This window comes from Paenibacillus tyrphae, from assembly GCF_000722545.1.
GTDB lineage: Bacteria > Bacillota > Bacilli > Paenibacillales > NBRC-103111 > Paenibacillus_G > Paenibacillus_G tyrfis.
The window spans coordinates 115,344-173,014 of record NZ_JNVM01000002.1; the positions used below are offsets into that span (position 1 = coordinate 115,344).

Sequence of the window (57,671 nt, forward strand, 5' to 3'; positions counted from 1 at the left end):
ATCCAGCACTCGTTAATGCTGGCTTCCAGCGCTTTGCCTTTATCCGTTGCGTAGATCAGCGATAACCTGCCCTCTACACGGTTATACAGCAAGCCTTTGGCCGCGAGCTTCTCAATAAGGCGAGTTACCGTGGATGGCTGAAGGTGTAAAATTTGGCCTAGCTCTTTCTGCGAAATTCCGTCATGTTCATACACGGCCATAAGCAAGAACGCAGAGGTCGGAGACACGCCGCTTGAGGCAAATTCATCCTCCGCCATTTTGGTAATTACCCTGCCGAGACGATTTGCCGTGAAATATAGACACTCTTTAAGATAAACCTCCAACATGGCCGCAACCTCAACTCCTCATCTTTAAATTTGTTTGTACAAACAAATTTAATCGAAATTCCGTTTTTTGTCAAGGATGTTTTACCCAAATCCCCTAAAGCTGTTCTTGCAGCAGCAACGACCTCATATCGAGCTTGGACGGCCAGGACGTCCGGAGGAGCTAACCGCCGCGGTCGTGTTTCTAGCCTCCGAGCAAGCCTCCTTTATTAACGGCACGAATCTGCGCGTTGACGGCGGGTCTGTCGCCAGTATCTAGCCGATCGTGTGAACGAAGCCGTAGAAGTTTTTTTCTACGGCTCTTCGGATGCTTCTACCCTACCGGTTTGATCACAGAACACAGCGTGAACCGTTCGAGCGTTTAATTCACGATAAATTTAATTCTGGTTCCGTCCGCGTATTTGGAAAGCTTATTCCCTACCCAGCTTCCCGCCCCCCGGTTGTCTGACGGATTAATGTACCGAATATCCGCGCCTCTTCCCCCTTCCAAGCACATCGCCATCGGCCATTCGTCCCGATCGTAGCCTTTCTTCGGCGGATAGCCTTTCAGAGACTCTGCGCGCCGCTCCCGGGTACCGTCGCGCTCGATAGTACAGACATCCGATTTGCCCGCTGCAATGGCATCTTTAATATGCGCTCCGGTTTCGGGGTAGCGGTCTCTCGGAAAAACGAGAATGTAGTCGTAAGATGATGCCGCAAAGGAAACGTTATTCGAGCCTGCAACCGGGAAAAAACTTGCCAGTAAAACCGAGATGAGGAATAAAATCGAAAATAGCGCCTTGCCCTGCTTCTTGATCATTCGATTACCTCCATATTTCATATTTGGAATATTATTCCTTAATCATTGTAGTTGATAAAAGATTACCACTCAATAGTTTTGTGCCAAGTTATTTCTATAACTTTTGTAAAGACGTTATGGCCGAAAAAAAGCCAGGTCTTCTTCTTGGCAGAAGTCGACCTGGCTTTCTCTCCGTCTGTATGTGGGAATGAAGCGCTTATTGCATACTTGCCGCATGAACGCCGGGGCGTCTATGGCTCCATGGCCGGGCGGCCTCCAATTGTCCTGCAAGCTGCAGCAGCGTAGCTTCGTCGGCGAATCGTCCGGCAAACTGCATCCCGATCGGCAAGCCGTCCGCGCTCCAACCGAGCGGCAGCGAAATAGCGGGCTGGCCCGTCGTATTAAAGAGACTCGTGAACGGGGCGTGGGTAAACACCTGCTCCGTCCAGCGTCTTACATCGACTTCCGGATCGTTGGCATTCAGCACGCCCAGCGGAAGCGGTGGTGATGCGATCGTCGGGGAAAGCAGCACATCAACCTGCTCAAAAAAACGGCCGACGGATCGGGAAGCTTTCGCGCTGATATCGATAGCCGTGAGCAGATCATGGGCGGACAAGGACGCGCCGTGCCGGTACGCTTTCAGGATCGTCGCTTCAAGGTTATGTTCCGACGGTGTACGATTCAGGGCTTTCGCAAGCCGCTCGATCCCATGGTAAGTATTGGCCACCCAGATGTGCATCGTCGCCACGAACAATGCCTCGTAGTCCACCTTCGGCAGAGCCTCGACTAATTCGTGCCCCAGCTCTTCGCATAGGCTGACGGTTTCGTGCAATACCCGCAAGCATTCCGCGTCAACGGGCGTGCCGGATAACGGCTTGGCCGTCCAGGCGATCCGCAACCGCCCCGGCGCCGCAGCCGCTTCTACGGAAAAGGGTCGGCCCGGCCTCTCCGCCCAAGCATACGCGCCCGGATCGGGACCCGCTACCGCATCCAGCAGCGCAGCCGCATCGCGAACCGTTTTGGTTACGGCAAACTGAACTCCAAGGCCGCTTAAGACTTCTCCGCTGTCCGGTCCGTTGGGCGTTCGCCCGCGTGTCGGCTTCAAGCCGACCAGGCCGTTGCAAGACGCCGGAATGCGGATGGATCCTCCGCCGTCATTGGCATGGGCGAACGGCACGATGCCTGCCGCTACCGCCGCGGCCGAGCCGCCGCTTGAACCGCCGGGACTCCTTTCCGGATTCCAAGGGTTTCTCGTCGGCCCGTACAAGACCGCTTCCGTCGTCGCGTTGAATCCAAATTCCGGCGCCGTGGTGGACCCCAACGTCACCAGACCTGCCTGACGGAACCGCCTCATCAGCTCGGAGTCGTACGGGTAAACCATCCCTTCTCCCAGTCGGCTGCCGCTGTTGAGAGGCACTCCGGCAGCATGCAGCGTCGAATCCTTGGTCAAAAACGGGACACCTGCAAACGGGCCGTCCGGTAAAATGGACTCGCTCTCCTTTTCCGCTTGCTCCTGCATCGAGACGGCCATCACATTCAATTGCGGATTCACCAGCCGGATAGCTTCGCTGGCCAACGCCGTCAGTTCCCGGGGCGTAACCTCGCCGCGCTTGACCAGCTCAGCCAGTCCCAGACCGTCATAACTCGAATACTCGGATAACTTCATCATCACTCACCTCTTTCTTGGTAATGCACTTATCATAAGAGGTGGAGCGTCCTTGAGATCAAGCCCGCAAAAAACCACTTTTTCCAAAAAAATCTGGAGTACCCCCACATTTTTATTATAATATTCATATATTAAGGTAGAATTAGGGGTTGCTTACATGAAAATCGGGGCATTCGCCAAACGGTTTGACGTGTCTGTCGATACGGTCCGTTACTACATTGAGCTGGGGCTGCTGCTTCCGGATAAAAAAGCAAGCGCCCAATATGAGTTTACTCCTTCGTGCGTAGACGATATGGTGCTCATCAACGAGATGAAGCAGTATCATTTTACGCTCCAGGAGATCCGTCAGATGCTTCTGTTTAAGCGGATCACTGACTTTACCGTCGTCGAAGACGCCCGCTGCCATTATCTGCGTTTGTTGAACGAAAAGAAGCTGCAGCTGAAGAGAGACAAAGAGCAGCTAGAAAACGCTCTGCGGCAGATCGAAAACAAATTGCGCGCTTTGCAAGACGAACCGGAGGTGGGAGCGCAGACCGGGGTGCCTTACTCCTTTTTGCCCCTGCTCTACTGCCCTTCCTGCCAGATCCCGCTGCAAATCCGTAACGCCCACCTTCAGGGAAAATATATGCTAAGCGGGCAATTGTACTGCCGCTGCTCTTATCGGGCGGAAATCCGAGACGGCATCCTGCTCACCGCCGACAAAGAAAACGCTCGCTCCGCCTATACCTATGGCAATGATCACGAGCGCTTTGAACTGCTCTCCTCCGCTTTTATCCGCCTGACGGAAAAGGGCAGCCTGTGGATGGCCGGCCGTCTTATGAGCGAGCCTCCTGCGAAGCACCGGCTGATTGTGGAAGCCAACGCTGACGTGTATACGATTCTGCCGAAATATATCCCGTCTCTCCCGCCGGAGACGATGTACGTTTTTTGCGGTACGTCGCGCGAAATGCTTTCTAGGCTCAAGGAGCGGCTTACGCAGAGCCATGCCGATTTGCAGGCGCTGTACCTCGAGAGCGGCGATTGGCAGCTTCCGCTTGCTCCCGCTACCGTCGACTTGATCGTCGATAGCTTTTCGTTCAACGACTTTTCGTTGGACAACCGGCTCTTCCCGCTTCTCCCGATACTGCCTTATCTCAAGCCGGACGCCCGTGTGCTCGGAAACTATTTGTTTTACCAGCCGCCCGCAGCTTCGCTTTCGCAAATTCGCCATCTGTTTCCGCAAGCGCATGAGCGAACCTATTATCCGGATTATTTGGACGAGAACTTCTCCCGTATCGGCATGGAGCTGTCCGAGCGCGAGCTGCTTGGTACCATGAGCGATCCGGGCAGCTATTTGCGCTATCACGTTCCGAATGAAAAGCTTCATCTGTTAGCCTATCTGGCTAAACATCGTGATGATGGGACTTCGCCTTAAGTATCAGCCGTTACCGGCTAACAATCGATGAAAAACAAAAGCCGCCGGACGATGTGTCCGGCGACTTGCATTAGGGGCTGTTCCACTGCTCTTCAGCTCGTACTACTTTTTATGACTGTCTATAAATTTTTTAAGTTCTTCCACAGGAATGGCGCCAACGATTTTGTCGACCGGTTCACCGTTTTTAAATAAGATCGTCGTTGGAATGCTCATGACTCCAAACTGAGCGGCCGTATTGGCTTCTTCATCTACATTGACCTTGAGAATTCTCACGTCGCTGTTATGTTCCCGATCAAACGCTTCGAGTATGGTACCGAAAAAGCGGCAAGGCGCGCACCAAGTCGCCCAAAAATTGACTAATGTCAATCCATCGTTTTTTAAATCATTGGTAAAGGTAGTATCCGTAGTATGGCAAATGGTCATTTGTAGCTTCCTCCCTTTATTCCTATCCTAAATTTAATTCAAATAAATCGAACCGACGGAGATTTCATCACCTCCTCCACCCTGCTCCGCGGTTCCGGCAGCTAGCTAAGCTTCTATTATCCGAAATCTTCCTCCGTCAAGTCCAAATTAACGCCCATCGCCGTTCGGCTGCCGTCGGCTGCGGCAAAAACCACTTGGGATGGCATGAAGTACGAAGCGTCTCCCGCAGCATATAAACCGGGTATCGAGGTTCTTCCCCATGCATCCGTCTTGAGCCCGCCATTCTCCGTCCTTTCGCAGCCCAGACGTTCTCCGAACGGTACGGCCGGCACAAATCTCGGCATCACAAAGCCGCCGGCTCTCGGCAGCTCAGTTCCATCAGCAAAACGAACATGCTCAAGCCGCCCGTTGTGGCCGACGAAAGCCGTGACAGGCTGCTCCATCACCACGACACCCTTGGATTGAAGACGTGTCTTCTGCTCGTCCGACAAGGACGACTTGCCGTGCGTGCAGACGACCACATCTTTGCTCCAATTGAGGAGAAGCTTGGCTGTATGAAAAACGGTCGGAGATTCGGACACAACGACAAGCGGTTGATCCTGCAGCTCCCAGCCGTCGCAATAAGGGCAATTAAACAAGCTTTTCCCGTACAGCGGATAGAAGCCGTCGATTTCGGGAAATACTTCTTTTACCCCCGTCGCCAAAATCAGCTTTCGCGCTTGAATCCTATAGCCCGATGCATCCACCACCTCAAAAAATCTGGATTCGATTTTCCGAACCTCAACAGCCTCGATTTGCAGATGCACGACGGACGGATAACGAAGAACCTGTTCATAAGCGACGCGGCGGAACTCGGCCGGTGTCGCGCCGTCTCTCGTAATAAAGCCGTGAGACGCATGCGTAACGGCATTTCGCGGCCTGTTGTTATCGATCAAAGCTACGCTTCGTCTTGCCCTGCCGAGCACGAGGGCTGCATTCAATCCGGCGGGTCCGCCGCCAATAATCGCACAATCGTAAATCATGATGTTCATCTCCTCAAATTAGATATTGAAGACTCGTTATATCTATGATTAATTTAAAAAAAACTTGTTCAGCACTGCATCGTGCTTTTTCTTTTAACGAAGGGCTCAGCTTCATTAAGCTTGTGTTTGCTTTCGGGCCAGATCCGCCAGCTTCGCTTCTTTAAGATGCGACTCCATCTTCTCTTCCGCTTCTTTCATTACCGCTTGAATCAAACATTCGTCGCCGTGGACAAAATCGCATTCGAATAAGGAGGCGTTGCCTTCAATGGCATGGATAATATCCAAAAACGAAATGTCGTCTTTTTTGCGGGATAGCCTGTAGCCGCCGTTAGCTCCGGATACCGATTCGATCATTCCTGCCTTCACGAGCCTCGTTAAAATTTTGGAAAGATAGGTCGGTGAAACGCCTTGGGATTCCGCCAGCTGCTGTACGCCTACCGGTTTAACCGGAGAAGCCTCAATCAGCGCGAGCATCGTGTGCAGGGCATAATTTGTCGCTTTGGAAAATCTCATGGCCAACACCTCAATTAAAGACTTATGGTGTCTATAATATCCTTGAATTACGGAACTGTCAAGTCTCAGCTTATCCCTTTGAGTTTCTTGACACAAAACACCGCAATTGTAATTGCGGCATTTTGTATCAAGCGAGAACCGTTCACAGACAGCTACGGTTTATCTCAGGCTCTTCGGTTTTCGTCAATCGAAGCTCCGACTCGCTTCGTCAGAAGCTCCAGGAGATAGAGACTCGCCTCGTCTTTATCGGAGGTTAGCTCTTTGAGCTTTTGCAGGGCGGTGCTAAGCTTCGAAAACCTGGCATCGAAGTCTTTCTCTGCTTCTTTCACCCCTTGAGCATCGGTTAGTTCCTCTAACCCCTTAACTCCCTGCTTCTTTAATTTGTCCAGGTTCGAATCCAGCTTTTCGATAAGCGCGTCATATTTTTTAGAAGCGGACTTGGGATTGTTTAATTTCATGTTGACATACACGTTCATGCGATAGCCGTAGAGACCATGGGTCCTGATTCCATCATGAAGCCACATAGTACCGCCGCCGTCACGGATATAATCGATACTGGACAGCTCCGAAATCGCTTCATTTACCGTTTGATGAATAGCATCCGTCTGAGTCTTCAGCTTGCTGTCGTTTGCAAGCAATTTGTCGTTCTCCTGTTGAAAGCACTCGCCGATATAGCTATACATTTCATCCTGGCCATGTTCTGAGCGATCCAGCTCGTGCTTGTCGTATTCGTTCCCATAAGTCCGAACGATTTCATCTTCGGACATGTGGGAGGCAGCCACTCTTGAGCACAGGTTCCGGTTTACTTTCTCTAAGGTGGCGTTACTGTCAGTATCCGTCGGGGTCTGGGCAGCGTCTGGTTTCGCTTTCGCTTTAAAGAACGCCACAACGTCGCTCACCGTCGTGATTTTCCCGGAGGCATTCAGCCGGTTATCGATCTCAACATCCGATACAAAGCTTTTGTCCTTTTGAATAAATATGGACGGGGCAGTAATTGCGGCCTTTCCACCCAAATCTTTTCCGGTAACATAATCGGCGAGCACGATCACATCCTTCTTGCCGTCTCCATCTACGTCTTTAAAGGATACCGCTTTGACGGATTCGAAATTCCACGACGCGACGAGCTTCGGCTGCGGGAACGTATACAAAGTATGGCCTTCGACATCCTTTAAGCTGAGCACAAGCTCTTTGCGCCCGTCTGCATTCGCGCGTTTCGCGGACACAAAACGAACCTTGCCCCACGACTCCAGCTCAACCTGAAACGACTGGTCCGCAATTTCCTCAAGCGGTGCCCCGTCATTGGCAGGAGCGGCTTGCGATGCTGCGGCCGGAGAGGCTGCCGAGGGAACAGGCGCTGCCGATCCGGACGGAGGCGACTTCGAATCGGAAGCTTTCGCGGGCTCATCGAGCTGACTTTGCTGTCCGGACGGATTGCATCCCGTAAGCACCGTTAATAAAATACATATTGCCCATAGCCTCATTTGCCTATTCTCTCCCACCCTTTTCTAAAAATCAGAATTGAACCCTATATTGGCACATTCGACCATTGTCTTTCATATTCGCGCTGTACGGACAGATTCCTGCAAATCCTACATTACTCCGTAACTCCGAGTTGAATCATGCGTACCTTTTCTCCAGCGAGAACGCCGCGCCCTCCCGGAGGGATGACCATGAAACAGTCGGAATCCTTGATCGAAAGCATCACACTGGACTGATCGGGTCCTGCCATTTTGACATATACCCTGCCGTCTTCAATATAGCTTTTGGCCCGCACGAATCGATGATAGGCATTGACTTTCGTAAAATCCTCCCCTAAGAATGCGGTTGCTTCCGGCGGGAGAACGTCCTTCTTCCCCTGCATGCCCCAGAGCACCGGACGAACAAACAACTCAAACCCCACAAAGCAAGCCCCCGGATTCCCGGAAAGCGCGAAGAGAAACTTGTCCTTCATCACGCCAACCGTCGTAGGGCTGCCCGGCCGCATCGTGACCTTGTTAAATAACGTCGTCCCTTCCCACGCATCAAAAATGTCGACCATAATATCGTAATCGCCTACCGATACCCCGCCTGTTGTAATGACACAATCCGCTATGGAAAATGCGTCGGTTATTCGCTCCATAGCCTGTTCCACATCGTCAGGGATCGTTTCCAGAAGGATCGGAGTGCCGCCTGCCTCCCGGACTTGTGCTGCCAGCATATGCGTATTGCTGTTCCTGATTTTCCCGGGCTCAAGCGGCGCATGAACGCTCAACAATTCCGAGCCGGTTGCAAATATGGCTACCTTGGGGCGCTTAAAGACATTAACCGTTCCCATGCCGAAGGCAGCCAGCAGGGCAATCTCGCCCGCATGTATTTTCCTCCCCTTTTCCAGGACAAGCTCGCCTTTTGCCAATTCAAATCCGGTTAAGGTTATGTTTTGACCTTCCTTCTGTTCCTTTTTGATCGAAATGAACGTTTTTCCATCTTGCTCGAAGCATTCCGCGATCTCAAGCATGACGACCGCATTTGCGCCCTCCGGTACCATAGCTCCCGTCATAATCCTTGATGCCGTATTCCTCGTTATGGCTTTCGTCGGCGTCGAGCCGCAAGGAATGCTCTCGATAACTTCCAGAACAACCGGCTGTACAGAAGATGCGCCGATTGTCGATTCCCACCGTATGGCAAACCCGTCCATACCCGAACGGCAAAAATGCGGCATGGGGTCCGATGCGAATACATCCGCCGCCAATCTCCTGCCAAAAGCTTCCTCCAATGGTACGCGCTCGACGTCTCCCGGCCGAATATGCTGTTGAATCATCTTTTGCGCCGCGTCAGGTTGAATGGCGTTCCTGCGAAAACGGTTCGAAAGCTGTACACGTTCCATACTATCCTCCAATCTGCGACATTCTCCTGGAAGTCGACCGATGTGTCTGTTTTTCATCGTCTAAGGCTTTTGCCATTTCATGATTTTGGGGCTTCAAATGCAAAGCTTTGAAAAAGAGCTCGCGGATGGCATCATCATTTCCGATCCATTTTCGTACATTAAATTCGTCCGACCAGTATAAACAAGGCTTAATGCTGCCGTCAGCCGTCAGGCGGAGCCTATTGCACGTTTCACAAAAATGGTCGCTTACCGGATGGATGAGTCCGAAGCTTCCTTGTGCTCCTTCGATTCGGTAATTTTCGGAAGGTCCGCTGCCACGGATCGTATGGCAAGGGATAACCTTCCACCCCATTTCGTGGCATCGATCGAAAATGGCCGCTAACGGCATATAAGAAGCCTTCCAGCCTTTGTCTTGATGGCCGATCGGCATGTATTCGATAAATCGGATTTGAAGCGGCCGTTCCATGGACAACCTCAAGAAATCTGCAATTTCATCATCATTGATCCCCTTCATGAGCACGACATTTATTTTAATCGGATGGAACCCCACTTGCATGCAAGTATCAATACTATCCAGAACACGCCGCACATCTCCGCCGCGCGTAATGAAAGAAAACCTGTCCGCGCGCAGCGAATCCAAGCTGATATTGACGCGAGTCAATCCCGCCGCCTTAAGCTTAGCCGCTTTCGATGCGAGAAATATGCCATTCGTGGTCAAAGCGATATCTTCTATTCCCGGAACGGCAGCAATCATGGCTACGAGTGTTTCAAGCTCCTTGCGAACTAAAGGCTCCCCTCCGGTGAGCCTTACTTTTCGGACACCCATTCCTGCCAGTACTCGCACGACCTCCGTGATCTCCTCATAGGTCAATATCTTTTGGCCAGGTTCGAATTCCATTCCCTCAGGAGGCATACAGTATACGCATCGTAAATTGCAGCGGTCCGTCACGGATATGCGCAAATAATCGTGAACCCTGCCGAACGAATCGATCAATGGACGGTTCATCCCGCGGCCTCCTTTCGTCACACCGTTTTATAAAAATGCGCTACCCGATGACATCATCGAATAGCGCACGACTTCGCTCCTTCTATACGCGTTCTTCAAAGTAGATATGATAACGCAGGTTAGCTTTTGGATCATGCGAAACAAAACAGTCTCTTGCTTGGTTGCGCTCCAGCTTAGTCAGTGAGTCGTCAAATAAAGGTACGGAAAGAAACTGGTGGGCATTAAAATAAAACTTGAAATAGGCCTGGTCTTCCGTGAGCGCTGTCTTGAACAGGGTGTACGGCTTGGGCTGCGTTTGTTCTTCGCCCGAGAGATCTTCAATCCAGACGGTGATCCGGCTTCCTTCATACTTGGATAACATCATGCCCCATTCCATCATAAGACACCGGCTTTGATGTTATTTTGGCCGCAATGGCTGCACTCCGCATGTTCCTTCACTTCTACCTCTAACCGGTAGCCCTGCAGCCAGTCCCAGAAATGGTGGGCTGCCCGCTCTTCGAGATAGGCGAGCATGTCCTCCTCCTTCTCCCAAGCCCCAGTCCCCGTAACCTCTGCAACGACGTATTCCAGACCTTCTGCCTGTTTCTGCTCCAGGCTCCATTTCGCATGCTTCGGAAACAAGCTTTTCAGCTGATCGTCAATGGTTTGCTCAAAAGGTTGCCCGGACGCATCCGCTGCAGTTTCCCGAATGAAACATAAATCCATGAAAAACTCCGATTTCTTCATCTATTTCACTTCCTTCTTGTAAATAACTAAGGCAATTGGAAACAGAATGACGTTTAACGCGGCAAACAAGATCACCAGCTTATAGTTTTCAAAATAATAATTGTTGATTGTATACTGCGTGAAAATAATATTGAGCAGCAGCACGATACTCAGCAGGATGACGCCCCGATAGCTACGCTTCATACCGCTTCACTCCCGTTGCATAAATAGTCGGCCCTTCGACGGCTACGATAATTTCCGGCAGCGGCCTTCTTGGCGGCCCTCCTGTCGGAGCGCCCGATTTGGGGTCAAAAAATCCGTGATGGCACGGACAAACCATTTTTTTCTCCTCGCCGTTCCAAAATACCGGGCATTTCAGATGAGTGCATGCATTTTGATACGCTTTGTATTCATTCTCGCCCAAGCGGATGAGTAGCGCCGAATCGTGCTCCCCCGGATAAGCAAACTCGACGGCCTCTCCCACTTTCAACGCTTGAACGTCGGCGATTTTCGTTTTGGGATGGCTTTTTTGGCCAAGCCCCGCAAGCTCTTTGGCCGCCAGTCCGCCCCAGGGAAGAGTGGAAATAGCGAACACTCCCGCCGCCCCCACCATCGTCTTCATAAAGCCGCGCCGGTCCAAGGTTCGCTCATTATTTTTACGAATGTTATGCGTGTAATTGTCTTCGTTATACGGAACCTTGTTGTTCTTCTCTTGATCCATGCGGTCCACCCGCTTTCTAATCATAGTCGCTTTCCTTTGTCAGACGGTTCAGAACAGCTTCTGTATTCCTTGAATAATACCGGGAAGGCTGATTTGTACACGGGTCTCCCCCTCCAGAGGCTCGAACGGCTGGCGGCTGGACACCCATTTGCCTACTCGATGACGTTCCCGCTTCTCGGCTAACTCGTTCTCATCGATCCACTGCAGCGTATTGGTCGGACAAACGGATGCGCACATCGGCGGAATACCGTCCCTCGTACGGTCGTAACAAAGATCGCATTTATACATCAGGTTCTGCTCTTCATCGAATTTCGGAATCCCGTAAGGGCAAGCAATCGTACAGTTCTGACAGCCGATGCATTTCTCGACGAGCGCGGACAGCACCGCGCCTTCTTCCGTGATCTGGATGGCTTGTGCCGGACAGCTTCTGGCGCATGCCGGATTGACGCAGTGCAGGCACATCAGCGGAATCGTCTGCCGGTCCACCAACGGGTTGACATCATAGACGTAATTGCGGTTCCGTTCGTCGTGACCGCCGCATTGCGTACAAGCGGCCAGACAGCTTCGGCAGCCGATGCAGTTGTCCATTTCGATATACAATAGTTTTTTCACAGCAGTGCCCCCTTCGTCCCATCCGCCAGCTTCTCAATCTGGGCTGCGCAAGCTTTAAATTCCGGCATTCGCGACATCGGGTCCAGCGCGGCAATGGTCAGCAGGTTGATTGACTGATCATGTCCGAAATGGTAAGGGACAAACACGGTATCTTTACGAATGGCTTCGATGATCTTCACTTTAAAGTACGCTTCGCCGCGCCGGGTATACAAACGAACGATTTCCTCGTGCTCGATACCGTACAGCTTGGCTGTTTCCGGGTGAACTTCGACGAAGGGCTCCGGGCACATATCCCGCAAAAAGGGAATTCTCCGCGTCTGGTTTCCCGATAAGTAATGATAGACGACCCTGCCGGTTGTTAACCTGAGCGGATACTGTTCACACGGCTCTTCCGCGGGCGGCCGGTAAGGAAGCGCGCATATTTTCGCTTTGCCGTCCGGATGATAAAACTTTTTATCCAAAAACATATAGGGAGTTCCTTGATCCTGCTCGTCGCGGCAGGGCCAGAAAACACCGTTTTGCTTCTCGATTTTATCCCACGTCGCCCCGTAGTAATCCGCATATCCGCCTTTGGAGGCAAGCCTGAATTCCTCCGCAACTTTGCTTGCCGTCGTCAGATGACGGAAATACTGGCCCCGGCCGAGACGCTCGGCCAGCTCCACCTGAATCAGCCAATCCGGCTTCGACTCGCCAAGCGGCTCCTGGGCTTTATTGATCTTGATGATCCGGCCCTCCAGGTTGGTCACGGTGCCCTCATCCTCCGACCACGTCACGGAAGGAAGGACGACATCGGCAAACTCCGCCGATTCCGATAAGAACATATCGCAGCAAACCATGAAATCCAGACTTTTCAACGCAGCGCGTACGAAGTTTTGATTCGGCGCGGAAACTGCGGGATTGGAGCACAGCAAGTATAAGCCGCGGATCGTTTTTTCGGTCATCAATTCGAACATTTCATAAGCCGAAACGCCGGGCTGCGGCATTTCTTCCGGCGTAATTCCCCAGACGCTGCACACTTCCTGCACGTGTTTCGGGTTCGTGATTTTGCGGTAGCCGGGTAGCGCATCCGCTTTCTGTCCGTGCTCCCGGCCGCCCTGGCCGTTTCCTTGGCCTGTAAACGTGGCGACTCCGGATTTGGGCCGGCCAATTTTGCCGGTCACCAGGCACATATTCGTGTACGCTGATACGTTGTCCGTTCCTTTTTGCTGCTGCTCGATCCCGCGCGCGAACAGGACGACGGCGTTCGGTGCTTTGCCGTAGATTTCTGCGGCGCGGATCAATTTCTCCGGTGCCACTCCCGTAATTTCACTTGTATATTCCGGGGTAAACGCCTTCACGACTTCCATCGTTTCTTCGAAGCCGTTCGTATGCTCGCGAATAAACGCTTCATCTGCAAATCCTTGCTGGATAAGCAAATTTACCATGCAGTTCGCGAGCGCCAGATCGGTACCGGGCTTGAGATCGAGATGGACATCGGCCCGTCTCGCAATCGGGGTTTCCCTCGGGTCCGCAACGATCAGATACCCTCCGCGATTCTGCACCTCCCATACCCGGAACATCGAGGTCGGATGGCATTCGGCCGTATTGCTTCCGGCAATAAACAAGCAATCCGACTGGTGAATATCCGTCCACGGCAGCGTAGATCCGCGATCCACCCCAAGGCTGCGCATGAATCCGGCTGCCGCGCTGGACATGCAGAATCTGCCGTTATAATCGATGTAGCGCGTTTGCAAGGCGACGCGGGCAAATTTGCCGGTCAAGTAGCATTTCTCATTCGTCATGGATACGCCGCTGAACACGGACAACGAATCTTTGCCGTAGTTGTTCTGCAGTTCCTTGAACTTCCGCGCGATCAAGTCATAGGCTTCGTCCCACGACGCTTCCCGGAAGCCTTCCTTCGTTCCTTTCTTCGAGGCATCTTCCCGGATCAACGGCCGGAGCAGCCGGTCGTCATGGTTCGTTTGCTGGTAAGCGGTGACGCCTTTCGGGCACATTTTACCTAGATTCACTGGAAAATCGTACCTCGGCTCTACGCCGATAATCTTGTTACTATCCGTATCCACCCTTAAATTCATGCCGCACTGCATGCCGCAGTAAGAACAGTGGGTCGGAACCAGCTTTTCCTTCGGATGATGCTTATTCTCAATATCGCGATAAAATTTATCCTTTTGCATTCTGGTTCGCCTCCTTGACCTTGATTTCGTGGGTGGGGACACCCGCAAACCGCGACATGCGATACTTCCGCCGGCAAGGCAGACACAGCTCCGCCAGATGGAAGCCTTCGTCCATCTTGAATTCAACGCCGCTTTGCTTCAACACTTGGATGACATCGTTCGATTGCTCGACCGAAACAAATCCGGTGCCGCATACCTTGCAGGCTTTCATTTCCTTCTCCCCATAGTGCTCCCGGTAATTTCGGGCCAGCACGCTCATCGGCCGGAACGGAATATGCGCCAGTTTACCGAATGGAAGGTAAATTAACGTAAGAATGACGGACCATTGATGAATCAGCGTAATGACCGGATGACCCCAGCCGTGCAGGAAAATATTCGCCCCCGTGAGCATCAATCCCGTAATGCTGATAAACAGGATCAGGTACAAGGGGAGAAAATCGTATACGAAGGTTTGCTCCGCTCTTGCCTGCATGTTCTTGATGCGCCGGTACAGCGCCATGCATACGCCGGCGATGACCATGAAGGCTGTAATATTCAATGCGTTGTAAAACAAGAAGGCGATCCAGCCGTCCGCTTGGACCCGCATGATGTCGAGGCCAAAACCGACAACCGTGTAGGTTCTGTTATCCTCCATCGTAAAGTACATCCAACCGAATACGAGCGGAAACGTAACCAGGCAAGAGAGAATACAGCCCCACCCCAGCAAAATGTGCTGCGTCCAGCGGTAGATGCCGCGGTTCCATATAAATTTGTAGGTGGCCAGATGCTCAACGGTTGTTTGTGGAGTGCTTCTGCGAAACAGCAGCCGAAGGCCTTTTTTCATGATGACCTTCGTCGGCGGACGCTCGGCCCAGGCGATAAACCGGTAGAAAAAGCCGCCGATAAAAACGACCGTACCGACCATGTACCCATATAAAGCCAAGTCAATATGAGTAAAAAAACGGGACCCGATATACATCAGAATGATGAGACAAACAACTGTAAGGAAGTAATTCTTAGCAAATTTGGATGCAAACGCCCGGTCCATGTTTTGACCTCCATAATTCATTTTTGGTCACTTTCATTAAAGCATTGCCCTCTCCCCATTGACTGTGATGATAATCACAAGATGGTACATTCCGACCCAAGAAGGGGATTTTGTTCAAAAAACATACTTTACTCCATCGCAAGGGCTCTAGGCACGTAAGCACAGTAGGGATCGCTTTCCAGATAATCGCCGGTAACGGCATAAGCTTTCGCCCTCGATCCTCCGCACAATGCCTTGAATTCACAAACCCCGCACTTGCCCTTTAACCGCGATTTGTCGCGTAATGCGATCAGGACCGGAGAGCTGCGATAAATTTCCGTAAGCGGCCGCTCCCGGACATTCCCGCATACGACAGGCAAAAATCCGCTCGGGTAAACATCTCCGGTATGACTGATAAATACAAACCCGTCTCCGTCATTTACCCCCTTAGGCGCGCGTCCGAGAAGATCCGGGCGTTTCGTTCCCATGGCCGCAACCCGCTCGCCTAAACGCTGCTTCTCCTGCAGGAGAACCCGCCGGTAATGCGGCGCTTCCGTTGCTTTTACGCCATACGGCATCTTTTGCTGGATGTGACACAGCCACTTCATCACTTCTTCGTGCTGCTCCGGGGTGATGATATCTTTCACCATCCCGCGTCCGGTGGGCACAAGGAAAAATACGCTCCACAGCACGGCTCCCATCTCCTTGACCTTGTCCGCGATCGCTTCCAGATCATGAAGATTATATTGGGATACGGTCGTATTTACTTGAACCGAGATTTGCAGTTCCTTTAAGTATTCGATCCCTCTCATAGTCAGATCGTATGATCCTTTTGTCCCTCGAAAATGGTCATGAATTTCCGCACAGGAGCCATCGAGACTGAACGCCCACCGCGACAGCCCGACTTCCTTCGCCTTCTGGACGGCTTCTCGCGTCACCTTCGGCGTGGCGCTCGGCGTCATAGAGACGGGAAGACCTCGCTCTTCGATCGCATAACGGGCAAGCTTGAACAGATCGGGCCGCATTAACGGATCCCCGCCGGTAAAGACGAATAGCGGGTTATCCATCTGAGCGATCTCGTCAATGAGCTGCTTCCCCTCTTCGAAAGACAGCTGTCCGGGGTCCGCTCCATGCTGTGCCTCCGCTCGGCAGTGCAGACATTTCAAAGCACAGGCCCGGGTGACTTCCCATATGACGATGAATGGATTTTCGTTGTAATCCCTTTCTTTTATAAGGGGCTTCAATAAAATCCCTCCTTCTCATTTGCAATCTGGAGAGAAAGCATGAATATTTTTATTGCTCCGAAGCATCCTATTTATTGACATATTGTGACTCGGGAGGTTTCCTATGGAAACGACGAAAAGCCTTTACGAAAAAGTTGGCGGAGAACAGGCCATTGCCAAAGTCGTCGATTATTTTTATAAGCTTGTATTGGCGGATGATACGGTGAACGAGTTTTTTAAGAACACTGATATGGAGAAACAACGGCGCCACCAGACCAAATTTATCAGTTTTGCGTTAGGGGGACCGAACCAATACTCGGGAAAGTCCATGGCCAAAGCTCATGAAGGCATGAACCTGCAGCCGGCTCACTTTCATGCCATCGTTAAGCATCTGCATGATTCACTTGCGCATTTCGGCGTCAGCGAGCCGGAAATCGAGCAAGCCTTGTCACATGTGGCCGAGTTAAAAGACGATATCCTGTATAAGTAGGGAATGATAAGAAAGCTGAGAAAGACCGCAGACTTGCATGGGTCCGAAGCTTTCTCAGCTTCTTTTTTATTTATTTCTTAGCTCTGAAATGTCGCTGAACATCCCCGCGTAATGCTTCACTTCGCCGGCGTCGTTTTTGATGGCGCTGATCGTCAGCCATTGAAGGTATTCGTCGCCGTTTTTCCTCCGGTTCCATATTTCGCCCTGCCAGAAGCCTTTTTCTTTGATCGTTTTCCACATCGTGGCATAAAAATCCGACGGCTGTTTGCCCGATTTTAAAATGCGCGGATTTTCCCCAACGATTTCCTCCTGCGTATAGCCGGTTACTTTAGTGAACGCCGGATTCACCTGCCGGATCATGCCCTTCAAATCCGTGATAACAATGGCTTCCGCCGTATTTTCAATAATTTCCGTTGCCAAACGAAGCCGGTCTTGATAATACATCCAGAACACAAGGACAAGGCTGACCAAAGCAAACTCCGACAAGGCCATGAATCCGATTGCATAATGGCCCGTCAAGCTGAGTAACGAAGCGAGAATCAGAGGCGGGAAAAATCCCCCAAGGCCGCCCATGGCGGAAACGATTCCGTTTACAAGCCCGGCCTGCTTCAGGAAATAGAGGGGCACCAGCTTGAAAATCGTGCCGTTTCCCGTCCCTGCGCAAACCGCGATCAGCAGACAACCGACGGTATAAAGCTGAATGTCCGGCGAGAAGGAAAGCAAGATGCCGGATAAGGTCAGCCCGCCAAATACAAACATCAGAATGACGAAAGAATTGAACTTGTCACCCAGCCATCCGCCGATCGGCCGTGCCGCCGTCGCGATCGCGATAAACATAGCTGTTCGGAAGCCTGCGTCCGCCTTAGCCAATTGGAAGTGGCTGACGAGAAAATTCGGTAAATAGATGGTGAATGCGACGAAGCAGCCGAAGGTGATAAAATAAAACAGGCTGATCGCCCATAGGCGCGGATTGCGGTATATTTCCTTCATCTGCTCCCGCACCGGGGTCACGACCTTCGGCTCCTTGCGGTCACCGAGAAAAACATGAAGGAGGACAAACACGGCTAGCAAAATCATATACAGCTGGACGGTGGCAGACCATCCGATCGAGCCTGCGATAACGGGAGCGCCGAACGCCGACACCGCCGTACCAAGGTTGCCGATGCCGTAAAGTCCGTTCACGGAACCGTGCTTTTCCTTCGGATAATATTTCGGCAGCGAAGTAACGCCGACCGAAAATACGGCACCGCCAATGCCGAGGAAGAAACCGCCGATGATCAGATCGACGAACGTCGTTGCCTGGCTTACATAATAGACGGGAAACAGCAGCAGAACAAAGCTGATGGCGAATAGCTTTCTCGCGCCGTATTTATTCGTCCAGAAACCGATCGGAATGCGCAGGACCGACCCCAGAATCACCGGCACGGCCGTTACCCAGGACAGCTGGCCCGGGGTCATCGGGATGTCCGACTTGATGAAAGGCATGAGCGAAGACAGAATCACCCAAACCGCAAAACCGAGAATGAGACTTACCGTTTGCAACGGCAATTGGAGCTTTCGAACATCCATCCTTTTCCCCTCCACTTCTTAGTCAATCGTCATTGTTCCAATTTCATAAAGTTCATTTCGGGCTTATGCCTGAGGCATAAGACGTGGCTGCGGCGCAAATCGGCAACCGGCGCGCCGCCTCCCCTTCCCAAGTGTAACGATGCCTCCTTTACGGAATGTTCTTTTCAACGGGAACATCCTGAAAATATCATTTCTCACTATTTCATCACTGTGATTCAAATCATCATAAACCGTATTTATGTAGTGTAAAAAGATTCACTTTCACACAATGTACACAAAACATTCGAAATCCGGCGGTCTGTTATCCAGCGCCCAGATGATTGTTTTCTTCACAGGAAAGCTGCCACGTGCGCAGTTCATCGGTTACATCTCTTCAACCTTAACTCTCTTTCTCGTATTCCAGTCAAACCTTCTCGCTTTGCTCCAGAAGTTGAACTCCCCGTGATAACAACCTTCCTTATCCACCTTGATGCTTTTTCTGGATATCATCTTTACATAACCGATCACACGGCTGAATGTGGCGATATCGTCACTGCCGCAAACCGGACAATTCCCGATATGCTTTCCATCCTGCGCTACCAATTGCCGATTGCAGCTTAAGCAGCTTGTAAGGGTAGGGGTAAGCGTGATGTAGTTAATCGGCTTTTCGAATATTTTACTGAGATATTGCGCAAGTTGGCCTGGTGCAAGCTTGCTTTCCACAAAATGATGGAGAATGCTTCCCGATGTGGCGTACCCCTGAAATTCCGCACTGTTTTCGATTTGCTTGAGGAAGTCTTCCTCGCTGAACGGAAGCATACACCCGGACGTCAGGTATACGTTATCACCACTGCCCTGAACATAGACATGCCGTCCATGCTGTTTCCCCCATTTCAAATCATGCCGGGCGAGCTTGATCGCAGCGTTCTCCCCGGGAGCATATTCAATCCCGCAGGCCACTTTATCCCGCACGATGAACTCATTGATGATGTCAGTCATAGCTTGCATGAGACGATGAGCCAGCCTCTTGCCGTCCTCATTCAACAATCCGCCTTCAAATCCCATATTATGCAATCCCTCGTGCATACCGGTCACGGCAAATACATTAAAATAGTTTTTCAGATCGTTGTTGAAGGCGAAAAACGTCGGGTACAGCTCCTTGTTTCTTTCGATCCATGACCTTTTGGCCTGATGGCCTTGCTGCATGAGTTCGAGAACCTCTCTGATGTTATCCAAAAGTAGAGATTCGTTATGTCCAAATTCCATCAGCATTCGATTCAAGTTAAGATTCAACACTTGCACGGCGCCGGTCGATCCGGTAGAACTGCCAAAAATGCCGCTTCCGGCTCTTGAAAGCACGGACAAATCGATCTGCAGCCTGCAGCATAAACTTCGGCTCGCTTCCGGATCGCGCGGTTTCAATAAAGGGTTGCGTTTTTTGTAATATTCATTTTCAAACGGTTTCGTCCGGAAGTTTTCAAAGTAGACGCCGCCCCAATAATACATTTGCTCCAGCAAGTACAGAAACAGCTCGTCCTGAAAATTAAAATGATCGTCAATTTGAACGGTAATTAAAGGAAACGTAAACGGAATCCCTGTTCCCGTCCCCTCTTTCATCACATCGATAATCGCCTTGTTGATCCGGTCAAAATAAATAGGCGGAATATCTTGATATTTGATATTTTTGGTAACGCCCCCGATAATGACATATTCGTTTTTGATTTCCTCGGACGGTTTGCCGAATTCCATCGTGATGTTCGAAAATGCGGATTGCGAGCCTCCGCGCAGCGGCATGTTCATTTCCCATATCAAGCCTTGAAACAACTGCTTCAGTTCGTGATCCGAGTACGCTTTACCGTTATCCAATTGTTCAAAGTACAGGTAGGATGCAGATATGGTTGTCAATTGGGACAACATAACCGCGCCGGATACTTGCTGCGACATCAGAACGATGACATTGCTGACATGTCTTAACAAAACATCCAGCTTTTTCGTCGGTTTGGAGGACAGCATATTTTTGGCCAAATTGGGGATTCCCATCATCGCGATATCTTTGCATCCGACGCTCATGCAGTACGGGCTTAATTGCTTATCGTGTATGTATACAACGCCGTCTTTATAGAGCTCCGTCAGTTTGGACGGCAATATGTGCGACAGCAAAAATTCCTCTTCGGCAAAGTTTGTAAGATTGTGGCGCAGCAGAGGCAGAGAGTACACAAAATTGCTATTCTCACGTTTTAAATAGTCCGATTTTTTGTCTTCGACCTCCGAGGTGAATTTTTCGATGATTTCGTTAAAATGATTAAACATTCATCCGTTCCTCCCTGATTACGATCATTTTGATTCCATTCCCGTTCAAGCTGAAAAATAAAATTCATTTAATTTATACGTGACCTCGCTGTTGTAACGCTCCTTCAGCTCATCGATATAGCTGCGAATTTGCTCAAAATACTCCTCGCTTAAAACAGGATATTTTACGGTACGCACCTGGCTGAAAGGACTATTGTGCCGAATGACCAATTGGATCGCCGACATCATGTTTTGAACCAGCGCAGGGGTAGGAACGACACCGAGAACGGCTTGATAGGCGGCCATATCGACGTTCTTATCGAAAGCATGGTACGGCAATTTCATATCGATATGAATCCCGTCAGCCAACTCTCTCTCCAGCAAATGGCGTATTTTCTCAGGAAACGTGCCGTTCGTGTTAATGATGATTTTGCCCGGGAACCCTTTCTTCAGATCCGCAAGAAACAAGGTGATTTCTGTAAGATTTCCCATTAAAAACTCCCCGCCGCTGAAGATGAGGGCATCGAATAAATATCCGTTCATCTTGATTTGTTGCAAAATATCACCCGCCAACAAATAATGCTCATGATTGGATGTAACCAATTCATCATAGTTATGACATCCGAAGCAGTGCAAATTACAGCCGGCAAGAGAATGGATCACTAAAGAGGTGTTCCCCGGCAGATCGTCGAAAGTCCGAATCATGATTGGATAAAATCGTAGCACTTCCCCGTTACCCTCCTCTCTGAAATTGTCTATATATGGTGTTATCTTTATTATTTTATCACCATATATAGTATATTTCGGTGATCCGAGTCACACAAAGAGGTCGCCTTCCATAGACGACCTCTTCTTGGAAACTGGCTCGTTAAGACTCGTTGGCGGGATTGCTCACGCGCTGGAAAAGAATATTGTTCTCCAGGTGGATATGCTGGAACAAATCCGATTCGAGCTCTTGCAGCTTGTGGAACGCCAGCGTGTAAGTCCGGCACGCGCCGGCTGGCAGCTCGTAATCGCTTGTGACGGCTCTCATTTCTTTTAGGAGATTGCCAACGCCGCTGTGATCTGCCTCAAGCTCCCTAATCGCATTCGCCGTTTTCTCCGCAAGGGATGGGGCTGGATTGTGTTCCAATTCCCTGATTAACGGAAAGACAGTCGCCTCCTCGGCGATCAAATGCTGCTCAAGCTCCATTTTCATCTGATGAAAAAGCATATGAAGCTTGGCGAGCTCACGGCGTTCCGGACCGTGTACCCGCAAAATTTTGGTGACGAATTCGCTTAACACAGGGAGCTCCCGTTCCAAGTACGCGTGATGGGTGGTAACGATATGATCGATCAACCGACTCGACGAGAGCTTGCTCCAGTCCGTGTTGGGATCGGTTTTTTGGTTCGCTTCCGCGTAGAACCGGTTTAGTTTCTCAAGGAAAGCTACTTCCTCGATGTTTTTCTGTCTTAACGCTGTTGTCAGGGGACGCCCCCCACCGCAGCAAAAGTCGATGCCGTGCTCAAGAAATATGTTGCTGGACCCGGGAAACGCAGTCACGATTTGTCCGATCGTTTCGGAACCGTTAAAAGAAGTGCTCATTGGCTTGACCTCCCTTTGACATGACCGTTGATCCTAACGATCATGTTCTTGTCTAAATTGTAATGCAACGAGAATAAGCCTACTGTGTTTACAATCACGTTTTTTTCTGCTCTCCTAGCCCCAAAATGAAAAAGTCCAAGGTTCGTTGCCGATAAGCAACAAAACTTGGACTTTTTCCAGAATGTCGTTGGACCTGCTTAAGCGAGATTTCCAGGCACCGACTTCAATATTTTACCGGAATTCACCGCTTGCGCGGTTGTTATGGCCGGACGAATCCACTTCATATTCTTCTCCACCTCCTTTGACTTGATCTTTGCTCTTCCCGATCAATTCCAGCACGTGCTTGATTTTTCTTTTCTCATGCGGACAGGGGCGCTTCCCCGTTCTCATCCGGTATAACGGGCAATGGTTGCCCTGACAGGCAGGGCGGAAATAACATGTGCGGCAAACCGGGTCCCGTTCTTCACCGGAGCCGATCCATCTCGCCATTTTATCCATATCCAGAACCATGCTTCCGTCTGCGTGAAGCTGCCCGACATGATTCACCGGGTCGTCCAGCGCAACCGAGCATTTGTACAGCCGTCCGTCCGCTCCAATCACGAACGCATTGGGCTTGGCGGCATAACAGACGGCTCCGGACGGCATAAGCGAATCGATGATCGTCTCGCTGAGCGGCAGTCCGCGTTCCACTCCAAGGCCCGTCAATTCCCACAGACGCGCATCCGATGCGGTTCGGTCGCACACGGGAATCCGGTCGTCATTTCGTCCGCCCCACCGGCCGACCGGTCGGATCAGCAGCTGAAACCGCTTGTCTCCCTCGAACCAAACAAAAAGCTTCGTCAGCAAATCCGGCACTTCATCCACGTTATCCTCGTCAAAATTGATTCGAATATCGACAGCAAACGAAGCATCGACATCACGCATCGCCTTCAAATTGCCGATGATTTTCTCAAACGTTCCGCCGCCTCCGCGAAGACACCTTCTCCTGTCGTGAACCGCTCCCGTTCCGTCCAGCGTCACCATGAATCGGCGCACGTTTCGGTCGAGCAGCCCCATAAACCTCTCTTTCGTCAAAAAGTATCCGTTTGTGGACATGTCTGCGGAGTAGCTGATGCCGTTTTTCGAGCAGCTTTCCATAAAAGAATCCGACAATTCAACGATCGTATCGGGAACAAGCATCGGTTCGCCGCCGAACCAGCTGACGGCAAGATGCTTGATGCTTTCGGCAGCTTGCCGGACGTACGCTTTTAAACCGTCGATCGTCTCCCGCGTCATGGCGCCACGGGGAAAGCTCTGGTAGCAATACGTGCAGCGAAAGTTGCACGCTTCCGTAGGCATGATCACGAGATGCATCGAATTCGCTTCGTTCAGCGCAGCGTGCAGCTTTTGCGCCTGCGCAAGCTCGTCCGTCCCGTCCGGCACCAAAAATCCGGCATCGCGCAGATCGGAGGTCATCCCGGACAATTCCTCATGGAGCGCTCCCTTCCCCAGTACTCTAAGGACTTCTGCCTCCTCATCTGACTCAAAAGCAGCCATGGCACCGGAAAAGGAATTGTAAATCATCCCTCCTTTTCCGTTCCATCGCACGATGGTTGAGTAGCGGGAAGGAGTCCAACGGTTTGTCACTTTTGCCAATCCTTATCACCCTTCATCGTTGAATGAGCGCAGCGGAAAAAATTACAAACAGTACCGCACCCACAATTTCAATAATTCCCGCCTTCCAGGGACGAACCGGTTTGCCTGCGAAAGCGAACGCCCGAGCAGCGGAAAACGCATAAGCAAGGATCATCCACGGATGGCCCGCCGCCCACAAGACGAGTGGGAGTAAAACATGATATGCTCGCGTATAAGCGATCCAGCGCTTGTTCTCTCTTTCGCGAAAGATGGCCTTCACAAAAAAGACGCTGCTTGTAAAATACAAAAAGCTGAACAGAACGACCGATGCCATCATCCGGTCCCATCCTCCACCGCCCGCCAGATAAGCGGCTGCTCCTCCAAGGCTGAAAAGGAGGATGGCGCAAAGATCGTTCACCAGCGCCCTTTCCGATTTGTGTCTCGTATGCCATATGTTCACCGACAGCAGCGTAAGAAGAAGCGGGCCGAAATAAAGCAGTGCCGGATGGCTGAAAAGCGATGGCACTAAACAACAAGCCGCAAGTAAACCGTAAATCGTCCCCCATTTGATCCAATGCCGCCGATTGGCTTTATTTTTCATGGACTGAAGAAAAGGATAGGACGATAGATAGAGAAACAGCCATCCCATAAATAACGGCAGATGCATCAACTGCGGCTTCCCGGCGAACAGTCCGAGCAGAAAAGGAACACTGACCATCGCCCAACCGCCGTGTTCATGAGGAATCACTATACTTCGCTTCTTCATGGGACAGTCGCTCCTCTCACACCTTATTGCATAACCATCATATAATTGTCTCCCCCGTCCACTCTATGATATTATGCACATGCCTTGCAGATCGCGGGGATGTTTTAGATCCCTTCGGCTACACAGGCCAGTCTATCGATTTCCTTTAAATACACTAGCTTCAAATTAATGCTATATATTTTTTTCAGCTTCTCTTCGTTTAAAATATGTGCGGCATGACCCCATTCAAATTGGCCTGACTTGTCCATGATTCCGATTTTATCGTTCAACAATATAGCATGATCCGGTGTGTGCGTGGTCATGATGATGCCGTAGCCTTTGTGGGACAGTTTTTTTATGATTTCAATCGTTCGAATCTGATTGCCATAATCTAACTGTGAGGTCGGTTCATCCATTAATATGATTTTGGATTGCTGGGCAATGGCTCTGGCAATGGTGACCAGCTGTCTCTCTCCGCCACTAAGCTCCGTATACGGCTTGGTTAACAAATGACCGATCCCTATCATCTCGATGGCCTCGATTGCAATGTTGTAATCCTTGTCGGATGGCATCGAAAATGCCGAGATATACGGCGAGCGCCCCATGACAACGAATTCCTTAACCGTAAATGCATAGGCAGGCGTATGGTTTTGAGGAACATAGCCGATATTTCTTGCAAATTCATTCATGGTATAGTCATAAATGGATTTTCCGTCAAGGAAAATATCCCCCTGCTCCCCTTTTAGCAGCCTCGCTATACAATTCAACAGGGTAGACTTGCCCGACCCGTTGGGTCCCAAAATCGAAAGAATCTCCCCCTCGTTCAGGCTGAAGGATACATTGGAAAAAACGTTCTTTTGTTTATACGAAAAACTTACATTGCTCACTTCAAGTTTCATGTCATGTTCATCCTTTGTTTATGGAGAATCCAAAAATAAAAAGGCGCCCCCACAAGCCCCGTTAAAATGCTGATGGGCAATTCTGCCGGAGAAACGATTCTTGATAGCGTATCCATCATTAACAAAAATCCTCCTCCTAGGATGATAGAAAGAGGAAATAATCTTTTATTGTCCGGCCCAATCAGCATCCGCCCCAAATGAGGAACGATTAGCCCGATCCAACCGATGGTTCCGCTAACACATACGGCACAAGCGGTTAAAACTGTAGATAGTACGATGACGAGACCGCGATAAAATTCCGTATGGACGCCCAGGTTTTTAGCCTCGCTTTCTCCCAAAGCAAGGATATTGACTCTCCATCGGATAGCGAGCAGCAGCAGCATCGAGATCACCATGGGAATGGAGATCGTCCATATATCGCCCTTGGAGATTTTGGCTAAGCTGCCCAAAAGCCAATAGGTGATCTCCGCAAGCTTATTTTCGGTATCCATCATATATTTGGCCAATCCTAGTAAGGAAACCATCATCCCGTTCACGATGATTCCCCCTAAGACGAGAATGATGGTTGAGCTATTTTTCATGAACTTTGGAATCGCGCTTGTGATCATAACGGCCAATATGCCTCCAGCCAAGGAGGAGATTTGTAAACCGAATGTCCCCAAATGAAAAAGTATGGCTAGAGCAGCCCCCAGCCCCGCACCGGAAGAAACACCTAAAATGTCCGGGGAAACCAAAGGATTTCTAAAAATCCCTTGGTAAGCAGCCCCAGCCAATGCCAGTGAACCCCCGATCACAATAGAAGCGATGATCCTGGGCAATCTTAAATTCAAAATAATATTTTCAATGGTTTGATTTACATTTGATGGCTTTCCAAGCAGTTTCGAGGATAAAACATCCAAGACATCCGAAATCGGAATGCCATATCGACCTAAGCAAAGCGCTGTGATCGAAAGGGCGAACAGCAAGAGCCATAGCGTTAAAAAAAGCATGTAATCTTTAACCTTGCTGGATGAATCAGCCTTTTGCGTTATCGCTTCCATCTTCTACTCACCCGGTTGTTTATTTAACAACTTCTCCTTTTAAGAGCTGCTCCAACTGCTGATCGGTCATGTCGAAATTCGAATATTCTTTGTAAAACTTTCTGGTTTCCTCTTTCATATCCATCACGAACAAATCGGGATGGAACGTTGCCGCCGCCCACAAAATTTGCAAGGCGCTTTCCGCTCCAAAGCGGTCCCAAGCAAAACACCCGGATGGTATTACGAATATTTTATTGTTTTTTACCGCTTTAATTTCACTCCACTCCGGAGTTGTTTTGAAGCTCTGTACAACCTTCTTGCTCCCTTCTCCACCACTAACTACGATGATGTCGGGATTTTTCTTTAAAATATCTTCCGGGGTCACGGTCACCCGCATGCCTTTCCCCAAATCGGAGGTTGCAAATTTCCCTCCGCCGTTGGTCACCCATTCTTCCATAATAGTTCCGGCGCCCGTTGTTGAGTACATATTATCGACCGCATAATAAACGACCGGTTTCTCTTCTTCCCGTAAATTTTTGAACGTGTCTTGAACCTTTTTTAGATTTCCGTCAATGTAGGCGACCAATCGATCTGTTTTACTTTTGTAATCACCGCCTAAAATATCGCCTAAAGCGGAAACGGATTCTTTCATGGTTTTATAATTGTTGAACATTAGATTTACACCCTTTAAACCGACTTGGGTGTAGCTTTTAATATTATCATCGCTGGCGGTTAGGATCACTTCGGGGTCCAGCTTCAGCAATTCCTCGGGATTCTCTTCTGCTGTTGGAATTTGCTCCAGCTTCGGATATATAAGCTTATTAAAGGGCAAAGTTTTCACATATTTATGTACGCCTACTAATTTATCGCCGGCTCCTAAGAAAATCATCATGGTTGCAGACGACGGCCAAGTATTCACGACTCTTGTTATTTTGCCCGGCAGTTCGACTTCTTTCCCCGACGTGCTGACGACTTTTTTGGTTGTGGTTGCATTCGCATCAGGTTTGGATTCAGCAACCTTAACCTCAGTGTCCGCAGGGTTAGTTGCCGTTGATTTTGCGCATCCCGCTACAACGATCGTCATGGCAAGAAAGCAAAGCATGATGTTCATCTTTCTTTTTCTCATCATTAGACTCCTTCGTATGTAAAATCCACGTCTTCAGGCTTCCACCACATGACATAAGTGGAGGTTTCTCTTACAAACCGAACGGAATCGTCCTTACCTTCGATCAAATACTTGTCTACATTTTGCCTGAATAATTGTTCTTGATCCTCGTCCACCGTTCCCAAAGTTCTTAAATCATCATAGGCTTCTTCTTTATTCCGAAAGTTTTTTTCAAACCCGTCTTTCACGATGACGACGCTCGGATCAATCCCCAAGTCGTACAGCATATTAAACCGAATGTTATACCCGAGCTGGCGGTTTTCCTTGAAGTCCAGCTGTACATTGCCTCGTACTCCACGAAATAAATCCAATTGTATTGATCTTAAGGACGGCCCATTGGCAAAACTCAAAAGAAAGACGTATTTTTTAGCAAGCTTATTTAGTCTCTTAATATCTTTCAGCGCAACGGTGCGCGATGCAAAGACGACATCATGCTGTTCTAATTGGTTGATTTCACTTTCGTTATTCCAATCCAGCAGATGAAAATGAATATGTTCCGCCTGCTCTTCTTCGGCGTATTTTCTCGCATAACTTAACATGTTCGGAGATGCATCGATGGCGGTAACGCTGCTTACTTTTTTGGAAATCGGCACACACAATCTTCCTGTCCCGCAGCCTACATCCAGAACACGGTCATGGGGGTCCAGAATCATAGCGTCCACTTGATGTTTCGTATAGCTTTTTTCCATTCTAGACATCTTGTCATACATATAGCCGAACTGATCCCAAAACTTAGCCGGATCCACATCCCTGTCATCTGTTGTCTTGCCATAAGCGAGTTCAAGCATCTTTTCCCAATTGATGATCCCGGCCATTCCATCCACATCCCTTTCAACTCCATCGTCGGTACGAATCACATCATACATATTAATACTAAATAGATTTATTTAATGTGATTATACGCACTCTAATACGGAATTAAATATAATCAATTATATTTAAATATAACTGATTATATTTAATTTTATTTGTGGAAGTCAAAATATATGGTGAACTACCGGGAACATTTGTACGACTCTTCATGTATTGATGTCTACATCCGGTTCGGGGCAGGCAAGCCGAGGATGGACAGCCCGTCGTGCATCGTGTCGCGATACCGCCCGGCCAACCATAGACGGAACCGCTTCGCGCCTTCATCCGCCTTCAGAATCTCGCACGTCGCATAGAAATGGTTGAAAAGCGACGCCAGCTCATACAGATACGTACAGAGCAGATTCGGCGCCAAGCCGGCAACGACCTCCTCCAAGGTCTCCGGCCAGTAAGCGAGCTGCTTAAGAATAGCATATTCCTGCGGCGCAAGCCCCTCCGCGGCCGGATATGCCGCTATCGCAGAGATGTCGCTCATCGCCGTGTCCGTCAGGCAACGGCCTTTATCCAAAATGCTGCACGCCCTGGCATAAGAGTACATTAAATACACGCCGGTATTGCCGGACACCTCCGTTGCCTGTTCCAAATCAAACACCACTTCCGTCTGCAAATGGAATTTAAGCAAATAGTACCTGATCGCGGCCGCTGCGATCGAGCGGCTGTCCAAGCCTTCGTGCTGCGAACGCTTTGCTTCGATGACGGCTTCCATGTGCACCACAAGATCCGCCACTTTAATGCCGATCCCCTGTCTCCCGGACATCGTATACGATGATCTGCCGTCGGACGTATCGACGCCAAGACTTTCGGCCGTCGCCCGGCTCAATGACACCACCCCATAGCTCACGTGATGCAGCTGAGCAGCATGCTTATCGTATCCCAATGCCTGCAATGCCTGCTTCACCATCTGCTGCGGGTACTCCTGACGATGATCGATCACGTTGACGACCATATCGGCCCGCCCAATGTCGTGCTCCACGCCTTGCGAATGCGTGGACCATACCCCATCGCCGAAAGGCTGATAGCGGAATGGTTTATCAAGCAAGCCGAATTTCCACATGTGATACGCGATATCTTTCGCTGTATACGTCAGTATGCCGTTGGATCGTACCAGCACTTTGTCGCTGTGAAATTCCGTCTGTCCGGCTGGATCGCTCTCCTCCACCGTTTGCTTGAGCACCCAACAGCCCGCCAGCTTGCCCTCGCTTTCCTGCCGGAACAGATCGGTTTTTTGCAGCCTCTCAAACGTCTCCTGCCAGAAGCCTTCACGAACAATGCTGCTCTCCCACACCAACACATCGTAGTCAATTCCAAACTGCCGCATGTCCTCCAGATGCTCCCTGACGATTTGCTCCGCTACCAGCATACCGAGCCAAGCGATATTGTTATGTCCCAATTCCAGATGATGCAATACGTTCGCCCGCTCCTGCTCCAGCTCGGGCTGTTCGCGGTACTTCCGGTTGATTTCCGCATAGACGTCCCAGCAAAAATCGCCAAACCGGGAATGCTGCTGCTGTATCGACGTCCGCAATACTCCGACAACCGTATCGGCCAGTTGGTTGCCCAAATCGTCGATGTAATTGTGAACTTCAACCGGATGGCCCATCCGCTTAAGCATTCTTGCCAAAGTATCGCCAATGCACGAATTTCGCAAATGTCCGATATGCGCCGATTTATTCGGATTAATCGACGTATGCTCGATCAACACTTTTTGGCGGTCATTTTCCGGCTGGAAGGCATCCTGGCGAGGCGAGTTAACGATCCAGTGCTCCCAATGGATAAACAAATTCACAAAACCCGGCGCCGCGACCTCAATGTGTTCGAACCTTCCCGCAAGGCGCGGATGATCAACCAGCCTCGCTTTGATCTCGTTAGCAATTGTCAAAGGATTTTGCTTGAGCACACGCACCAGCTTCATGGCCAGATTCGTGCTGTACTCCCCATGCCGGTCATTCGCCGGATGCTCTATCACGATCGACAGTTCCTCCGGTACGGCATGCCCTGCTTCCTGAAGAAGCTGCTCCGCAATGTCTTCCAGCGCTTGGTTAAGCTGCTTATGAATCATTTTCCCGACCTCCATATGGATAAATTTGTGAAAATCAAAAAGGCCCCCGTCTCCTGAAAGAGACGAGAGCCTATTGCTTCCCGCGGTACCACTCTATGTGCAAATCGCCAAAATGGCGATTCACCGCTTATTCGTGTAACGGTCCTTGACCGGATCTGCCTACTGCGCGTCGTTCCGAAGGCTTGAAGCCAGCTTGACGAGTTCGGTTCGGCAAATCATATCCCGGGTCCGCTTCATCCAAGACCAACGTACCGGCTTCCACCATTCCCGGCTCGCTGCGACTGTTCGTCCTGAACTACTGTCCCGTTCATTTATATTGGCTTATTCAATTCGTGGCACAATGTTTAAAAGTAGTTATACCTAAATTGGAACGTATTGTCAAGAGCCTCACATTTCCTAACAACGATTCCGGATGAAACGATCACGTGCCGCAAAAGGTGCGGTAAGGACGGTCGGATGACGCGGGCAGCGTGCAGTATTCCGCCTGTTCGGGAGAGTGCGCATAGGGATTCGAAAGAGCCTGCAGAAGCCGCTCCATCACGCTATAATCTCCCTTCTTCACCGCAGCGTCCAACGCTTCTTCTACCCTATGGTTGCGAGGGATGATTGCGGGATTGCTACTGCGCATCAATTGCTGCGAGGAGGCTAGCGGCTCTTGCTGTCTCCCCCGTCTCGCCTGCCACAGCTCATGCCACTGCGCAAATTCCGTCGTTCCGTTGAACGCCAAATCCTCGTGCATATCAAACGTCAAAGCCCGGAACGTATTGGTATAGTCCGCCCGATGCTTTTGCATCATGACGAGAAGGTCCTTCATCAGGGCTTCGTCCTCCGGCTCTTCGTTAAACAGGCCCAGCTTCGCCCTCATTCCGGCGAGCCAATGACCGGCAAACTGTTCGACAAAACCGGAAATGGCATCCTCCGCCAGCCGGATCGCCTCATCCTCGTCGTCATGCAGCAGCGGCAATAACGCTTCGGCCAATCTCGCGAGATTCCACGCGGCAATCGACGGCTGATTGCCATAGGCGTAGCGGCCATGAACGTCGATGGAGCTGAATACCGTTGCCGGATCGTAGGCATCCATGAAAGCGCAAGGACCGTAATCGATGGTCTCTCCGCTCAGGGCCATATTGTCGGTATTCATCACCCCGTGAATAAAGCCGACGAGCTGCCATTTGGCAATCAGCGCGGCCTGCCGCTGGATCACTTCCTGAAACAGGGCAAGATAGCGGTTCTCCGCCCCGGCGGCCTCCGGATAATGCCTTTGGATGGTGTAATCCGCCAAAGTCCGAAGCTCCTCGACCGTGCCCCAATTGGCAGCGTATTGAAAGGTGCCGACGCGCACATGACTCGCGGCTACGCGGGTCAGAACCGCACCGGGCAGTTCGGTTTCGCGGATGATTTCCTCTCCGGTCGTCACCACCGCCAAGCTGCGGGTGGTTGGGATGCCGAGCGCATGCATCGCTTCGCTGATGATGTATTCGCGCAGCATCGGTCCAAGCGCCGCCCGACCGTCGCCGCCGCGGGAATACGGCGTTCTGCCCGATCCCTTAAGCTGAATATCTACCCGTGTATTGTCGGGGGTGATCTGTTCGCTAAGCAGCAAGGCCCGACCGTCCCCCAGCATGGTGAAATGCCCGAATTGATGCCCTGCGTAGGCCTGAGCAAGCGGTGCAGCCCCTTCGGGAATACGATTGCCTGCAAACACCGCTACGCTCTCGCTTCCTCGCAGCACCTCGGCGTTTAACCCCAGGGATGCCGCCAACCGGTCATTCAGAACGATCAGCTTCGGCGAACGGACAGGGGGTGGCTCGAGCCTGGAGAAAAACGTTTCCGGCAGGCGAACATAGCTGTTGTCGAAATTCCATCCTGGATCTATGATTGCTTTGTTCTCCGTCATCGGATCTCCTTTTCTACCGTTCAAAATAAATACAAAGCTGCCGTTTTAGTGTTTGTTTCTACCAGTTTATTATACACTTTCCAGCGCGTTTACTACAGCTTACAATGCAGAAAACCCAGCTTGGGCCGGGTTAGAAATAAGTTACTTTAAGTTAATTCTGGCTTGGGAGCAACCTGTTTCCGCTTCATCGAAGTTAACAACATACCTCCAATCACAATAATTCCTCCAATAATTTGTGACGTTACCAATCCCTGTCCTAATAGAAGTGCAAGAATAGCCGTAAATATTGGAATTAAATTCATGGATATGCCAGCGATGCCCGCTCCTACTATTTTAATGCTTTTATTCCACAAGATAAATGATCCAACAGAAGGAAATATCCCTAAATATAACATACCTTCTATACCGAGAACTGTTATCTTGTTAATCTGAAGAGGCTGGATAAATAAAAATGGAAGCATAATAATAACAGCAATGAATGAAGTTATCGCTATCAGAGTAGCGGTCGGCATGCCTTTTGTTTTTTTTCCAAGTAATGAATACATTGTCCAGGCTAACACAGCCAGAATCATAATCATATCGCCTTTATTGTACTCGATATGAAATAATTGAAGCAGATTTCCTTTGGTTAAGACGATTAGCACACCAATAAATGATGTGATTATCCCAATCACTTGAAAGGTAGTTATCTTTTCTTTCTGGAACATTAATGAAAAAAGCATGATGGTTGCAGGAGTCAAAGAGTTAATTAAAGCGCCATTCGTAGAAGACGTATACTGTAATGATTCGTACGTAAGTACGGTATAGATGGCAACTGTTACCGATAAGAGCAGGATAACAACAAAGTGTTTTTTCCAAATTTGAAGCCATGCGGGTTTCTCAATAAATTGTGCGATTGGAATCAGGAAGATTAAAGCGATTAACCACCTTAGAAATGCCGTCCATATCGCAGGATATTCGTACATAACATATTTACCAAAAATCATATTGCCAGCCCAAAACAAATTACAAAATATCAAAAAAAACCATGCTTTATATTTCATCATTACTTGTTCTCCCTCTTGCCGTTTCCGCATTTTAACAATCTTGCCTCTTGGATCAACTACATGATACAATACGTTCAAACATAAGTGAAATGAATAAATATAATGGAGATCATAACAAATTCGATATGAATAAATCGTTATTACAATTAATCGTTAAAATTTCCGATACGAAGAGCTTCACAAAAGCGGGGCAGGAGTTAAACATGACACAGCCAGCGGTAAGCAGAGCGGTGACTGCTCTCGAAGCTGAACTGGGTGTCACTCTGCTTACCCGAAATCGTCGTCTTGGAGTGAAGCTTACGGATGTTGGGGAACGTGTTGTCCAAATCTTCAGGAAAATTTTAAATGAATATGAAAAAATTAATCAAGAAATTGCTCTTGAAAAAGGGCTTGAAACGGGGATTGTTCGCATTGGTGCGTTTCCTGTTGCTTCCGCTTACTTCCTTCCTAAAATTATCAGCCATATAGCAAAACAATATCCAAATATTGAATTTACAATTTTTGAAGGAACGAATGCGGAAATAAAAGAATGGATTGAATTGGGGCGTATTGATGTTGGATTTATCGTTTCAACGAATGATGAGCTACCTACTTTTCCCTTGCTACGAGAAGAAATGTTTGCTGTTTTAGCAGCCGATCACCCACTATCTAAAAAGGATGTCATTCAAGCCAGTGATCTTAAACATGATTACTTGATTATTTGTAAATCCGGGTTTGAACCTCCAGTATTGGAGTGGTTTGAGCGATCCAATCAAGAGCCGCAAGTGAAATATGTGCTTCACAACAACACGACAGCCCTTAATATGGTTAAAGAAGGTATGGGGATAGCAATCATGTCCGAACTTTCTTTGTCAAATATTCCCAATAACATTGTGATCCGAAAACTTGAGCCTCAGGGATATCGGGATATTCATGTTGCCACTTTGTCGACGGAAGATGCATCCATTGCTGTTAAACATTTCATACACACCACACTTGACTTATTTCCACAACGGGAAAGCCATTAGGCAAAAAAAGAAACCGCCGGCAGGACGTTTGTCCCGCTGGCGGTTTGCGCTTCGCCGTTTCGATCATGCAGCCGCCAGGAGCAGGCTGCTTTAACCGATAACCTCTACGACGTTCCCTTCGTTATCCTTAATTTGTGTTTTTACAATTTGAATGGCGATTCCTGGTAAAGCAGAGAGCTCAATTACGCTTTCTTTCGGAAGCAATTTCCGGCTCAAATCCCCTGCCGTCACCTCATCCAGCGTGAGTCGGACCTCGTCCTCTCCGGCTTCGCAACCCGGCTTCTCCCCTGCTTCAAACACGACCCGGATCTCCGGACCTATCAGCGTTAGGCTTTTTCCCTTCAGAATGCGCCCTTGAAGCAATTTTCCGATGATTCCAGCTTGCTTGGCTCCCAGCTTAAGCGTGGAAGACGTCTTGCTGAACCAGCCCTTTTTCCCAGTCTCCCAAGCCAATTGATCGACATATAAGAAACCGGTATTCGAGCCTTCCTCCTGCATGCCTTTCTGCACGGCTTCCGAGATGGCCGGAATATCCAGATGCGAGGCCCGTGACAGATCCGTGATGTAATGAGGCATATGATCCAAACAAACGGAAAGCACGCCAAGCGTATTCCACGTTTGCATCGCTTCGAGCTCGTCGCGCGTGATGCCGACCATCTGCAAAAATTGCACCTGCCCGTTCGGCGTATCGATGGCCGGAAGCTCTGGGTCCTCAGCGAAGGCCAAGGCGGTCAGCAGCGTATCGGCACCCAAACATATCGGGCCGTTGGCATCCAAGTAATCGCCCGATCTAAAAATATTGCCGCTGTTAAATACGTATCTTCCCATATTTTGCAGCAGATTCAGCGCCCAAGCCGGAGGCTCTTCCTCTTCTTCCCCGCGCGTTAGCCGAAACGTCAATTCAAATCCATAGCCGCTCTCTTCGGCATTGTCCGATTCCTTATCGTACAGCTCCGTAAATCCATAAGTTACAAAATGCCAATGCGGCGCAGGCTCGTCCGATTTATACACACTGATTCCGTCCAGCGGGTCTTGGCCCCCCAATGAATAGGGAAGGATCGTTCCGTAATGCTTCGGCTCCTGGTCCCCATAAAGCCTCGACATTTCACGATCAATGGCATCCCAGCCCGTTGTGTTTGCTTCTTCGTTCATTGCCCGTTCCCTCCCAAAAGTTCAGTCCATGCTGCCATAACAGGCATTCGGAGCCGTGTCCCATCAAGCTTTCATCGCTGTTCCCTGCAAAAAAATCCTCGTGGGCGGCAATCGCCGTTCCTTCAGCGTCAAGTTAGCCTTGGGCATAAAGAAACACTTCTAACATGGTAACCCCAGTTGGAAATTATATCAATACTGCGATGTTCCCGATTTAATAAAAAAAGCCGAGCGGACCCAGGACATGACCTGAGCTCGCTCGGCGGCGTCTTGCTATAGCGGTTTTCTATGCTTCTATATCTGCTTCGACTCTTTGCCGTTTTCCTATGCTAAAGACATAATAGCTCACAACGACGATCAGAATGAATGACGCTCCGACAATCAGCGATACGCGGGTATCCGGATTAAACCACATGCCGATTAATACGAGTGACAAGAAAATGATCGTGATGTAGTTGCTGACTGGAAAGAAGACGGATTTGAACGGATGATCTCCTATGCTATCCTTCCATTTGTTCCTGAATTTAAATTGACTGAAGGCTAATGCAAACCACGGCACCATGCCCGGAAGCACGCTGGCACTGTAAATATACAGGAACAATTTGGAGTCGGGAAGCAGGTAATTAAACAGAACTCCGACTAACAGCAAAGAAATCGTGGTAGCGATGCTATTCCTCGGGACACCGCTTCGGGATATTTTTCCGAAAAATTTAGGCGCCTGACCATTGGAGGCCAACGTATACAGCATCCTTCCCGCACTGTAAATCCCGCTGTTGCAGCCTGACATCGCAGCCGTGAGAACAACGAAGTTGATGATGCCCGCAGCGGCGACAATTCCTACCTTGGCAAAGGTCATGACGAAGGGGCTGCCGATCTCGCCGACTTGGTTCCATGGATAAATCGTGACGATGACAAAGACGGCGCCAGCGTAAAAAATCAAAATGCGCCAGACAATATTTTTGATCGCTTTGCGCAAGGTGAATTTCGGATTTTCCGCTTCACCGGCGGTAATACCAACCAGTTCAACGCCTTGATAAGCGGCTGTTACGATGCAGAGGGCAAATAAAAACCCTTTCAATCCTCCAGCGAAAAAACCGCCATGCGCGTAAAGATTCGAAAGACCGATGGGCTGGCCTCCGTTGCCTAAACCGAAGAAGATCATGGCCGTTCCAATCACAATCATGGCGACGATCGCGACGACTTTAATCATGGCGAACCAGAATTCAAATTCACCGTAAAATTTGACAGCCGCTAAATTGGCCGCTGCAATGATGGCTACGCCCGCCAGGGCCGGCAGCCATTGTGGAATGTCGGGAAACCAATAGCCGACGTAAATTCCGATCGCGGTCACTTCCGCCATGCCCACCGTTAGCCACAAGAACCAGTAGCTCCAAGCCGTCAAGTAACCGGCCAGAGGGCTGACATATTTATGAGCGAACGTAGCAAAAGATCCGGTGACCGGTTCGAGAAACAGCATCTCCCCCATGATGCGCATGACAAAAAACACAATGATCCCAGCTAGCAGATAGGCTAGCAAAACGGAAGGACCGGCCCATTTTATCGTACTTGCCGACCCCATGAACAGGCCGACGCCAATCGTGCCTCCGAGCGCAATCAGCTCAATATGCCTTGTTTTCAGTCCTCTGACTAATTGCTTTGATTCCAAAAAAACGCCCCCATTCTATGTATGTTCCTTCAAAAGCGGATCAGCAAAAAGACCGCCTCTCCTGCTCAACCTTATTTTTCCAACCACCTCCAATACCACAAAATTGTATGACATCAAACGCAGAAATACAACTGCCGTGGATCAGGCGCCGTCGGAAAATGGTGGTTGAAGCTTGCATCACCAGTTATAGGGTTATTTTATATATTCAAGAAAAAATAGCATTTTCCTCCTGTGCTAATGAAAAAACGGCCCTGTCCCTTAATCGAACAGTAGCCGTTGTTCGCCAGCCTGATTGCTCAGGCTTTCTAGCGCTTTACACTTCCAGTGCGAAGCGTTCGTCAGGAATTTTATTCAGGTTGACATACAAAGTGGCAGGCTCTTGACCGGTATTGGCAAAAGCAAAAGATTCTTCGCCTCCGCATCGCACACAATCCCCCTGCCGGACTTCCGTCTCCACCCCGTCTACGATCATCGTGCCACCGCCTTGAACGACCAATACGTAGACTTGGCTTCCCGGATGCCGGTGTACAGGAAGCTGCTGGCCCGGCATGAAATTCAATGTAAAAATAATGCTCCCGTCCGCTTGGAACAATACTTTTTTCGTAAACCGCTCCTCTTGAAACTGTTGGTGCGCCTCAAGCCTTTTGATTTCCATCTGAAATTCCTCCGTTTCATCGTTATCGGCATTCCCATCGGGCCGACGTCCCCGCAGTTCTTACCAACCGCTCAGCTGACGTTTGGCTTCGTCCGACATCCGCTCCGGCGTCCATTGCGGCTCCCACACGACCTCCACGCTGACGCCGGCGACGCCGGGCTTTCCCTCTAGAGCACGGCGCACGCCGCCGATGATCGTATCGTGCAGCGGGCAGCCGGGTGTGGTTAACGTCATCCGGATCGCAATGTGTCCGTCTTTGATTTCAATGCTATAAATCAGACCGAGGTCTACGACATTTACGCCAAGCTCCGGGTCAAATACCAGCATCAGCTGCCGCCGGACTGTATCTTCGTTTACTTGTGTTGTCATGACATTCTCTCCTCTCTTATGCGCAAAAGTACCATTTATCTGGTAAATACTCTGGCGATCACGCCGATATAGAACAACGCTCCGGCGGATAACGCCGCTATGCCTGTGAAGACAGCCCACGGTTCCATGAATCCCATGCCCGCCAAAGCTGTCAGCAGCCCCACAGCCATCACCCACATTCCCGCATCGACGCTTCGCTCGCTGATGAGGTCGGACATGACGGGCACCCCGGGCCTCCCTGCTTGATCACCATATTTATGCGTCCACCATAGGAACGGCACGATTTTCGACATGTATCCAAGCACCGTAACCGCCACCCATCCCCATAGGTATACCCAGCCGGCGATAACGATCCACGACAAGCTCCTCAGCAGCGAAGGTGCCACCAGCCCAACGCAAAGCGATAGGATGCAAAAAACGAGCAAAGCTCTGGTGCTCCATAAGGTCCAGACGATCCCGCGCCCCGGCGAGGCTTTATGACTGTGCTTGCGAATGTCTCGAATAAGCCGATCATATATGAGCAGCGCTGCGGCGAGCAGTAAAATGACCCCAAGCGTCGGCCCCGACCCGTCCCCTGGCCCGAGTGAAGCCCATACGCCCAGCAGGACAGCCGCATTCCACAGTCCGAGAATATAATACTGGGGACGGTCGGAAGCCCCGTGGGATAAATAAAACATCGGCAGCATTTTGTAGCTGAATCCGGTAATCAACAGCCCGAACCAGCCGAGCGTCCCAAGCCAGATATGGGCGGCGAGCAATCGTTCATGCAGGTCGACCCAAAATTGGAACGCAAAGTTTAAGCCCATAGCCAAGCCGAGCAGCCCGGTCAATGCCAAATACAACAGCGCGCAGGCGGTGCTTAGGGTGATCGGATTCCAGCGCTTCGCCTCCCACAGCGTCCGCCCGACATTCCAGACAAAAAGCAGAATGCCGATGACTGCGGCGACGGCTCCGACAGCGATCCATTCGACCCGGCTTTGCAAAAATCCGGCCAGCAGGATGACCGTCCCTCCCATGAAAAATACATAATGCACATAGCCAAGCATTCGGCTGTAAATGCGGCGTTGAAGCACGACATCGATAAGCTGGTAGACCGCCCCCATCGCGACCATCGTCGCCCAATCCAGCACCAGCAAATGTACGCGAAACCAGCCGTCAGGACTGCGGGGATGGTCGAGCACCCAGCCTCCGGTGGTGAAAAGCGACCCCACATGAAACAGGACAAAACTGACAATTCCGGTGGCAATAAATAACAGCGGCAGGCGAAACATGCTTTACACCCCCATGCAGCAAACTTTTTCTGAAAGCTATTTTTTCGTAATTGCGACTTTGGCGGTGCCGTCCGGCTGTGGATCGACTTCATATGAGTATTGGAGCCGCCGCAGTTCCTCGATCAAAAACATGGGGACCCGGTCATTGTGAATCACGAGAATGTCCCCATTCCCTATGTCCTCCAGCGCCTTCAGTGTACGCAGCATTGGCTGCGGGGGCTCCAACCCCCGATTATCCAATTCCGTGACATTACCACTCATGACCCGGCCTCCTCATCTGCTTGGACGAAGGATTGCAAGGACATAGCTTCCAGCTTCGCCCGAGCCCCAGCTCCTCTGACGAAAGCAGTGATCCAATGATCGTCGCTGACGCTTTCGACCTTGTTGTCGTACCCTTTCGCCTTCATGATCCCAAGCAGCGGCGTAGGTTTAAATATCGCATGCAGCACAAACACATCGTCTGACTCCAGCGCATTCACCGCATCCATAATCTGCTTGAACGGCTCCAGCTTTTGCCGCAGAAATGGCCGCACATCCAGCTCCACTACGTTTCCGTTTCGTCTCATACTTCTTCCCCCCAATCCATTTGCCGGATGGATTATCCGGTCCAAATGAGAATTGTTTTCACTGTATCTACAGTGTAACGAATTCGACAGCGCCAGTTTGTGACTGCAATCACAAATTCATTTTGTTTTTCGGGACGGCCATGATCCGAATGAAAAAAATCCTGCCACCAGGCAGGATTCGTGCAAAGCTATTGCTTTGGATGCCGCTTATTGCGCACTCATGTTCATATCGACGGCTGCCGGCTGTGCGGACTGCGCATGCTCCGGCGCTTTGCTGTTGATGATCGGCATCATGGCCAGTGCGCCGAGAAGGAGCAGCAGGCCCGCGCCGGTATAAATCGAGACTAATGAAAATGCATCCTTTAACGCACCGGCGAAAGACATCGAAATGACCATCATCCCGACGAACATAGGGTTAAGTACCCCGTTTACCCTTCCTACGATGGAGGCGGGCGATCATTTCAGAATCATCGTGCTGATGCCAATATGAATGCAAGGAAACACAAGCCCGCTCAAAAACTGCACTCCGAGCGTAACCGGTATGCTTGTCGAATACCCGATGATCACCGTACAAACGCCGCCGATGAGCATGCCGATAGCGAGCAGGAGCTGCGGCGCGACGCGCTTGGCAACAACGGATACGAGGCCGCCGCCGATCAGCATAGCGGCACCGTACACCATCATCAAATATTGCAGAAATTTCTCATCGCTGCCCAGCCGTTCCGTGACGATGAACAGGCCGAGCGTTTGTGTAAAGCCAATGGAGAGACCGGTCAAAATAAACGCGACTCCAAGCATCCGCAGCACTTGACTTTGCCAGACATAACGGAAGCCTTCGACGAATTGTTCGCGGAATTGGCCTTTTACAGCTTCCGTCTGCGATTCCGCCTTATCCTTAGGCAGGCGGGTCAGCATGAGCGCGGAAAGCAGAAAAGCCACACCCATAACAGCAATAGATGTTTCCAATCCAAACGTACTGTAGGCAAATGTGCCAAGCATAGGACCGAGCACCATGAAGATCGCCATCAGCGTCTGGAACAGCGCCATCCCCTGCTGCAGCTGCTCTTCGGGCACGTGAAGCTTGAACAGCCGAACGGCCGAAGGCTGGGTAAACTGCGAAAGAATGGCCGAGATGAAGGTGACCAGATAGACAGACTGCCAGGACCCGTAATGAACGGTCGCAAGTACGACGAAAACCGACACCGCGGACAGCAGATCGCACCAGATCATCGTGCGTTTCGGCCGCCAGCGGTCGGCGAATGTCCCTCCGATGAACGAAAATATAAAGATAGGCGCAAATTCCGCTACGCTAATTAGCGAAATGGCACTTGGATCGTTGTTCGTCTTATCTGCAACATAAAGAAGAATCGCGAAATTACGCACCCAAATGCCGATCTGCAGCAGCATATTGGATAGCAGAATCGACTGCATGAAACGATTGTGAAAAAGACTCGGGCTTTTAGCGTTTTCCCGTTGTTTGTCCAAATTGTCCAACCTCCTTGTGATTTCCGGCGGCCCCCTTTCGAATCGGGCGGGCGCCTGCTTGATCCATGTAAAGATCAGTTCGAATTATTAAAACATTGTTACGTTATATTGTTTTTGCTTTATGCAGACGGGGTTACGCATTGTATAGAGACGATTCTGTCGAATCTACGGAATTAATGCACATTAGCAACACTTTGACCACTCCCCTTATCCTATCCCGTTCCACTACCAGCACCTCCTGCAGAATAATGTAACATAACATTGTTACGTTGTGAAGAGGTGATTTTTATTCCGCGTTAAAATAAAAAAGACACGCGCCTTAAAAGGTCGTGTCTTTTGCGGAATTTGGGCTACTAGAATCCCTCGTTTTCCCTTATCTCGGAAAGCTTCCTTTCGTGTAGGAATCCCATAGGTTATTGACAAATTCGATCTCGATCTTGTTCTCGAACGCCTTGGCAATCAAACCAAAGTCGTCCGATACATACCCTGCCAGCTCCGGGCTCTGAGTGATCCGAAACGTCTGTTTGAACACCGTCTCCCTGATTTCACGAATCACCGCATCTTCAGACGGATGCATTGCTTCCAACTTGTTGTAACTGGAACTCCACGTTTCAGCGAATTCAGCTTCATCCCTGGCGTCTAATTCGACGTCCCAATCCACCTCTTTGTTGAATACACGCTCTAAAAGCGTTCCATCGCCTATGATCGAAAGTATCTCATTCGCAGTGATCAACGTAATCCCCTCCTTCCCTATTCATAGTAATGAAAAAGACTTTGTAATTCAATGACTGCAGCAGGCACAAGGCCATCCGTACATCCACATATAAAAAATGAGACTGTCACTTGCACACAGTCTCATTCCTCATTCCCAGCCAGGACTTACAACCACGCCGGTTGTTCGTTTCCATGCTCGATTCGCACTTCATTATCGCGATACACGGCAATAAGCTTGCCTGTCACGTCCGCAGCGAACAAGACCGAACGTTCCGCTTCGATCGTAAAACGGTACTTGGCGCCGTTAGCCGGGTCCTCAATCTGCACATCTGCAGGATGAGCGTACTCGGATACGAAAACGAAGAGCGCCCCCTTCGCAAACGAAAGCTTGCGTCCATAAATACCTGCAAGCTCCCCGCCCTGCCACCATACCATTTCGGGCTGTACACCGGCTGCCTGGATAACGTGCCTGTATAGCTCGCGAATCGGTGCGATGCGGTCGTTCAGTTCGACCGGCAGTGGGCACCAGAATAGGCGTCCCATCCCCAGGAAGACGTCGGTCAGCCGGGTGCCGCCGGACGCCGCATCCTCCTCCGGAATCCCTTTGCATAGCTCGGCGATTTTGCGTCGTCCGAACGAGACGGAATGGGCGTTCCCGTCGATCATCAGCCGCTCTTCCCGGCACACGTTTCCTTCCCGGTATGAACCGAACTGCTCGCTGAGACGCCCGGTCGGCCTCCAATATTCATCCAGCCCGAGCGGCCCCGTGAAGAGCAGCGTCCCGCCTCGGGTACGAATATGCTCGACGAGCGTTTCCATCGCCCGGTCGCTGAAATTGTGCGCGCTCGGAACGACGATCAGCTTCGGACAGCGCGCGGACAGCGGCCCGAGATCGTATTCCCCGACGGCGAAAATCGGACATTTCAGCTCGTACGCAAGCACCCGGGTCAGCCGGGAAGTCGCTTCGCAGGCGAGTCTGCGGTTCGAGAAGTCGTTCGAATACGGGAAGACGACGCAGATTTCCTCCGATTTCCTATCGGTAAACAAGTCGCGGATTTCGTTCATGAAACGGCCGAAATCGTACGAGATATCCGCCTCCGGCTTCTCCGTACCGTCGGCCCGCAGGGCGCCGATATTCGACTCGTTAATGTTGTTCATGTAATAATTCGTATTCCAGATCCATTGGACCGCGCCTGCGGCGCCGGTAGCAAACGCATACGCATATTTGCGCTCCAGCAAATATTTCAGTTCGATCTCCGACCGCTTCGCCCGCCCGTCCGGCGTCTCCAGATACATAATGCCGGTTTCCTGCACCAGATTCGGCTTCTCAGCCGTTTTGGTAAAAATGCCATCCCATACCAAATCGTCATTCAGCCACCACGAATGAACCGACGAATAATCGACCTCAGAGCCGTAGAAGAGCGGGGACGGGCGCTGGCCGCCGAGCGCTTCGTCCTGCCCGACCGTAATGAGCGCCTCGGGATGCAGCGCGCGGATCGTGCCGCTTAGACTGCGCACCCATTCGTTGTGCATCTCCATCGTAAACAAGGTGTAGTCGAGCCAAGACGCTCCCCTTTTCCCTCTCGCCATATCGTGCACGTCGAAGTTGATGTCTTCCGGCGCAGGTGGACTGGCCGCTTCGAAGGACGGCAGCTCGGCCGGCGTCATGCCCCAACGCTCCTGCAACCGCCGCACCGAGCCGTGCCGCCTCTGCAGCCAAGCGGAATAGGCCGCACGCTCCTCCCGGTCACGCACCGGACGCGGACCGGCGAACACCCGCTTCGGATCGAACAGCGAAGGCTCGTTGATCAAGTCCCAGTGCACGTTCGTCGTGTACCGGTGCCGTGATACGATGCCGGCCAGAAATCGTTTCTGCGCTTCCACGCTCCGCGGGTCCAGATACGGATTCGCTCCTTCCCACGCCTCCGGCGCAAACGCGAAAAACGTAAAGTTCACTTCCAGCCCGTGCCTTTTCGCCGTAAGAATAAAAGCGTCGATCGCGCGCAGCGCCTCCTCGGACAAATGACCGTCGACATACATCACCTGCCGGTGCGCGGTCCAGATTCCGGTCCGGATGAAGTTGATTCCGGCCCGCCGCATCTGCGCCATATCCCGGTTCCACACCGACACGTTTGGCAAAAACAGGAATTTCCGCGCCACATCCGAGCTCATGTAGGTCATGCCGACAATCGGCATCGGACGGCCATCCTTCCAGAAATAATCCCGATCGCAGCGCAGAGGACTGCCTGTGCGTAGCAGCTCTTCGTCCATCCCCCAGAAGCCCTGCCGCAGCACGCGGACCTCGCCAAGGTCGGACACCGCTCTGCAGACAATCTCATACAGTCCCGGCTCGACGGAAACCGGCAGAAGCAGCTCCGCGAAGCTCTGCTCCCGGGAGACGGTAGCTTGGATTTCACCCGACCACACCGGCTCCCCCGGAACGCTCGCCGCTTCCGCTGTCCGGCTCTCCCGACGCACCTCGATAGCAAAGCGCCACGAGCGACTGGCTGGAGCCGCTTCGCCCGCTCGCTGCAGGCCTTGCATTTGCAGCTTCAGCTTCGGACGCTCGCCCGGCTCATACGAGGCGTAGTTCGTTTTGAGCGTCAGCTCGGTCACGCCGAGCGCGCAGTACGCCGCCCACTCCGCAAGAGCGGCAGCCCCGCCCTTTTCCCAGAACGACGCTGTCGCAAGCTGGTGGACGAACAACCACCGGCCCCCAGCGAACTCGCCTTTCGTATTTTCCAGCAGCACTACCGGAGCGGCAACCTCTCGGCCCTTGGACGATATGCCGTTCAGCAGAGGGTACAGATGCGCATCCATCGGCCCGGCCGAGCCGCTTTCGTGTGGCTGATCATCATGGCGCGTCACGTGCAGAATGAGGCTGCAGGTGGGCTGAATCTCAAAGAGCGGCTCTTGACCGCGCAGCAGAGGCACCTCTTCGCTGGCCGCCAGCTTAGCGACCGGAGCGGGATCGACCGTCATCGCTTCGTGGATGCGAAGCTGCCGGTGATAGGCCGTTTGCTCCGCTTCGGCGTGCCATGCTCCGTTCTCGCGGTAGACCGGAATGCAGAATGGAGCTCCGCCCATGCTGACAAGCCCGCCTCCCCTTTGCAGAAAATCCAGGATCGTACCCCACGCTTCCTTCGGGAAATAAGGGGCATGGAGATTCACCAGACACCCGGTAGCCATGCCCGCGAGCGTCTGTGCCAGCTGCTCCGCTTGGACTACGCGGAAGACGCCGGACAGCCGTTCGAGGCCGGCTTCGTCCATTCGTTCCCCAAGAAAAGGAAACTCCGGATCATACAATACGATAACGTTGTCCATGCTGACTCCTTTCTAACCTTTAACGGAACCGATCATCGCGCCTTTGACGAAATATTTTTGCACGAACGGGTATACGATCAAGATCGGCAGCGTGGCGACCACGATATTCGCCATTTTGATCGTCGATTCGCTAATTTCCTGCTGGTAGGCGATGCTGATGCCCTGGCTTTGCATCGCCGTCGACGTATTGGTCAGCAGGTCCCGCAATACCGCTTGCAGCGCCCATTTGTCCTTGGAGGAAATATACAGGATCGTGGAAAAAAAGTCGTTCCAATACATGACGGCCATAAACAAGGCAATCGTGGCCAGCACCGCTTTGGAGAGCGGAAGCACGATCCGGAAAAAAATGACCAGATCGTTCGCCCCGTCGATGTAAGCCGACTCCTCCACCTCCGCCGGAATTCCGGCAAAAAAGCTGCGCATGATGAAAATGTTCCACGCCCCGATCGCCGACGGGAGAATGAGCGCCAAATACGAGTTCAGCATGCCCAGCTCCTTGACGAGCAAATAACCGGGGATCATTCCGCCGTGAAATAGCATCGTAAACAAAATCATCAGCGTAAACAGCTTCCGCCCTCGCAAGCGCGATTTGGAGATCGCGTACGCAGTCGCCGCCGTAATGAACGTGGCGAGCAAGGTGCCCGTCAGCGTAACGATGAGCGAAACCTTGAAGCCGGACAGCACTGCCGTATTGCCGAGCACCGTTTCGTATGCGGCGAGCGAGAAGCCTTTGGGCAGGAGGAACAATCCGCCACTTCCCGCCAGCTTCGCATCGCTCAACGAATACATGATCACGTACCAGTAAGGGTAAAGCATGACAACGACGAGCGCCAGCATGAACAGCATGTTGGCCGCTTGGAACAGCCGGCTTCCGGCAGACGGCTTTCTTTTCAGCTTTCTCACCATAAGCCCTCCTCGCCGAACCTTTTCGCCAGTTGATTCGAAGCTGCGACCAGGATCAGCGCAATGACCGACTTAAACACGCCGGCCGCCGCCCCCAGGCTGTAGCTCGCGTCCACGATTCCTTTACGGTACACGTAGGTGTCGATAATATCCGCGACATCCATGACCAACGGATTGTACAGCAGCAGCGTCTGCAGGAATCCGGCGTCCAAAATGTTGCCGAGACTGAGAATGAACAGGATGACGATCACGTGGCGGATCGACGGAAGCGTAATGTTCCACATTTGCCTGAACCTTCCCGCCCCATCCACAATGGCGGCCTCGTACAGCTGCGGGTTGATGCCCGAAATGGCGGCCAAATAAATGATCGTCCCCCAGCCGACCTCCTTGTAAATATCGGTAGCGACCAGAATGGAGCGGAAATACGATTTTTCAATGAGAAAGTCGATCGGCGCTCCCCCGAACCAGCCCATCACCTGGTTGACAAGACCGTCCACCGGATTTAAAAAGATGATGATAATTCCGGAAAAAATGACCCACGAAATAAAGTGAGGCAAATAAACGACGGTTTGCACGAACCGCTGAAATACAAGCTGCTTGACCTCGTTTAACAAAAGCGCCAGCACGATCGGCGCCGGGAAGCCCCAGATCAGCTTCAGCGTACTGATGATCAACGTGTTCTTGAACACGTTCGTGAAGTCCAGCATCGTGAACAGCTTTTCGAATTGGTAAAATCCGACCCAGTCGCTGCCTCCGACGCCCTGCAAAATGTTGTACTCCTGAAAAGCGATGACCAGGCCGTACATCGGGATGTATTTGAACACGACGATGAACAGCATGCCGGGCAGCAGCAGCAAATATAAGTACTTGTCCCTGACCAGATCTTTTAGCAAGAGGTTTTCCCCCTTATTTGTAAGGCTTGATTTCTTTGTCATACCACGTTAAAAATTCCGCATATTCCTGCTTTTGCGCTTTGTACAGGGCGTTCGCCTCTTCCTCGACCTTTTTGCCGCCCATCGCGTAATATTTCTCGACAAACTTATCGAATTCGTCGATGCTTTTCTTGCCGGAAATGATGCCGTAGAACACTTCGTCCCGCACTTTCTCAATATCCTTGATGTATTCCTTGAAGGCCGGTCGATCGTTCGTTTTGAAGCGGACCACCAGCTCCCGCAGCGGCTTGGACGTCGCCTCGCCCTTCTTGAACAGGTCGATCACCTGCGGAATGTTGGAAATGTTCGCTTCGTCCTTCCGGCTCAAATACCAGGTGTAGTTGCCGATACCGAGCTTGTTCTGTTCGTCCGGGGTCAGGAGCGATTGGAACTGACCGTTCTCCACCTTGTAATGCTCGCCTTCCTTGCCGAAGCTGACCAGCTTGAACGTTTCCGGGGAAGCGATCCGGTTCAGCACTTGAACCGCGCCTGTGGGATCTTTGGCCTTGCTGGTCACGCCGATGAAGCACCAGCCTCCGACCGCTTCGGGATAATCCGAGCTGAAGCCGTCCGGGCCTTTGAGCGGGGGAATCGCGAGCAGCTCACCGGAGGGATTGTTCGCCTTGAACGATTTGTACAACGTGCTGGAAGGGTTGAAATAAGCGATCCAGCGGTAAAAGGAGCCGACCTTGCCGCTTGCGGCGATTTCCTCGAACTTGTTGGCGTCCGTATTGCTGATCGTCCGCGGATCGATGAGCCCTTCCTTATACATGCTCTGCAAAACCTTCAAAGCTTCTTTCGTCTGCGGAAGCACCGCGCCGTATTTGACCGTTCCGTCTGGCTGCACCATGAATTCGTTCGGAATCGACTTGTAGGCGAAGAAAATCGGCGCAAACGTGCGGTATTCCGCCGAGCCTGCGATTCCCGGGCCGGACAGGCCGTAGGTGTCGTCCTTGCCGTTGCCGTCGGGATCTCGCTTCGTAAATGCTCTCAAAACTTCGATGTATTCATCCACCGTCGTCGGCACCTTCAGCCCGAGCTTATCGAGCCAGTCCTTGCGAATGATCGTCGTCATGGAGGTCGCTTCCGCTACGTCTCCCGGCAGGCGGTACATCTTCCCTTTTTCATAGGAGTAGAACATCGTTTCCGGAGAATAGTAATTCAAAATCGTCTTGCCGTGCTTCTGGAGGTAAGGAACGAGGTCAACGAGCGCGCCGGATTTCACCCAGTTCGCGTATTCCTTGTCCATACCGTACCACCACTGAATGTCGGGCATGGTGCTTTTGTCGCTCATGTTCAAATTGATTTTCGTTTGCGCATCTTCCCATCCCGGCAGGAAAACGCTCTCAAGCGCAACCGGTTTTCCCAATGCTTTCGTCAGATCCTCTTCCAGAGCTTTTTGCGCCCAGGAATTCGGCGTTTTCGCCCCGCCCATCAAAGCCATCGAAAGGTTAAGCGAAGCGTCTGACGGCTTGGACTGCCCGGCGCCGTCGGCGGAGTTCGCCCCGTTATTCCCGCCGTTCTGGCAGGCAACGAGGCTTGCGGTAAGGAATGCTACAGGAACAAAAGCCTTTAATTTTTTCAAACGGATGACCTCCTGTAAGAAGAGAATGTAAACCCTTACAAATCTACTAGGTTCATCATAAACAAAAAACGCAACATTGTAAACAATAATTTTACATTATCATTTACATTGTTGCGTCTTGTAATATTACAGTGTGCAAAATCACATGGATTTATCGAGAAACGCGTGGAGATGCCGCAACCGGCAAGGACGCCGGTACCGTCGAGGTGGAGTCGTTGTAGATCACTTTCGTGCCCAGACGGACCAATTCGTAAGGCCGCGCAGGGTTGTTCATGCGCCACAGCAGCTCTTCGGCCGCGCGGCGGCCCCAATCCTTCTCGTCATAGTGCACGGTGGTCAGCGCAGGCGTAACGAAATCGGCATGCTCGGAATGATCGAACCCGGTCACGGCGATTTGCTCCGGCACCTGAAAGCCCTTGTTTCGCAAATATTGAATGACGCGGATGGCGATCGTATCGTTCGCGCATACGAAAGCCGTCGGAAACGCTTCGAGGCGTTTGAACGCGTTTTCGATATCGTCGTAATGATGATACTGCGACGGATTGGGCCCCGTGGCACAGTAGTCCGGCTCCAGAGTTAAGCCCGCGTCGAGCACCGCCCGTTTAAAGCCGAGCCACCGTTCCATAAACGACCGGCAGCTGGTGATATCGCCTACGAATCCCAGATGACGGTGCCCCTTCCCGATCAGATGGGTCGTCATATCGTATACGCTGTCTTCGTTTTCCACCAGTAGGATATCGGAGTACAGCGCGGAGAATGAAACGTCCGGACGAGCATCGAGAAACACTTTGGGCAAATCGACGGAGGCCAGAAGATCGGTATATTCCTTGCTGAGATAGCCGCTGACGATCAGGCCGTTCACCGATCGGTTCACAACGCACGAAGGCAGCGAAAGCTTGGCAAGCTCGTCCGGTTTGATGAAATCGAACAGCAGCTCGTAGCCGTTCTTGGCCGTAATCTCCTCGATCCCTTTAATCACGCCCATCCAAAAGCCGTTGTTGGCAGGGGTAAATATGTTCGTGATGAAAGCGATGCCGCCTCTGGCCGTTGCGCTTGCCGCTTCCGTCTCCTCCGCCGCCGTCGCATCTGCGGATTTGTAGCCGAGACTGGCGGCCGCTTCGCGCACCTTCTGCTTCGTTTGCTCGGAAACGCTTGCATGATTGTTGAGCGCCTTGGACACGGTATTTCGTGAAATGCCCAAGAGCTTGGATATATCGTGGGTAGTTACTTTTTGTTTTTTCATCGGCTCTCTCTTTCTTCCCCTTAGTACGAACCATTTTTTAGTTTATTATTTTAAAATTGTATGATTTCCCTTCTTTTTTGTCAACTTGTTTTGTAAACTTAATGCATCATTTTGTAAAGTACCTGTATCGGATTTGGACCCTGTGCCTTGTTATGTTTTATAATAAGGATACAAAATTATTGCAGGAGGAGCTTATGGACAAGATCCCAAACCTTTTGAAAGAGCACTACGATCTGGAGATTACAAATATTTTACCACAACGGGGCGGCTGGGCGGCACTTGCCTTTAAAGTATACTGCGGCAAGCAAGCCTTCTTCTTGAAGGTTTACGAAAAAAGCCGGGCGTCGACTCCGAAATGGACGGCACTCATTGATCAATATGTGCCCATCACGGTATGGCTTATGCAGCATAGCGGCTTGAAAGGCAAGCTTCCCGTACCCGTGCCAACCCAAACCGGCGATTACAAATGTGAAAATGACGAAGGGATCTATTTGCTGTACGAATATATCGAGGGAGAAACGATTGGCGAGAAAGCCTTAACCGCGGGGCAGATTGGCGAGCTCTTGAACATGATTGCGGAGCTTCATTTATACGGTGAAGAAATTCCGGTGGAAACGAAGGCGTTGAAGGAAGATTTTACTGTTCCGTTTTTGCCGCAGTTGAGGGTTGCATTGGATCGGGAGGTTTGCACGCTTCCTCGTGACTTAAAGGAATTAATAACCCCTCACCTGAAACAAGTTAATGAACTAGCGGGTACCGTAGAGAAGCTGTCTGTCGATTTGAAGAGTAGAAATTTAAGAATGGCCCTGTGCCATACTGATCTTCATCCTTGGAATCTGATGCAATCCGGCGGGCAGTTGATGCTGATTGACTGGGAGGGGCTGAAATTGGCTCCTGTCGAAGCCGATCTGATGTTTCTGATTGATGAGCCTTATTATGACGATTTTGCACACATCTATCGGAAGGTGCACCACGATTTTGCCATCAACCCCGATGTGCTGCAATTTTATCGGTACAGACGCAAATTGGAGGATATCTGGGAATTTATGGAGCAGCTCTTGTTTGACCGGCAAGAGGCACAGGAACGAGCGACGACACTCAACCATTTGAGCAAAGAATTAAATGAAATAAGCGGCTGATTGCTGCGAAACAAAAAAGAGGATATGTCCTGCAAGGGAGAGCGTGCTTGCTTTGCGCAAGCCATCCTCTCCTCCCTTGCGTTCTATACCCTCTTCGTTAACCGGCGCTAAACGCCTTATTCAAACATCAGATACCAGTAGATCGCGACTTCATCGCTTTGTTTATCGATGCCTTTGTAGACGTAAGAATCGAATCCGCCGATGACAAAACCGCAGCTTTCGTAGAACTTGCATGCGCGGACGTTGTTGCTTTGCGTCTCCAGCATGATCCCCGGCATGCCGCCGTCCTTCGCCCAGCGTTTAGCCTGCTCGATTAGCTTGCGGCCGATGCCGCAGCCTCTGTAACGGGCGTCAACTTTGATGTCTTCGATATAGGCATATTTGTTCCAGTTTCTTTTCAAAACCATGTGCCCCGCGACTTGATTGTCTGCGTACGCCAAATAGACGATTTGATCCGGATTGCCGATGTAATCCGAGTAATCCGCTTCCGTGTCTTCTTCAAACGGTTCGTCGGCGTAGCTTTTCCGATAAGCGGGTATTTCTTTCACCGTATATCCGATCCGCTGTCCCGTTAATGACAGAACAAGGGTAGAATCTACAATAAAGCTTCCATCCAGGTCCATCCATCGCTCTCCGTCCCCAGCCGTCAGTTCTCTGATCAAAATATCCATATTCGTCCTCCCAAGCTAAAGTTTTATAAGGCACGAATTAGGATACGGCGGGGGACCTCGGACTTAACGGAACACATATTTCTCTGTCATCGCCATGTCCTCCCGGTAAGGTTTTAGCCGCAACTTGTATATTTCATTATACAATCTTTGTTCATGTGCAAACAATGTCCAGTCCTTCGGGACGCTTCAGTCTTGAATAGACAAAAAATTACACCCCCTTCCCTCCATGGAGGGATCATATCATTTTCGGGCCATTCGGTCAGTAATTTTGTTCCATTTATTTCAAGTCGCGCAAAACCGAAATAAGTTAACATAAAAAATATTATGTAAACTAAAGAGTGCTTACCTCCAGCTGCTGCGCACAGAAAAAAATCAAGTATGCCCCGAACCGCTTAAGCTCTACGGAACATCCCCCTCGCATACTTATTTCTTCCCCAGCACATACATCACCCATGGCGAAATGCGGGTTTCGTTAATCCATGGGTAAGGCTCCTCCTCCCGGCCAAGCGGCTGGTGTATTTCCACCACGTGAAGCCCTGTCTGATCGAAAATGTCCCGGTAAGCGGCATCCGACCACATGACGTCCTCCACAGGCCTTTGATCATGCGTATCCTTCATGATGATTTTGACTTTGTCCCCGCTTCGGGCATGCTGATTTTCCGGAAAAGCCTTGGTCGTGAAGGAAGCCCATTCGTGGAGGTAGATGTCGGGAGAGGAGACGACCATCACGATCTTCCCGCCTTCCTTCAGCGAAGCGGCGAGCTGTCCGAAATTTTGCAGCTTCTTCTCCAAAGTCGGGATGTTATCGAAGGTGAACATCGACAGCGCCAGATCGAAGGTCGCCCCGTCCAGCAGACGCAGATCCCCTTCCGGAATCAGCCGGTAATCGCCGGCCGCGTCCATTTCTCTCGCTTTGCCGAGCATGCCGGCCGAAATGTCGATGCCGATCACGTCAAAGCCGCGATCCCGCAAAAAACGGGTCGACCGCCCCGCTCCGCATCCGAAATCCAACGCGCTCGTTCCGGCGATATGCTTCCCCAGCATCTCCGGCAAATCCCGATAGGCCAAATAATACGTTCCCGGAAACTCCAAGGTGGCGTAGGCTTCCGCCCGTTCAGCGTCCTCGTATACATTTGAAAACTCCATGTGCTGCAGCACCTCTCCCAATAGGAATATAGTGATGGACGATGGACCGCCTGCGTTCAGATGACTTCAATCCGCTTCCATTTCCCGCCCATAAAGCGGACAGACACCAGAAGCAGCATCAGCATGGAATAAACGACCAAGGCGATCCATATCCAAATTAACGAAAGTCCCCAGACGACGCTGAACAGGTACGGAATCACGATATAGAACAAGATAGGAACGACGATATAAATGACCATCATGAACATGGTATCGCCTACCGCGCGCAGCACATTGCCGATGATGATCTGCATCGTATCGAACACGATCCACAGCGAAGTGAGCCGGACGAGCGGGACGGTGACCGCCATCAGCTTCAGGAACGTGTCCTGCTGCCCCCCGCCGCCGAAGATCGAGATTAAAGCCTGCGGGAACAAATTAAAGATGACGATGATCAGCACGTTGAACACAAGTCCGATCCCGAGCCCCAATTTCGCGGCTTTCCGGACATTGTCGATTCGCCCGGCTCCCTTCTCCTGCCCGGCAATAATGGCGATGGCGGCGCCTAATCCCCAGATAGGGAAGATCGATACTCCTTCGATGGTAAATGCGATATTGGAAGCGGACAAGGGAAACTCCCCAGTCTTGCCGATGATCAGCAGCAGCAGGCTGAAATACCCGGTGCCGAGAAACGCTTGAATGCCTGCGGGAAATCCGAAATGAAGCAGCTTGCGAAGCAAGGCGCCGTCCCATTTCATCTGCGCCGAAATCTCATACTTCGCTTGAACGCCCCGTCTTCCCAACAAGATCATGTACACGATTACCGCGAGCACGGAGCTGCCGATGATCGCCAGCCCCGAGCCCCAGATCCCCCCAAGCTCCGGGAAGCCGAGCTTTCCGAAGATCAGCAGCCAGTCAAACAACACATTGAACACATTGGACAGAATCCCGACCATCATGATGACCGTTGTGCTGGCAACGCCTCGGAACAGGCCGGAAAACGCCGTAATAAACAGCTGGACGCAGCTGGAAACCATGATCAGGTAGAAAAATTGCTTCTCGTAAGCAAGCAGCTCTCCCGTATGCCCCATCCAATCGAAAATATTGACGGCAAGGGGAGACACCAGAAGCAGCACCGCCGAAAAAAAGATGCTGAGATAGACGCCCTGCCACATCGATGAGGCACATTTCAAGTATTTGCCGGCCCCGTAATATTGGGCGATGAGCGTGGAGACGAAGCCGACGATGCCGATGAATATGCTGGAGATCGCCGTCCCTACGTTACCGGCCGGCACGACGGCTGCAAATTGTCCCAGGTCGTACATCGAGACAAAGGCCCGATCGACAAATACCATCAAATTGAGCGAAAACATCGATAAAATGACGGGCAGCGTAATTCTCAATATCGTTTTGATCGAAATGGACTGCTCCCGGCTTGCCGGCCCAATCACAACCGCATCGTGCGCTTTTTCCGTCTCCGATGACATGGACACAAGCGACTCCCCTTTTTCATGGTATCCCGAATTGCAACGCCCGCCGGTTACGCGCTCTGGCCGATATAAGCCGCCCCGATCGCCCCCGTGACTTGCGGGTAATCCGTCACTTCCACTTTCATGTTTAACAGATCCTGCAGCGCGCTAACGATGCCGATATTTTTGGCGACGCCGCCGCTCATGCCGAGCGGCTCCTTGATGCCTACCGCCTTGAGCAGCGCGATCGCCCGGGTCGCGATCGATTCGTGCACGCCCTTGATAATGCTGGGCGTCGGCGTGCCGACCGCGACCAGAGATACGACCTCCGTTTCCGCAAACACCGTGCACATGCTGCTGATCCGGGCCGTCGACGTAGCTGTTTGGTGAATCCCGCCCAGCTCTTCGAGCTTGACCCCGAGCGCCCTGGCGATAATATCGAGGAACCGCCCGCAGCCCGCCGCGCACTTGTCGTTCATCATAAAGTTGACGACGTTACCCTTTTCCCCGATCTGGATCGCCTTGCTGTCCTGCCCGCCGATATCGAGAACCGTCCGGATGGAAGGATTCAAGAAATGCATCCCTTTGGCGTGGCAGGTAATCTCCGATACGTGTTTATCCGCAAACGGCACGTTCTCCCGGCCGTAGCCGGTCGTGACGATGACGTCGATATCCTTTTTCGTGAATCCGGCTTTCGCCAGTACATTGTTGAACGTCGTTTTCGCAGACTGCCGGTTATCGCCTCCGGTGTACACGACATCGTAGGCTACGACGCTGTTGTCGTTCAAAATCGCGGATTTGGTCGACAAAGAACCGATATCAATACCTAAGGTTATCATAGGGTTACTCTCCTTTATCTCGAATTAATGGATGATTCAGTCGCTCATAATTTCCAGAAAAGCGTCGATGCGGTTTTTCACGTGATTGAACGCGTAGTTGTTCTTGTCTACGTAATCCACGCTGATCGTCAAGTACTTCAATCCTTGTTCACCGGACATCTCCCGAATCATCGAGCTAATTCCCATCATGTTCCTGCAACCCCATATATTAGATATTATAACACCATCGATATGAAATGAGGTACAAACCTGAGAAATATTTTCTTTTAACCGTTGGGCGTTCCAGTGATACAGGATCGCCCGTTCCGCGATGCTTTTCAGCGGATCGGCCGGGTCCAGCGACACCAGATTGGCTTCCCACAGCGGCGCCCAATAGACGATCTCGACCTGCTGCTCGAAATAACGGATTAATTCGTGATCGTTGTGCGGCGCTTGGCCCGCCCACAGAATGCGCTTCTTCTTTTTCTTCGGGTCGGACTTCTTGCTCATTTCGAGCGCTTCTTCGTACAACGTTTTGCAGATTTGCACGTTTTCCTTCAAGCCGAAGCCGTTCATGCCGAAAATTTCGAGCAATTCTCTGGACACGCCGGGCAGCTCGTAGGTTTTGTTCAACTCGACCGTCTTGCAGTAATAGTCTCTCGCTTCATTCGAATATTGAACGACCTGCCGGAACCGCTCTTCGTCGAATGGGATATTCAGGGTGCTTTCGATGTCGGTGATCAGCTTTTTCAATTGTTCCACCAGATAGGTCAGCGTATCTTCGTTGATGAGGTTCGGCGTATTGATCGAGAGGAATGTGGAGTCGTACAGCTTGCTCGACATGTTCCCCATTTTGGCCAGACAATCGCACGGCTGATCGTTCACCAGCACCAAGTCGGGATTCGGGTAGCCGTTCGCCAGCATGACACCCAGCGACCCGCGTAGAAACGAGCAAATGTCCCGGGAGAGACTTTTCTCCTGCGTTAAATTGATGAACGGGTCCACGTTGACGGTTTGGGCCAGCAGGATCGCCATCGACTCCATATTCCAGGAAACCATATTGAAGCCGAAGACGATTTCGTTCGGAAACTGCTCGACGACATAAGCTACTTTCGTCTCTTCCTTATAGGCTTGGGTCAGTCGGTAGCCGTTGAACAAAGACCTCATCCGCGCGGCTTTCAGCGCCGAGGACGGATCGGACGGCTCAGCCCGGTACGTTTCGAGGACGGACATCATCTTTTTGTACTGCTCTTCGCGGCTTTTCGCTTCCACTTTAAATTGGCTCATCGCTCTTCTCCTTTTCTAATACATCATCGTTTCGAGGAACGTGTGAATCCGGGTGCGGATGCTTTCGATATTCGTCATGCTGCACTCGCCTTCCACCAGCAGCACGGGCGTACCCTTCTCGCTGAGCTTGCTTTGGATATAAGGGTAATCCATCGAATAAATGTCGCAAAACTTCAGCGAAAAATAGATGACCGAGTCGATATCGTATTCGTCGATCAGCTTGATCAAATGGTTCAGCCGAATATCCGATTCGAACATCCGGGCGCAGGTCGCTTTGTCAAAATAGTAATCGGCGATCGCTTCGACCGGATCGCGGTGCTCGTCGACCTCCCCTTCGAAATATTTGACGCCGTTGGTGATATCCATGCATACGACCTTTGCCCCGGTCTGCTCGATGGCATCGACAATGTTATCGTGATCAAAATAACTGCCGCAGATCAGCACTTTGTGCGGCTTCGTTTTTTTGGTTTCCCGCTGTGCTTCCATGGCGCTGAGCAGCAGGGACAGCTCTTGATTGTACTGCTGTCTCATGCCGGCCGTGCTGGATTTCATAATGTTCAGCAATTCGCTTCCCGTGAGCGACGTCACGTCCTGCTTCCGCAAATTGTGCATCCGCTG

Annotated in this window: 54 protein-coding genes, 1 pseudogene and 1 other annotated feature (2 of these 56 cut by a window edge); of the genes and pseudogenes, 5 read left to right on the plus strand and 50 right to left on the minus strand. The window is 51.0% G+C overall.

Annotated elements, in window-relative coordinates; translation table 11 throughout:
• A protein-coding gene (locus tag ET33_RS01095) for a MarR family winged helix-turn-helix transcriptional regulator (RefSeq protein WP_036675358.1) crosses the window boundary here: on the minus strand, positions 1-326 show its 5' portion. It extends 100 nt beyond the left edge of the window; the window shows 326 of its 426 coding nt (coding positions 1-326); the start codon lies at positions 324-326; the stop codon falls past the left edge of the window.
• Positions 327-402: 76 nt separating this feature from the next.
• Here ET33_RS01095 and ET33_RS37145 point away from each other — a divergent pair, with 76 nt between their 5' ends.
• Complete coding sequence (locus ET33_RS37145) at positions 403-582, plus strand: SDR family oxidoreductase (protein WP_081890174.1); 180 nt, start codon at positions 403-405, stop codon at positions 580-582.
• 102 nt (positions 583-684) lie between these two features.
• Here ET33_RS37145 and ET33_RS01100 read toward each other — a convergent pair whose 3' ends face one another.
• Both ET33_RS01100 and ET33_RS01105 read right to left on the minus strand, forming a co-directional pair.
• Positions 685-1,122, minus strand: a complete 438-nt coding sequence (locus ET33_RS01100; protein ID WP_081890148.1) for a NucA/NucB deoxyribonuclease domain-containing protein — start codon at positions 1,120-1,122, stop codon at positions 685-687.
• A 196-nt stretch (positions 1,123-1,318) separates the two neighbouring features.
• A complete protein-coding gene (locus tag ET33_RS01105) occupies positions 1,319-2,770 on the minus strand; it encodes an amidase (protein ID WP_235206612.1) in 1,452 nt (483 codons plus the stop codon).
• Between the two features lie 154 nt (positions 2,771-2,924).
• Here ET33_RS01105 and ET33_RS01110 point away from each other — a divergent pair, with 154 nt between their 5' ends.
• Complete coding sequence (locus ET33_RS01110; RefSeq protein WP_036675360.1) at positions 2,925-4,181, plus strand: MerR family transcriptional regulator; 1,257 nt, start codon at positions 2,925-2,927, stop codon at positions 4,179-4,181.
• Positions 4,182-4,283: 102 nt separating this feature from the next.
• On the opposite strand, the gene trxA is transcribed toward ET33_RS01110, so the two are convergent.
• The 14 genes from trxA to ET33_RS01180 form a co-directional block, all read right to left on the minus strand.
• Positions 4,284-4,604 (minus strand): thioredoxin, encoded by a 321-nt coding sequence (gene trxA / locus ET33_RS01115; RefSeq protein WP_036675363.1) that lies wholly within the window; start codon positions 4,602-4,604, stop codon positions 4,284-4,286.
• Between the two features lie 116 nt (positions 4,605-4,720).
• Positions 4,721-5,626 carry an NAD(P)/FAD-dependent oxidoreductase gene (locus tag ET33_RS01120; RefSeq protein ID WP_036675366.1) on the minus strand — a complete coding sequence of 302 codons (906 nt, stop codon included), beginning with the start codon at positions 5,624-5,626 and terminating at the stop codon, positions 4,721-4,723.
• Positions 5,627-5,740: 114 nt separating this feature from the next.
• Positions 5,741-6,139: an Rrf2 family transcriptional regulator gene (locus tag ET33_RS01125; protein ID WP_036675369.1), complete on the minus strand. Its 399-nt coding sequence runs from the start codon at positions 6,137-6,139 to the stop codon at positions 5,741-5,743.
• Between the two features lie 164 nt (positions 6,140-6,303).
• Positions 6,304-7,620 carry a hypothetical protein gene (locus tag ET33_RS36120; protein WP_051775016.1) on the minus strand — a complete coding sequence of 439 codons (1,317 nt, stop codon included), beginning with the start codon at positions 7,618-7,620 and terminating at the stop codon, positions 6,304-6,306.
• A 113-nt stretch (positions 7,621-7,733) separates the two neighbouring features.
• A complete protein-coding gene (locus tag ET33_RS01135) occupies positions 7,734-9,002 on the minus strand; it encodes a molybdopterin molybdotransferase MoeA (RefSeq protein WP_036675371.1) in 1,269 nt (422 codons plus the stop codon).
• Between the two features lies 1 nt (position 9,003).
• Positions 9,004-10,008, minus strand: coding sequence for a GTP 3',8-cyclase MoaA (moaA, locus tag ET33_RS01140; RefSeq protein WP_036675373.1), 1,005 nt, complete (start codon positions 10,006-10,008; stop codon positions 9,004-9,006).
• A gap of 82 nt (positions 10,009-10,090) precedes the next feature.
• A complete protein-coding gene (locus ET33_RS01145; protein ID WP_152570570.1) occupies positions 10,091-10,387 on the minus strand; it encodes a hypothetical protein in 297 nt (98 codons plus the stop codon).
• The gene (locus ET33_RS01150; RefSeq protein ID WP_051775017.1) at positions 10,384-10,734 is read right to left on the minus strand and encodes a hypothetical protein; all 351 of its coding nucleotides are present in this window, start codon (positions 10,732-10,734) and stop codon (positions 10,384-10,386) included. The genes ET33_RS01145 and ET33_RS01150 overlap by 4 nt, the downstream gene beginning before the upstream one ends.
• Entirely contained in the window at positions 10,735-10,917 is a 183-nt protein-coding gene (locus tag ET33_RS01155) for a hypothetical protein (RefSeq protein WP_036675377.1), read from the minus strand.
• Positions 10,907-11,458, minus strand: a complete 552-nt coding sequence (locus tag ET33_RS01160) for a Rieske 2Fe-2S domain-containing protein (protein ID WP_200879176.1) — start codon at positions 11,456-11,458, stop codon at positions 10,907-10,909. Before ET33_RS01160 ends, ET33_RS01155 begins: the two co-directional genes overlap by 11 nt.
• Before the next feature lie 24 nt (positions 11,459-11,482).
• Entirely contained in the window at positions 11,483-12,046 is a 564-nt protein-coding gene (locus ET33_RS01165) for a 4Fe-4S dicluster domain-containing protein (RefSeq protein ID WP_036675379.1), read from the minus strand.
• Positions 12,043-14,220, minus strand: coding sequence for a molybdopterin oxidoreductase family protein (locus tag ET33_RS01170; protein ID WP_036675381.1), 2,178 nt, complete (start codon positions 14,218-14,220; stop codon positions 12,043-12,045). Before ET33_RS01170 ends, ET33_RS01165 begins: the two co-directional genes overlap by 4 nt.
• A complete protein-coding gene (locus ET33_RS01175; protein WP_010496947.1) occupies positions 14,207-15,247 on the minus strand; it encodes a hypothetical protein in 1,041 nt (346 codons plus the stop codon). Before ET33_RS01175 ends, ET33_RS01170 begins: the two co-directional genes overlap by 14 nt.
• A 128-nt stretch (positions 15,248-15,375) precedes the next feature.
• Positions 15,376-16,470, minus strand: a complete 1,095-nt coding sequence (locus ET33_RS01180) for a TIGR04053 family radical SAM/SPASM domain-containing protein (protein WP_036675387.1) — start codon at positions 16,468-16,470, stop codon at positions 15,376-15,378.
• A 103-nt stretch (positions 16,471-16,573) separates the two neighbouring features.
• On the opposite strand from ET33_RS01180, the gene ET33_RS01185 reads away from it, so the two are divergent.
• Positions 16,574-16,939: a group I truncated hemoglobin gene (locus ET33_RS01185; RefSeq protein WP_036675389.1), complete on the plus strand. Its 366-nt coding sequence runs from the start codon at positions 16,574-16,576 to the stop codon at positions 16,937-16,939.
• 66 nt (positions 16,940-17,005) lie between these two features.
• Here the strand turns inward: ET33_RS01185 and ET33_RS01190 are convergent, their stop codons facing one another.
• The 13 genes from ET33_RS01190 to ET33_RS01250 all read right to left on the minus strand — a co-directional run bounded on the left by ET33_RS01190 (position 17,006) and on the right by ET33_RS01250 (position 33,675).
• Positions 17,006-18,508 carry a nitrate/nitrite transporter gene (locus tag ET33_RS01190; RefSeq protein ID WP_036675391.1) on the minus strand — a complete coding sequence of 501 codons (1,503 nt, stop codon included), beginning with the start codon at positions 18,506-18,508 and terminating at the stop codon, positions 17,006-17,008.
• A gap of 363 nt (positions 18,509-18,871) precedes the next feature.
• Positions 18,872-20,797, minus strand: a complete 1,926-nt coding sequence (gene nrdD, locus ET33_RS01195; RefSeq protein ID WP_036675393.1) for an anaerobic ribonucleoside-triphosphate reductase — start codon at positions 20,795-20,797, stop codon at positions 18,872-18,874.
• Positions 20,798-20,842: 45 nt separating this feature from the next.
• Positions 20,843-21,502, minus strand: a complete 660-nt coding sequence (locus ET33_RS01200) for a radical SAM protein (RefSeq protein WP_036675396.1) — start codon at positions 21,500-21,502, stop codon at positions 20,843-20,845.
• A 142-nt stretch (positions 21,503-21,644) separates the two neighbouring features.
• Entirely contained in the window at positions 21,645-22,361 is a 717-nt protein-coding gene (gene ric, locus ET33_RS01205) for an iron-sulfur cluster repair di-iron protein (protein ID WP_036675398.1), read from the minus strand.
• A gap of 231 nt (positions 22,362-22,592) precedes the next feature.
• Positions 22,593-23,924 (minus strand): radical SAM/SPASM domain-containing protein, encoded by a 1,332-nt coding sequence (locus ET33_RS01210; RefSeq protein ID WP_063761607.1) that lies wholly within the window; start codon positions 23,922-23,924, stop codon positions 22,593-22,595.
• Between the two features lie 85 nt (positions 23,925-24,009).
• A complete protein-coding gene (locus ET33_RS01215) occupies positions 24,010-24,741 on the minus strand; it encodes a YwiC-like family protein (protein WP_036675400.1) in 732 nt (243 codons plus the stop codon).
• Between the two features lie 104 nt (positions 24,742-24,845).
• Entirely contained in the window at positions 24,846-25,619 is a 774-nt protein-coding gene (locus ET33_RS01220) for an ABC transporter ATP-binding protein (RefSeq protein WP_036675403.1), read from the minus strand.
• Complete coding sequence (locus tag ET33_RS01225; RefSeq protein WP_051775018.1) at positions 25,616-26,659, minus strand: FecCD family ABC transporter permease; 1,044 nt, start codon at positions 26,657-26,659, stop codon at positions 25,616-25,618. The genes ET33_RS01220 and ET33_RS01225 overlap by 4 nt, the downstream gene beginning before the upstream one ends.
• Positions 26,660-26,678: 19 nt before the next feature.
• On the minus strand, positions 26,679-27,764 hold the full coding sequence (locus ET33_RS01230; protein WP_036675405.1) for an ABC transporter substrate-binding protein: 1,086 nt from the start codon (positions 27,762-27,764) through the stop codon (positions 26,679-26,681).
• Between the two features lie 2 nt (positions 27,765-27,766).
• Positions 27,767-28,618, minus strand: coding sequence for a class I SAM-dependent methyltransferase (locus ET33_RS01235; protein ID WP_036675407.1), 852 nt, complete (start codon positions 28,616-28,618; stop codon positions 27,767-27,769).
• 218 nt (positions 28,619-28,836) lie between these two features.
• Complete coding sequence (locus tag ET33_RS01240; RefSeq protein ID WP_036675914.1) at positions 28,837-30,732, minus strand: arginine--tRNA ligase; 1,896 nt, start codon at positions 30,730-30,732, stop codon at positions 28,837-28,839.
• Between the two features lie 55 nt (positions 30,733-30,787).
• Positions 30,788-31,052 (minus strand) — a binding site (T-box leader).
• Between the two features lie 101 nt (positions 31,053-31,153).
• Positions 31,154-32,629 (minus strand): protein adenylyltransferase SelO, encoded by a 1,476-nt coding sequence (locus ET33_RS01245; protein WP_036675410.1) that lies wholly within the window; start codon positions 32,627-32,629, stop codon positions 31,154-31,156.
• 146 nt (positions 32,630-32,775) lie between these two features.
• Positions 32,776-33,675 (minus strand): DMT family transporter, encoded by a 900-nt coding sequence (locus ET33_RS01250; protein WP_036675916.1) that lies wholly within the window; start codon positions 33,673-33,675, stop codon positions 32,776-32,778.
• Between the two features lie 125 nt (positions 33,676-33,800).
• Between ET33_RS01250 and ET33_RS01255 the strand changes: the two genes are divergently transcribed.
• Complete coding sequence (locus ET33_RS01255; protein WP_152570571.1) at positions 33,801-34,682, plus strand: LysR family transcriptional regulator; 882 nt, start codon at positions 33,801-33,803, stop codon at positions 34,680-34,682.
• Between the two features lie 90 nt (positions 34,683-34,772).
• Here ET33_RS01255 and ET33_RS01260 read toward each other — a convergent pair whose 3' ends face one another.
• The 14 genes and pseudogenes from ET33_RS01260 to ET33_RS01325 all read right to left on the minus strand — a co-directional run bounded on the left by ET33_RS01260 (position 34,773) and on the right by ET33_RS01325 (position 50,544).
• Positions 34,773-35,834, minus strand: a complete 1,062-nt coding sequence (locus tag ET33_RS01260) for a suppressor of fused domain protein (RefSeq protein WP_036675412.1) — start codon at positions 35,832-35,834, stop codon at positions 34,773-34,775.
• Between the two features lie 283 nt (positions 35,835-36,117).
• A complete protein-coding gene (locus tag ET33_RS01265) occupies positions 36,118-37,497 on the minus strand; it encodes an amino acid permease (protein ID WP_036675414.1) in 1,380 nt (459 codons plus the stop codon).
• Between the two features lie 313 nt (positions 37,498-37,810).
• A complete protein-coding gene (locus tag ET33_RS01270) occupies positions 37,811-38,152 on the minus strand; it encodes a cupin domain-containing protein (protein WP_036675417.1) in 342 nt (113 codons plus the stop codon).
• A 60-nt stretch (positions 38,153-38,212) separates the two neighbouring features.
• A complete protein-coding gene (locus ET33_RS01275) occupies positions 38,213-38,521 on the minus strand; it encodes a metal-sulfur cluster assembly factor (RefSeq protein ID WP_036675420.1) in 309 nt (102 codons plus the stop codon).
• A gap of 35 nt (positions 38,522-38,556) precedes the next feature.
• Positions 38,557-39,792 carry a hypothetical protein gene (locus ET33_RS01280; RefSeq protein ID WP_036675422.1) on the minus strand — a complete coding sequence of 412 codons (1,236 nt, stop codon included), beginning with the start codon at positions 39,790-39,792 and terminating at the stop codon, positions 38,557-38,559.
• Positions 39,793-39,828: 36 nt separating this feature from the next.
• A complete protein-coding gene (locus tag ET33_RS01285) occupies positions 39,829-40,053 on the minus strand; it encodes a DUF2249 domain-containing protein (RefSeq protein ID WP_036675424.1) in 225 nt (74 codons plus the stop codon).
• On the minus strand, positions 40,050-40,358 hold the full coding sequence (locus ET33_RS01290; protein ID WP_063761608.1) for a DUF2249 domain-containing protein: 309 nt from the start codon (positions 40,356-40,358) through the stop codon (positions 40,050-40,052). The genes ET33_RS01285 and ET33_RS01290 overlap by 4 nt, the downstream gene beginning before the upstream one ends.
• A gap of 207 nt (positions 40,359-40,565) precedes the next feature.
• Positions 40,566-41,843, minus strand: a pseudogene (locus tag ET33_RS01295) (MFS transporter).
• A 373-nt stretch (positions 41,844-42,216) separates the two neighbouring features.
• Positions 42,217-42,576: a hypothetical protein gene (locus ET33_RS01300; protein WP_036675426.1), complete on the minus strand. Its 360-nt coding sequence runs from the start codon at positions 42,574-42,576 to the stop codon at positions 42,217-42,219.
• A 146-nt stretch (positions 42,577-42,722) separates the two neighbouring features.
• The gene (locus ET33_RS01305; protein ID WP_036675428.1) at positions 42,723-45,881 is read right to left on the minus strand and encodes a beta-galactosidase; all 3,159 of its coding nucleotides are present in this window, start codon (positions 45,879-45,881) and stop codon (positions 42,723-42,725) included.
• Between the two features lie 12 nt (positions 45,882-45,893).
• Entirely contained in the window at positions 45,894-46,787 is an 894-nt protein-coding gene (locus ET33_RS01310; protein WP_036675430.1) for a carbohydrate ABC transporter permease, read from the minus strand.
• Positions 46,781-47,677, minus strand: a complete 897-nt coding sequence (locus tag ET33_RS01315; protein ID WP_036675433.1) for an ABC transporter permease — start codon at positions 47,675-47,677, stop codon at positions 46,781-46,783. Before ET33_RS01315 ends, ET33_RS01310 begins: the two co-directional genes overlap by 7 nt.
• Before the next feature lie 13 nt (positions 47,678-47,690).
• Positions 47,691-49,301, minus strand: a complete 1,611-nt coding sequence (locus tag ET33_RS01320; RefSeq protein WP_036675436.1) for a type 2 periplasmic-binding domain-containing protein — start codon at positions 49,299-49,301, stop codon at positions 47,691-47,693.
• A gap of 151 nt (positions 49,302-49,452) precedes the next feature.
• Positions 49,453-50,544: a LacI family DNA-binding transcriptional regulator gene (locus tag ET33_RS01325; RefSeq protein WP_051775020.1), complete on the minus strand. Its 1,092-nt coding sequence runs from the start codon at positions 50,542-50,544 to the stop codon at positions 49,453-49,455.
• A 194-nt stretch (positions 50,545-50,738) separates the two neighbouring features.
• Between ET33_RS01325 and ET33_RS01330 the strand changes: the two genes are divergently transcribed.
• Positions 50,739-51,683, plus strand: a complete 945-nt coding sequence (locus tag ET33_RS01330; RefSeq protein ID WP_036675439.1) for an aminoglycoside phosphotransferase family protein — start codon at positions 50,739-50,741, stop codon at positions 51,681-51,683.
• A 116-nt stretch (positions 51,684-51,799) separates the two neighbouring features.
• On the opposite strand, the gene ET33_RS01335 is transcribed toward ET33_RS01330, so the two are convergent.
• The 6 genes from ET33_RS01335 to ET33_RS01360 all read right to left on the minus strand — a co-directional run.
• The gene (locus tag ET33_RS01335) at positions 51,800-52,354 is read right to left on the minus strand and encodes a GNAT family N-acetyltransferase (RefSeq protein WP_036675442.1); all 555 of its coding nucleotides are present in this window, start codon (positions 52,352-52,354) and stop codon (positions 51,800-51,802) included.
• Positions 52,355-52,777: 423 nt separating this feature from the next.
• Positions 52,778-53,500, minus strand: coding sequence for a class I SAM-dependent methyltransferase (locus ET33_RS36125; RefSeq protein ID WP_051775021.1), 723 nt, complete (start codon positions 53,498-53,500; stop codon positions 52,778-52,780).
• Positions 53,501-53,556: 56 nt separating this feature from the next.
• Positions 53,557-54,966: an MATE family efflux transporter gene (locus ET33_RS01345; protein WP_036675445.1), complete on the minus strand. Its 1,410-nt coding sequence runs from the start codon at positions 54,964-54,966 to the stop codon at positions 53,557-53,559.
• Positions 54,967-55,019: 53 nt separating this feature from the next.
• The gene (locus ET33_RS01350; protein WP_036675447.1) at positions 55,020-55,787 is read right to left on the minus strand and encodes an acyl-CoA dehydratase activase; all 768 of its coding nucleotides are present in this window, start codon (positions 55,785-55,787) and stop codon (positions 55,020-55,022) included.
• A gap of 36 nt (positions 55,788-55,823) precedes the next feature.
• Positions 55,824-57,053, minus strand: a complete 1,230-nt coding sequence (locus ET33_RS01355; RefSeq protein WP_036675449.1) for a 2-hydroxyacyl-CoA dehydratase family protein — start codon at positions 57,051-57,053, stop codon at positions 55,824-55,826.
• A 15-nt stretch (positions 57,054-57,068) separates the two neighbouring features.
• Positions 57,069-57,671: the 3' portion of a 2-hydroxyacyl-CoA dehydratase subunit D gene (locus ET33_RS01360; RefSeq protein ID WP_036675451.1), read on the minus strand. 510 nt of this gene lie beyond the right edge of the window; the window shows 603 of its 1,113 coding nt (coding positions 511-1,113); its start codon lies beyond the right edge, outside the window — the gene reads right to left on this strand; it ends in the stop codon at positions 57,069-57,071.

What these genes read in the sequence shown, in the direction of transcription:
- ET33_RS01135 (WP_036675371.1), bottom strand. Translation starts at nt 9,002, where the DNA reads ATGGAACGTGTACAGCTTTCGAACCGTTTTCGCAGGAACGCCATTCAA.
- moaA (WP_036675373.1), bottom strand. Translation starts at nt 10,008, where the DNA reads ATGAACCGTCCATTGATCGATTCGTTCGGCAGGGTTCACGATTATTTG.
- ET33_RS01190 (WP_036675391.1), bottom strand. Translation starts at nt 18,508, where the DNA reads ATGGATGTTCGAAAGCTCCAATTGCCGTTGCAAACGGTAAGTCTCATT.
- ET33_RS01145 (WP_152570570.1), bottom strand. Translation starts at nt 10,387, where the DNA reads ATGATGGAATGGGGCATGATGTTATCCAAGTATGAAGGAAGCCGGATC.
- ET33_RS01335 (WP_036675442.1), bottom strand. Translation starts at nt 52,354, where the DNA reads ATGGATATTTTGATCAGAGAACTGACGGCTGGGGACGGAGAGCGATGG.
- ET33_RS01255 (WP_152570571.1), top strand. Translation starts at nt 33,801, where the DNA reads ATGAATAAATCGTTATTACAATTAATCGTTAAAATTTCCGATACGAAG.
- ET33_RS01160 (WP_200879176.1), bottom strand. Translation starts at nt 11,458, where the DNA reads ATGATTAGAAAGCGGGTGGACCGCATGGATCAAGAGAAGAACAACAAG.
- ET33_RS01175 (WP_010496947.1), bottom strand. Translation starts at nt 15,247, where the DNA reads ATGGACCGGGCGTTTGCATCCAAATTTGCTAAGAATTACTTCCTTACA.
- ET33_RS01230 (WP_036675405.1), bottom strand. Translation starts at nt 27,764, where the DNA reads ATGAGAAAAAGAAAGATGAACATCATGCTTTGCTTTCTTGCCATGACG.
- ET33_RS01350 (WP_036675447.1), bottom strand. Translation starts at nt 55,787, where the DNA reads ATGATAACCTTAGGTATTGATATCGGTTCTTTGTCGACCAAATCCGCG.
- ET33_RS01250 (WP_036675916.1), bottom strand. Translation starts at nt 33,675, where the DNA reads ATGATGAAATATAAAGCATGGTTTTTTTTGATATTTTGTAATTTGTTT.
- ET33_RS36125 (WP_051775021.1), bottom strand. Translation starts at nt 53,500, where the DNA reads ATGGAGTTTTCAAATGTATACGAGGACGCTGAACGGGCGGAAGCCTAC.
- ET33_RS01170 (WP_036675381.1), bottom strand. Translation starts at nt 14,220, where the DNA reads ATGCAAAAGGATAAATTTTATCGCGATATTGAGAATAAGCATCATCCG.
- ET33_RS01215 (WP_036675400.1), bottom strand. Translation starts at nt 24,741, where the DNA reads ATGAAGAAGCGAAGTATAGTGATTCCTCATGAACACGGCGGTTGGGCG.
- ET33_RS01120 (WP_036675366.1), bottom strand. Translation starts at nt 5,626, where the DNA reads ATGATTTACGATTGTGCGATTATTGGCGGCGGACCCGCCGGATTGAAT.
- nrdD (WP_036675393.1), bottom strand. Translation starts at nt 20,797, where the DNA reads ATGTTTAATCATTTTAACGAAATCATCGAAAAATTCACCTCGGAGGTC.
- ET33_RS01280 (WP_036675422.1), bottom strand. Translation starts at nt 39,792, where the DNA reads ATGTTTCGCCTGCCGCTGTTATTTATTGCCACCGGAATTGTCAGTTTT.
- ET33_RS01290 (WP_063761608.1), bottom strand. Translation starts at nt 40,358, where the DNA reads ATGAGACGAAACGGAAACGTAGTGGAGCTGGATGTGCGGCCATTTCTG.
- ET33_RS01270 (WP_036675417.1), bottom strand. Translation starts at nt 38,152, where the DNA reads ATGGAAATCAAAAGGCTTGAGGCGCACCAACAGTTTCAAGAGGAGCGG.
- ET33_RS01305 (WP_036675428.1), bottom strand. Translation starts at nt 45,881, where the DNA reads ATGGACAACGTTATCGTATTGTATGATCCGGAGTTTCCTTTTCTTGGG.
- ET33_RS01325 (WP_051775020.1), bottom strand. Translation starts at nt 50,544, where the DNA reads ATGAAAAAACAAAAAGTAACTACCCACGATATATCCAAGCTCTTGGGC.
- ET33_RS01275 (WP_036675420.1), bottom strand. Translation starts at nt 38,521, where the DNA reads ATGACAACACAAGTAAACGAAGATACAGTCCGGCGGCAGCTGATGCTG.
- ET33_RS01245 (WP_036675410.1), bottom strand. Translation starts at nt 32,629, where the DNA reads ATGACGGAGAACAAAGCAATCATAGATCCAGGATGGAATTTCGACAAC.
- ET33_RS01345 (WP_036675445.1), bottom strand. Translation starts at nt 54,966, where the DNA reads ATGTCATCGGAGACGGAAAAAGCGCACGATGCGGTTGTGATTGGGCCG.
- ET33_RS01150 (WP_051775017.1), bottom strand. Translation starts at nt 10,734, where the DNA reads ATGAAGAAATCGGAGTTTTTCATGGATTTATGTTTCATTCGGGAAACT.
- ET33_RS01125 (WP_036675369.1), bottom strand. Translation starts at nt 6,139, where the DNA reads ATGAGATTTTCCAAAGCGACAAATTATGCCCTGCACACGATGCTCGCG.
- ET33_RS01225 (WP_051775018.1), bottom strand. Translation starts at nt 26,659, where the DNA reads ATGGAAGCGATAACGCAAAAGGCTGATTCATCCAGCAAGGTTAAAGAT.
- ET33_RS01235 (WP_036675407.1), bottom strand. Translation starts at nt 28,618, where the DNA reads ATGGCCGGGATCATCAATTGGGAAAAGATGCTTGAACTCGCTTATGGC.
- ET33_RS01100 (WP_081890148.1), bottom strand. Translation starts at nt 1,122, where the DNA reads ATGATCAAGAAGCAGGGCAAGGCGCTATTTTCGATTTTATTCCTCATC.
- ET33_RS01185 (WP_036675389.1), top strand. Translation starts at nt 16,574, where the DNA reads ATGGAAACGACGAAAAGCCTTTACGAAAAAGTTGGCGGAGAACAGGCC.
- ET33_RS01285 (WP_036675424.1), bottom strand. Translation starts at nt 40,053, where the DNA reads ATGAGTGGTAATGTCACGGAATTGGATAATCGGGGGTTGGAGCCCCCG.
- ET33_RS01260 (WP_036675412.1), bottom strand. Translation starts at nt 35,834, where the DNA reads ATGAACGAAGAAGCAAACACAACGGGCTGGGATGCCATTGATCGTGAA.
- trxA (WP_036675363.1), bottom strand. Translation starts at nt 4,604, where the DNA reads ATGACCATTTGCCATACTACGGATACTACCTTTACCAATGATTTAAAA.
- ET33_RS36120 (WP_051775016.1), bottom strand. Translation starts at nt 7,620, where the DNA reads ATGAGGCTATGGGCAATATGTATTTTATTAACGGTGCTTACGGGATGC.
- ET33_RS37145 (WP_081890174.1), top strand. Translation starts at nt 403, where the DNA reads ATGTTTTACCCAAATCCCCTAAAGCTGTTCTTGCAGCAGCAACGACCT.
- ET33_RS01355 (WP_036675449.1), bottom strand. Translation starts at nt 57,053, where the DNA reads ATGAGCCAATTTAAAGTGGAAGCGAAAAGCCGCGAAGAGCAGTACAAA.
- ric (WP_036675398.1), bottom strand. Translation starts at nt 22,361, where the DNA reads ATGAGCACTTCTTTTAACGGTTCCGAAACGATCGGACAAATCGTGACT.
- ET33_RS01330 (WP_036675439.1), top strand. Translation starts at nt 50,739, where the DNA reads ATGGACAAGATCCCAAACCTTTTGAAAGAGCACTACGATCTGGAGATT.
- ET33_RS01155 (WP_036675377.1), bottom strand. Translation starts at nt 10,917, where the DNA reads ATGAAGCGTAGCTATCGGGGCGTCATCCTGCTGAGTATCGTGCTGCTG.
- ET33_RS01210 (WP_063761607.1), bottom strand. Translation starts at nt 23,924, where the DNA reads ATGATTTACAATTCCTTTTCCGGTGCCATGGCTGCTTTTGAGTCAGAT.
- ET33_RS01105 (WP_235206612.1), bottom strand. Translation starts at nt 2,770, where the DNA reads ATGATGAAGTTATCCGAGTATTCGAGTTATGACGGTCTGGGACTGGCT.
- ET33_RS01240 (WP_036675914.1), bottom strand. Translation starts at nt 30,732, where the DNA reads ATGATTCATAAGCAGCTTAACCAAGCGCTGGAAGACATTGCGGAGCAG.
- ET33_RS01110 (WP_036675360.1), top strand. Translation starts at nt 2,925, where the DNA reads ATGAAAATCGGGGCATTCGCCAAACGGTTTGACGTGTCTGTCGATACG.
- ET33_RS01220 (WP_036675403.1), bottom strand. Translation starts at nt 25,619, where the DNA reads ATGAAACTTGAAGTGAGCAATGTAAGTTTTTCGTATAAACAAAAGAAC.
- ET33_RS01310 (WP_036675430.1), bottom strand. Translation starts at nt 46,787, where the DNA reads ATGGTGAGAAAGCTGAAAAGAAAGCCGTCTGCCGGAAGCCGGCTGTTC.